This window comes from Aeromonas sp. MR7 (assembly GCF_963899385.1).
GTDB lineage: Bacteria > Pseudomonadota > Gammaproteobacteria > Enterobacterales > Aeromonadaceae > Aeromonas > Aeromonas bestiarum.
Map to the genome: position 1 here is coordinate 1 of NZ_CAWQXH010000050.1, position 55,530 is coordinate 55,530.

The window sequence follows — 55,530 nt, forward strand, 5'->3', positions numbered from 1 at the left end:
AGGGCTGGGCCGGCGGCCAATACGGCATGATGGCCATCCCGCGTATCGGCCATGAAGTTATCGTCTCTTTCCTCGAAGGGGACCCCGACCAACCCATCGTGACCGGTCGCACCTATCACGCCACCAATCGTCCACCTTACGAGTTACCGGCCAACAAGACCCGTACCGTGCTGCGTACCGAAACCCACCAGGGTGAGGGCTTCAACGAGCTGCGCTTCGAAGACCAGGCGGGGCAGGAAGAGATTTACATCCACGGTCAGAAAGATCTGAACGTACTCATCGAAAACGATGCGGCCTGGCACATCAAGCACGACGAGCATCGTGATATCGACAATGAGCGGGTGACTCGCATCAAGGCCAATGATCACCTGACGGTGGAAGGGGAGAAGCGCGACCAGATCAAGGCGGACTATTCGCTGACGGTGGATGCCAGCCTGCATCAGAAGCTAGGGCAGTCCCTGCTGGTAGAGGCGGGCCAAGAGGTGCATATCAAGGTGGGCGACAAGCTGGTGCTGGAAGCCGGGGCTGAAATCACCCTCAAGGGGGGCGGCAGCTTTGTAAAAGTTGACCCGAGTGGCATCAAGCTGGTCGGCCCCGCCATCAAGCTCAATGCCGGCGGCAGCGCAGGTTCAGGCTCCGGCTGGGCGGGTCAGGCCCCCGTTGTACCCAAGGGGGTAGAAGTGGTCAAGGCTCCCGAACTGGTCGAACTCATCATGGCCATCCCCACCGAGAAGGCGATGGAGGCACTCTTGAAAGAAGAGAAGCCTGGCGCGTTCTACCTCTTTTCTGAATAAGGAAACAGCATGAAGTTTGCATTTCCCATCCTCACCGCCAAAGGGGAAGAGTTCAAGGACGTCAAGGCGCTGACATCGCTGATCAATGGCGAGCAGTCGGGTCACTATCTTCTTGGCAACCACAACAAGTGGCATGGCGGTATTCATATCAGCGACAAGAGTGCCCCTTGGTGCATGGATAAGTATCCCGTCAGAGCCATTGCCGATGGCAAGGTGGTGGCATTCCGGATGATGAAGGATTACTTGACCTCGGAATTTCAGGGGGAGTCCCTGCGTTATTCCAACTGTTTCTGCCTGGTACAGCACGAATATTGTGAAATCAATGCAGAGACCAAGGCAAAAAACGAGTTCACCTTCTATTCCCTCTATATGCACCTGCTGCCCTGGGATAAGTACCAAAGTACCGAGAAGCTGGTGCTGAAAAAGGGTTGGAATGCACGCAACTCCGTTCCCCATGCCAGCCCCGGTGCCGAGCAGCAGAGTGCCGATGCCGCCTTGCCGCGCTTCACGCTACCTAAAGATACCGAACTGGAAATTGACAGCAACACGCCTCCTCAAAAGGGGACCGTCGGGGGCAAGGAGTATGATTTCATCAAGGTGATAATCAAGGGCAAGCTGTCCAATACCCAGATGAAAGAGGCCGAAAAGGCGGGCGTATTGGTCAGTGAAGGGAGTTCTGTCTGGATCGCCAATAGCCAGGATGCGGTAGCGTTTATCAAACCCAATCTGCCGACCTGGTTATTTGATCAGATCGAGGCGGAATTGCTGACCAATATGGTTGGTCGTGCAGATCCTGTTTCCAATGGGCCTACAGGCCGTCTGATGGCGGGAGACCGAAGTGTTTCTCTGCCAGCCGGCACCAAGTTGCAGTATGATGCCCACCAACTCGAACTCCATTGGGTAGGCGACAAGGCACGCAAGATGGCGAGATGCAACTATGTGACGCCGAATGTGGGAAATGCGCTAGGTAGCTGTGGTGTCGCCTGGGTGTGCGTCGAGGATGAATTTATCAAGGTGAATGTACGCGCGCCATCCCATCTCGGCGAGTTATATGTGTTGCCATCCCCTGTGGTCATCGCGGCGGGAGAGACCATTGGCTATCTGGGTCTGGTGGAAGCGCCGGGTTCCCTGATAGGGGGCAAGAAGAGCAAGCATCAAGTGCATCTCGAGGTGTTCACTCAGGATCCCAGACTGGACGATGTTTTGGCCAACAAGGCGGGAACAAAAGGTGGCGCTACCTACGCCAAAGTGCCGGCGGGACTTGTCTTGCACGAAAAGAAAAAGCAGGATGGTAAAGATCTCTGGGGGGCGACCGCTGACAAAAGCCTGGAGGCGCTGGTTGAATCACCCAGGCTTGAAAAAGATGCCACCAAGCAGGAGTGGGTCTGTGTCTTGTCAGGAAAGTATGTCAAGAAAGAGCAAGTCGAACTGTTGAGCCAACATGACTGGCTGAAGATCGGTTTTAAAAAGGTCGATGGTTCAGGCTCCGACGGTTATCTGGACCCCGATGCACCGCCTGCATTTTTTACCAATCTGGTAAAAAGTTTTGATACCGATGGCAATGGTGAACTCAGCAGTGAAGAGATACAGGCGGCCCTGCAAAACAGTAGCAATGCAGACCAACTTCACAAGCTTATCGTCAAGCATCCTAGCGAATGGTATGAAAAATCATCAGCCAGCAGTTATCTATGGCTAGATAAACTTATGGCTAAAATTGGCCTGCCCGATTTTGACCAACTGGTTGATCACGAAAAACAGCGTATCGATAAGCTGGAGTGGATGCAGAGTGCATGCGATCTTAATATCGGACCAGATATTTTTCACATATATCCAATGGCTATGTATGGAAAGAAAAAAGATAGATTTGTTGTGCATTATACAAAATATAACTATGCCCTGGGGAAGGCGTTAGATAAACAGATGGCAATACCTTCTAAGTATGCACCTAAGGTTGGTAATAATAAGTTGGCAAGTCGAGATGAAGTGTTGCTTCACCTAACACCAGACGATGATCTGACAAAAGACTCTATTTATCAATTTCTTGATCTATCAAAATATTCAGAAGTTTCAGATGATGAACTTAATAAATTTTTGTTAGGACAAGGAGTTTTAGAAGGTAAAGGATCTGTTTTTAGCTCCGCAGCTAAAAAGTATAACGTTAGTGAGGTGTATCTTGTTTCTCATGCATCACTAGAAACTGGCCGGGGAACATCAAGTTTTGCGCGTGGAAAAGACTTTAATGAAGTTAAAGTTTATAATATGTATGGTATTAATGTTAGGGATGATAAGCCTTCATTAGGTACTGAATATGCTTATAATAATGGTTGGGATTCAATTGATAAGGCAATAGATGGTGGGGCGAAATGGATATCAAATAATTTTGTCAATCACCCTAAATATAAACAAAATACGCTTTATAAAATGCGTTGGAACCCTGAGTCACCGGGCGAGCATCAGTATGCCAGTGATGTTCTTTGGGCTAAACACCAAATACCTAACATGAAGAAAAGATTTGATATTTTCCCTGATGCCATTCTACATGTCGATATTCCTGTCTATGAGGAGTGATTAATGAAAAGTATGTTTTATGTCTTCGTTTTATTGTTTTCGTTTAGTCTGCAGGCGGCATGTGAGAGTGTAAGATTTCATGAAGTGCAGAAGGGGGATGGGGTTGTTTACGATGTGTCAAATATTGTGGTGACATCGAAGGGTAGAACTTTTTTTTATGACATTCCTCTTGATAAATGTAAGTCAAAAAAATTCATTGTTAATGGTGATAAGGCAATATCATATGCATCATATAATGGATTTCAATATGTTAATTATCTAGATAGAAAAGGTGAAGTTCATACAGGGTGGGTTGAGTCAGCTCGTATCACCAAAAGAGAAACACTACCTGAATCTTTAAATATTAGAAGAAGTGACTTTGCTATACATTTCAATGGTTATGATATAAAAGCTGGTGGTGGTTACAGTGAAATTACAGGGGCTTTTAATGGTCTCACTGAAATAGATAGTGGAAATGATTTTGTAGATGTATTTAAAAACATTAATGGCATAGATTATAAGTTTTACCCTCATGATTTTGGTTTCATATATATAGAGTCATCAAACCTTAACTATAATAAGTTAGAAAGAGATTTTGATGATTATAGTATAACTAAAATTATCCTTAAAAGAGATGCGGGGTTTAGTAGTAGAGGGATCTATGTGGGAAGTAAGATGCTTGATGTCGTAAAAGTATATGGTGTGCCTGTTTCCAAGAAAGATGGTGCTTTTATTTATATAAGTGATAACTACATGATGAAATTTTTTGGTTCTGAAGTAGTCAATGAAATAGAGATATCTATCAATCCAATGTAAAAACCTATAATTAGTATGTGTGTACAGATCTAGTTATCACCTGACACCGGCCTCAAACCGGTGTCTTGTTTACGCTACTTTAGTGCGCACTTCTTTCGATATCAATTTCAGATCCTTCTTGAAGATGCTGTAAGGAGTCTGCCCTTCCATCATCCTGCTCTAATGTGGCCGCTGGGTGTTGTAGTGCTCAAGGTTGCTGTCCAGGTCTGTCTGCATCTGCCCCACTGACTCATACCAAGTTGTCCTCCCCTTGATACGGAAGTGTTCATCGAGCAAGGTTCGATGCAGCCGCTCGATAGGCCCGTTGCTCTGCGGTCTGCGCACCTTGGTTGTCCGGTGCTCAATCTCCTCCAGGTGCAGTAACAGCTCATAGGGATGATGGTCAGGGTGCCAGTAGAACCCACGACAGCTGTCTGACAGGATGGTATAGACCCGCGCCTCGTGAGCCTCAAAGAACTGCAGTACCGTTTCGTTGAGCACATGGACTGAGGTGACTGGCAGCTTGCTGGTGTAGAGCCGTCCCCAGGCGTGGCGGCTGTAGCAGTCCAGCACGGTGTGCAGATACACCTTGCCAACCCCTTGAGCTTGCTGATAAAGAACGTGTCGACCGTCACCAGTTCCTCGATGTAGTGGATTTCTAGCTGGCGTTCTCGAAACTACGGACTGAAGTGCTCAAGCAGGTGAATTTGCTCATCGTTAAGCCCAATCGCCTATTCTCGATGGTTTATGCGAGGTGTAACAAGCGGTTGAGTTTAGAGAGCAAATGCACGCCACAGAAACCGCCAGCACCAACGCTGATGCCTTTTAGGGTGAGTACCTGTGAGCCCCGTTGCGGACATTTTTACAGGCAACCGTCAGCACACAAGGAGGGAGTTTATTTCTACTGGATTTAAATAGATAGGATTGGGTGTTTTTGAAAGGAGGAAATGGGGTGGCTGATGGGGCTCGAACCCACGACAACCGGAATCACAATCCGGGACTCTACCAACTGAGCTACAGCCACCACTGAAAATTTCCATTAATACTAACCATCCCGGGGAGAGAAGATTCATTAATGGTGCGCCCTGCAGGATTCGAACCTGCGACCCACGGCTTAGAAGGCCGTTGCTCTATCCGACTGAGCTAAGGGCGCTCTGTATCGATCAGCCAAGCTGGCTCATCGATGAACTTGGTCGGTGATAAAGGATTCGAACCTTTGACCCTCTGGTCCCAAACCAGATGCGCTACCGGGCTGCGCTAATCACCGAAAATTTCTTGTCCAGCATACCGATAGCGGCGGTACTGGGCAACGGGCGGGCATCATACCCAAGCGGGAAAGGCAGCGTCAACGTATTTTTCCGCTAGTAAATTCAAGTGCCTACTTATTGCCCGCCCAGCGAGCGCTGCTAACACCCGCGCCAAAAAAATGCGACAATGCGCGGCAGTTGAACACATGGTGAGTGAAGAACGATGTCTGCCAAAATCATTGATGGAAAACAGGTTGCGCAAACGATTCGCAATCAGGTCGCAGCGCAAGTCCAACAGCGGTTGGCACAAGGGAAACGGGCGCCAGGTCTGGCGGTGATCCTGGTCGGAGTGGATCCGGCATCTCAGGTCTATGTCGGCAGCAAGCGCCGCGCCTGTGAAGAGGTGGGGTTTATCTCCCGCTCTTACGATCTGAGCGCGACGGCGAGCCAGGAAGAGCTGCTGGCTCTGATCGATCGGCTCAATGATGATGCGGACGTAGACGGTATTCTGGTGCAACTGCCGCTGCCTGCCCATTGTGATACGACTCAGGTGCTGGAGCGTATTCGCCCTGACAAGGACGTGGATGGCTTCCACCCGTACAACGTGGGCCGTCTGGCGCAACGTATTCCGGCGCTGCGCCCCTGTACGCCCAAGGGCATCATGACGCTGATTGAGGCTACGGGTGTCAAGACACACGGCCTGCATGCGGTAGTGGTCGGGGCATCCAATATTGTGGGGCGCCCGATGACGCTGGAGCTGCTGCTGGCCGGTTGTACCACGACCACTTGTCACCGCTTCACTCAGGATCTGGAAGATCAGGTGCGTCGCGCCGACTTGCTGGTCGTGGCCGTGGGCAAACCGAACTTCATTCCGGGGGAGTGGATCAAGCCGGGGGCCCTGGTGATCGACGTGGGCATCAATCGTCTGGCCGACGGTTCTCTGGTGGGGGATGTGGAGTTCGAGACGGCGCGTAATCACGCCTCCTTCATCACACCGGTTCCGGGGGGGGTTGGTCCCATGACGGTGGCTAGCCTGATGGAAAACACTCTGAGTGCCTGCCAGGACTACCACGACCAAGCCCTGTGATGGTCGATGAAGCCCACGTCTGACGGGCTTCACGCTCGCAATCGCGCAGCGCAATAAAAAACCCGGCGACCTTGCGGTTAGCCGGGTTTTTTATTTATCCAGTTCGACTCTTACATGTTCTGTGCTTCGTTTGGCACGATGACAGAGGCGTGATTTCCTTTCGGCCCCTGCTGCAGTTCGAAGTTGACTGCCTGACCTGCTTTCAAGGTCTTGTAACCTTCCATTTGTATCGTGGAGTAGTGGGCGAAGATATCTTCACCACCCCCTTCCGGACAGATAAACCCAAATCCTTTTGCGTTGTTAAACCACTTGACTGTTCCGGTTGCCATACATCTACATCCTTTTATTGATTACCCTGAAGTCGTTGAGTAACCTGCGCCAGCCCTTTATAACTAGTAGCATAAGCCCATAGCAGACGGGCGCCGATTAGCAAGTAACCAATCTAGTCTAACTTTTGAGCGAGTCAAGGAGTTGTTAACAACTGATGTGATCTGGTTAACAAGTCTATTGACAATCTTGTGTTAGACGGTAGTAATCTAGAGGTACCGAAGCGCGATTATGAGCAAGCAGAAAGAACTCTTTGCTAATGAAGAGATTGCACAAGCAGAGAAAACGAAGCTGCAACCGCCACCCATGTACAAGGTCGTCCTCAACAACGACGACTACACACCGATGGAGTTTGTGGTGGAGGTGCTGCAAAAGTTCTTTGGCATGGATTTGGACAAGGCCACCCAGGTGATGCTGAGTGTGCATTATAGTGGTAAGGGAGTCTGTGGCACGTTCACCGCCGAGATTGCCGAAACCAAAGTGGTCCAGGTCAACACCTATTCACGTAACAACGAACATCCACTGCTGTGTACCATGGAAAAGGCTTGAATCTGATGACTTGATGGCGATGACGACACCACATTGTTGCTGTACTGAGGGGAGGTGCCTATGTTGAATAAAGATCTAGAAAAGACGCTGAACGAGGCTTTCAAACTGGCCCGTGACGAGCGCCACGAATTCATGACCGTCGAGCACCTGTTGTTAGCCCTGTTGGATAACAGCTCAGCCCATGAGGCGCTGAGTTCATGTGGTGCTGATGTGGAACTGATGCGCAAAGAGATTAGCGCATTCATCAGTCAAACAACCCCGCTGATTCCCCGCGATGATGAAGACAGAGAAACCCAACCAACGCTTGGTTTCCAACGGGTGCTGCAGCGTGCCGTGTTCCATGTCCAGTCTTCTGGCAATACCGAAGTCAGCGGCGCCAACGTGTTGGTCGCCATCTTCAGCGAGCAGGAGTCCCAGGCTGCTTATTTCCTGAAGAAAGCCGAGATCAGCCGGCTGGATGTGGTCAATTTCCTCTCCCACGGGGTGCGTAAAGACAGCAAGCCGGATAACAGCGGTAACAACGCCGAGTCTGATGACGATGTCTCTGCCGCCCAGATTGAGAGCTTTGCGACCAACCTGAACCAGCTGGTGCTGGAGGGGCGTATCGACCCGCTCATCGGCCGCGATCAGGAGCTGAGCCGCACCATCCAGGTACTGTGCCGTCGCCGCAAGAACAACCCGCTGTTGGTGGGTGAGGCTGGCGTAGGCAAGACCGCCATCGCTGAGGGGCTGGCCTATCGCATCGTCAAGGGGGATGTACCCGAGGTGATTGCCGGCAGCACCATCTACTCACTCGACATGGGCTCCCTGCTGGCGGGCACCAAATACCGTGGTGACTTCGAGAAGCGCCTCAAGGTGCTGCTCAAACAGATTGAGCGTCAGGAAGGGGCCATTCTGTTCATCGACGAGATCCACACCATCATAGGGGCCGGGGCCGCCTCAGGTGGCCAGCTGGATGCGGCCAACCTCATCAAGCCGTTGCTCTCCAATGGTTTGCTGCGCTGTGTCGGGTCGACGACTTACCAGGAGTATTCCCAGATCTTCGAGAAAGACCGCGCGCTGGCCCGTCGCTTCCAGAAGATCGATATCGTCGAGCCGAGTGTGGATGACACCACTCGCATCCTGATGGGGCTCAAGAGTCGTTACGAATCGCACCACGGCGTGCGTTACACCGTCAAGGCGATCCGGGCTGCGGTCGAGCTGTCGGCCAAGTACATCAATGACCGTCATCTGCCTGACAAGGCCATCGATGTGATCGACGAGGCGGGGGCAGGGCAGCGTCTGCTGCCGGTGAGCAAGCGCAAGAAAGTGATCAATGTGCCGGAAATCGAAGCCATAGTTGCCAAGATAGCCCGCATCCCGGAGAAGTCAGTCTCTTCCTCCGACAAGGAAGTACTGAAGAACCTGGAGCGCAACCTCAAGATGGTGGTGTTTGGCCAGGACAAGGCAATCTCTGTGCTGACCGACTCCATCCGCCTGTCACGCTCGGGCCTTGGCAATGAACGTCGTCCTGTGGGTTGCTTCCTGTTTGCCGGCCCGACCGGGGTGGGCAAGACAGAGGTCACCCAGCAGCTTGGCAAGGCACTCGGGGTGGAAGTACTGCGTTTCGACATGTCCGAGTACATGGAGCGACACACGGTCTCACGTTTGATTGGTGCCCCTCCCGGTTATGTCGGCTTTGAACAGGGCGGCTTGCTGACCGACTCAGTGCTCAAGCATCCGCACTCAGTGGTGCTGCTGGACGAGATCGAGAAGGCGCACCCTGATGTGTTCAACCTGCTGCTGCAGGTGATGGACAACGGGACCCTGACGGATAACAACGGGCGCAAGGCGGATTTTCGCAACGTGATCCTGGTGATGACCACCAACGCCGGCGTGCAGGAGACCCAGCGCAAGTCCATCGGCTTCCAGCAACAGGACATGAGCCACGATGCCATGGCGGTGATCAACAAGACGTTCAGCCCGGAATTCCGCAACCGGCTCGATCACACCATCTGGTTCAACCATCTGGACATGACGGTGATCCATCAGGTGGTCGACAAGTTCATTGTCGAGTTGCAGGTACAACTGGATGCCAAGGGCGTGTCTCTTGAAGTGTCCGAGGGTGTCCGCCACTGGTTGGCCGAGAAGGGATATGACAGGGCCATGGGAGCCAGACCCATGGGACGGGTCATCCAGGAACACCTCAAGAAACCCTTGGCCAATGAGATCCTGTTCGGATCACTGGTTGATGGGGGGGTAGTGAAGGTTGAGTTGGTAAATGACAGCCTCAGCTTTGATTTTCAGGTCAATATTGAAGCTGTCTCCCACTAGGCGCCATAGTTAGAAAGCGACAAAAAACCCCAACCGAGAGGTTGGGGTTTTTTGCTGAATTCCTGGCTTAGCGAGAGCGGAAAACAATACGTCCCTTGGAGAGATCGTACGGAGTCAGAGCTACCGTTACTTTGTCCCCAGTCAGGATACGGATGTAGTTTTTGCGCATCTTGCCGGAAATATGAGCGATAACCACGTGACCATTTTCCAGTTCCACTCGGAACATGGTATTGGGCAGGGTTTCGAGAATGGTGCCCTGCATCTCAATACTGTCTTCTTTAGCCATTGAATCCTCTTGATAAGCCACAACAAAAATCCGCTGGATCATGCCGGATTTAAGGCTATGTGTAAAGTTTACTCGGGCTTGGTGTCGATATTTTTCCATTCCCCCTGGATCAGGCGCTCGTGGGGCAGGTATTGGCGCTTGTAATTCATCTTGCGACACTCCTCCACCAGATAGCCGAGATACAACCAGGTACGACCCGTACGTCTGGCCAGTTCCAACTGACTCAGGATGGCGAAGGTGCCGAGGGAGCGATCGGCATGGGTCGGATCGAAGAAGGTATACATGGCACTCATGCTGTGGGGCAGCAGATCCGTGGTGGCGACCCCGATCAAGCGGTTGTCCTTGCGCATCTCCAGATAGAGGGGCGGCATCCAGTCACAGTGCAAAAAGCCCTTGTACTGGGTTCGGCTGGGGGGATACATGCTGCCATCATGGTGGCGCTCGCGAATGTAGCGCTCGTAGAGCTGATAATATTCGGGTTTGTCGTCGTAGCTGAGCACCAGTTCCAGGTCCTGATTCAACTGGCGGATCCGCTTCTGGCTGCGGCTCGGCACGAAACGCTCGCTGTGGATGCGCAGGGACTGGCAGGCACTGCAGGCGGGGCAGTGAGGTCGATAGATGTCGTTGCCGCTGCGCCGAAATCCCGCCGTCAGCAGCCGCTCATAGCCGCTGGCATTGAGCAGGTTGTGGTCCATCAATACCAGCAGTTGCTCCTGCTCATGGCCCAGATAGCTGCATTGATGCTTGGGGGTCAGCCCTACCTTGAGGATCACTTCTTCTGTCATAGGCTGATGCTCCCCGGTTGCCAGCAGCTCTCCGCCAATGGCTGTCGGCTCAGTTGGGCCAGGGCCGTCAAGAAGGTGGCCCTCGGCCATTCCTGGATCCCCATGGTGGCCAGGAAGTCATTTTGCATCTGGCAGTCTATCAGCGCGCCGCCATGGCGGGCGAAGTGCTGACAGAGCGCCATCATGGCCAGTTTGGCGCCGTTGTCGATGCGACTGAACATGGACTCGCCACAGAAGAGGCGGCCGAGGGAGAGACCATAGAGACCGGCTTGCAGCTGGCCATCCTGCCAGATCTCGACTGAGTGGGCATGGCCAAGGCGGTGAAGTTGTCGATAGGCGTCGATCATGGGCGTGCTTATCCAGGTTCCACTGGCACTGCGACGGGGGGCGGCGCAGGCCGCTATTACCTCATTAAAGGCGCGATTGATGGAAATATCGAATGAGGTACGGCGGATAAATTTGTGCAGGCTGCGATTGACGTGCAACTGTTCCGGAATGATGACCCCTCTGGGATCCGGTGACCACCACAACAGCGGCTGGTGGGGCTCATTCCACGGGAAGATCCCCTTGTGGTAAGCTGCCAGCAATCGGTCAGGGGAGAGATCCCCCCCGATCGCCAGCAGGCCGTTGGGTTCTTCCAAGGCGTGCTCGGGGTCGGGAAACCAGCACAGCGCATCATCCAATTGGGTAAGATAGCGAGACATAAGGCGAAGAGGTTCACAGATGAAGGCCATTATCCTGATAGTATCCAGCTTGTTCTGCTTTGTCACTGCGCCCGCCTGGGCCCAGGTCTACGAGCGCAACACGGCGCGGCCCGTGGATCAGGTGGTGTTTGGCCAGGTCGAGACGGTGCGCAACATCACCCAGCGTCAGATCCTGGAGTCCGAGCACTCCGGCTGGAAAACCCTGGGGGGCGCCGTATTGGGCGGCTTGCTTGGCAACCAGTTTGGCGGCGGCCACGGCCGTGAAATAGCCACCGCCGTCGGCGCGCTGGCCGGGGCGGCTGCGGCGCAGCAGTATCAGTCTGGCGGCACTTTGGTGGAGAACAAGCTGGTGGAGCTGCTCATTCGCAACGAGCAGAACGGGCTCATCAATGTCATTCAGGATTATGATCCGGCCATGGTATTCATGAACGGCGACAAGGTGCGCATCCTCTATTTCAACGATGGGGTGCGGGTCGACAAGACCTATTGAGTGGAACCAGGAAAGAAGTAGGGGGAGAGGGGGAGCAACCCGACGACATCCACAGTGAGGATCCGTCGGGCGGTACTACACGGTGCTCATCTGCCGAGGTCTGCTCAGGCCGATGAGTCCTGAGACACTATCTTGTCGCGACCAGTGTTCTTCGCCTGATAGAGCAGGCGATCCGCCTCGCTCAGTGCCTCGTCCATGGAGACGCGCCCGACCTTGATCACCCCGAAACTGGCGCGAGCAAACAGCGGGATCTCCCGTGACAACGGCTGTTGACGCAGTTGCTGGCGCAGCCCCTCCAGCCGCTTGAGCAGCACAGGTACGGTGCAATGGGGCACCATCAGGGCAAACTCCTCGCCGCCAAAACGGGCGATCATGGCATCGGGGAAGAACTGGGTGAGCAACCGGGTCAGGTGACAAAGCAGCTGATCGCCGATGGCATGACCCCAGTGATCGTTGACCTGCTTGAAGTGATCCACATCGAGCACGCAGAGGGCGATCGGCGTCTCCTGGCGCTGATGATCCTCAAACCACTTCTGTCCCTCATTGAACCAGTAGCGCCGGTTATAGAGTCCGGTCAGGTAGTCGCGGTTGGCCGACTCCTGAATGCTGTTGAACTGCTCAAGGGCTTCCAGGTTGTGGCTGACCCGGCACTGCAACTCTTCCGGTTCAAACGGCTGGTTGAGAAAGTCGTTGGCGCCCTGTTTGAGGTAGCGGGCGGAGAGGCCGCGCTTGTCCGACACAGAGATCCCTATGATGGCGAGCTGCTGCTTGCTGTAGCGCTCCCGCAGCATGCGCACCAGGCTGATGCCGTCGATCTCCGGCATGTAGTAGTCGACCAGTACCAGCCGGATGGCCGGGTTCTGTTCAAGCTGGGCCAGGGCATCGCGGGCATGGCTCGCCTCATGTACCTGCAGCAACTGCTTGCGCAGCTGGGCCATGGTGCGATGACGGGAGGTGCGTGAATCATCGACCACCAAGACCTCAATTTTCTGATTGAGATAGAGGCGATGCACAAGACTGACCGCGTATTGCAGTGAGTGGCGCGAATCCTTCATCACGTAATCCAGCACCCCGGCCTCCAGCCAGGCTTCCCGCTTGTCTTCGCTGATGTCGGCGGTAAGGATCACCACCGGCAGGCCCAGTTCCAGCAGCACCTTGACGGCTTCCCCGCTGGGGGCATCCGGCAGGGTGAGATCGACCAGGGCCACCACATACTCTTCCCCCTGGCAATGACGGGCGCCCTCCAGGGTATCGAACGCATCGATTTCCAGACCGGTTTGCTGTGCTATGGCCTGGATCAACATGCGGCGGATCGTCAGACTGTCTTCGACAATCAATATTTTCTGTTTCATCCGGCTCCTTAAAATAAAAAGGCATGCCTCACGGCATGCCTTTTATATCCCTTGCGCTTATTGCGCGTCCAGATATCGCTCGGCGTCGAGGGCCGCCATGCAGCCGGTGCCGGCAGAGGTGATGGCCTGACGATAGGTGTGGTCGGCCACATCCCCGGCGGCAAAGACCCCTTCGATGCTGGTCTGGGTGGCAAAGCCGTCCAGTCCGCCGCGTACCTTCAGGTAGCCGTTTTGCATCGCCAGCTGACCATCGAAGATCTGGGTGTTGGGCTGGTGACCGATGGCGATGAAGACCCCCATCAGCGGCAGCTCTGAGGTGGTCTCATCCCGGGTGCTGCGCAGACGCACGCCGGTCACGCCCATCTGATCGCCCAGCACTTCGTCCAGGGTCTGGTGGGTGTGCAGCACTATGTTGCCGCTCGCTACCTTGTCGTGCAGACGCTTGATCAGGATCTTCTCGGCGCGGAACTCGTCGCGGCGGTGAATGAGGTGCACCTTCTTGGCGATGTTGGCCAGATAGAGCGCCTCTTCCACGGCCGTGTTGCCGCCGCCGATCACGGCCACTTCCTGGTTGCGATAGAAGAAGCCGTCACAGGTGGCGCAGGCGGAGACGCCGCGGCCCTTGAAGGCCTCTTCGGAAGGCAGCCCCAGATACTTGGCGGAGGCACCGGTGGCGATGATCAGCGCATCACAGGTGTACTCGGCGCTGTCGCCCTTGAGGCGGAACGGACGCTGGGTCAGTTCCACTTCATTGATGTGATCAAACAGGATGCGGGTGTCGAACTTCTCCGCATGCTCTTTCATGCGATCCATCAGGGCCGGACCTGTCAGCCCCTCGGGATCACCGGGCCAGTTTTCCACTTCGGTGGTGGTGGTTAGCTGACCGCCTTGCTGCATGCCGGTGATGAGCAGGGGATTGAGGTTGGCGCGGGCCGCATAGACGGCGGCGGTGTAACCGGCCGGGCCTGATCCCAGGATCAGCAGTTTGCTGTGAGTGACTTGGCTCATGATGTGATTTCCGAGACGTGATGAGTTTGCGCGATTGTAGGTAATTCGAGATCCGGGGTCAAAGGCCAGTGAGTCGATTGTGGCAATCGACCGTCGGTGCGGGTTGGCGTGCATTCGGGCATAAAAAAACCGCCCATCGCGGGCGGATTCTGACTCATCGACTCCCCGGGCGGGGCGGCGATCAGTGCAACAGGGTCAGCGGATCTGTGCAGGCCAGGCCATGGGCCTCGGCCACCTCTTTGCAGGTGACGTGACCCGCCATGATGTTGAGTCCGTGGCGCAGGTGGGCATCCTTGAGCAGTGCCTCCCGATAGCCTTGCTCCGCCAGCTTGATGATGAAGGGGAGGGTGGCGTTGTTGAGGGCCACGGTTGAGGTGCGGGCTACCGCCCCCGGCATGTTGGCGACACAGTAGTGCACCACTTCGTTGACCAGGTAGGTGGGATCTTCATGGGTGGTCGGGTGGGAGGTCTCCACGCAGCCGCCCTGATCGATGGCCACATCGACGATGGCAGAACCCGGTTTCATGCGGGCAATGTGGTCACGGCTGACAAGTTTTGGCGCAGTGGCGCCGGGCACCAGCACGCCACCGATGACCAGATCCGCCGCCAGCAGATGGCGCTCCAGGGTCTCGCGGTTGGAGTAGACCACCTTGGCGGCTCCCTGGAACTCGCTGTCGAGGCGGCGCAGGGTGTCGACATTGTTGTCGAGTATGGTCACATCGGCACGCAGGCCAATGGCCATGCGGGCTGCGTTCGAACCCACCATGCCACCCCCTATGATCACCACCTTGGCCGGCTCGACCCCGGGTACGCCGCCGAGCAGCATGCCGCTCCCGCCACGGGATTTTTCCAGCGCCTGGGCGCCCGCCTGAATAGACATGCGTCCGGCCACTTCCGACATGGGGGCCAGCAGGGGCAGGCCGCCACGGCCGTCGGTGACGGTTTCGTAGGCGATGCAGATGGCTCCGCTCTTGATCAGCTCCAGGGTCTGGGGCAGATCGGGCGCCAGATGCAGGTAGGTAAAGAGGGTCTGGCCCGGGCGCAGCATGGCGCGTTCGACGGCCTGGGGCTCCTTCACCTTGACGATCATCTCGGCTTTGGCGAAAACCTCTGCGGCGGAGGCCAAAATTTCGGCACCGGCAGCGCGATAATCTGCATCACCGAAGCCAATGCCGTTTCCGGCGCCGCTTTGGACGAAAACAGTATGGTTTCGTGCTGTTAGTTCACGTACACTGGCCGGAACCATGCCTACGCGATATTCATGGTTTTTTATTTCTTTAGGTACACCGATAATCATGCTATCCCTCGTCTATCGATTGGTGTTTTCTGTTGCAGAAATGTTAAGCAACATTTGCGCCTAGTATATTCAGGTATTGACAGGATTTGTGACCATAATTATAAAATGACTGGTGATTCTTACCAAAAAATAGCCAAAGGATGGAATAAAATGATGGAAGCTAAGAGTCGGCTAAAGGATTTGGACAGGATTGACCGCAACATTCTGAATGAGCTGCAAAAGGATGGCAGGATTTCGAACGTTGAGTTGTCCAAACGAGTTGGCCTGAGTCCTACACCGTGTCTGGAACGGGTTCGTCGCCTCGAGCGACAAGGTTATATCGAGGGATATGCCGCTATTCTGAACCCTCATTATCTGGACGCGTCTCTGCTGGTGTTCGTGGAAATTACCCTCAATCGCGGTGCACCGGATGTGTTTGAACAGTTCAACAAGGCTGTTCAGGTGCTCGAAGAGATCCAGGAGTGCCATCTGGTCTCCGGCGATTTCGACTATCTGCTCAAGACCCGCGTCAGCGACATGTCGGCCTATCGTCGCCTGCTGGGGGAAACCCTGCTGCGACTGCCCGGTGTCAATGACACCCGCACCTACGTGGTGATGGAAGAGGTCAAACAGAGCAGTCGTCTGGTGATCAGCACCCGTTGAGTTGGGTTATGCTGTGGCTTGCCAGGCTTATGACAAGTCACGACAGTCAGAAACGAGCGGCCGGTCCGCTCGTTTCTTCTTATCGCGTTGGTTGTGAATATGGCCCAGCCCATCAGGCACTGGCTGACAATCGGTGGGCTTTTCAGGGATACTAGGCCCCCTTATCCCCTGCATTACATGTTTTCAGAAAGGAGCCGGAGTTTGGCCGATAAAAAGCTGTTTACTCCTTTATCAGGTACACAACGGATCTTCGAAGCCGTCTTGATCGCCATCACCCTGATGGCTGCCTATCTCTTGCTTGCCCTGTTGTCCTATCACCCGGCCGATCCCGGTTGGTCCCAGACCTCCTGGCAAGGGGAGGTGAAGAACCTCGCCGGTAGCGCGGGGGCCTGGCTCGCCGACATCACCATGTTCACCTTCGGGGCCTTCTCCTATCTGGTTCCCCCCCTGGTCGTCCTGCTGGGCTGGAGCCTGTTCTGGCGTCCGAGCCGGCTGCTGGACGTGGACTACCTTACCCTGTCGGTACGGATAGTGGGTTTCGTGCTGACCGTGCTCGGCATGTCCGCCATCGCCAGCATGAACTTCAACGACATGCAGAATTTTTCCGCCGGCGGCCTGGTGGGGGATGTGATCTCCTCCGCCGTGGTGCCGCTGTTTGGCGGCGTCGGGGCCAACCTGATGCTGCTCTGCTTCGTGGCCACCGGTATCACACTGTTCACCGGCTGGTCCTGGCTCACCATAGTCGAGCGGATCGGTGCTACCTGCACTGGCTCGGTCAGCGCGGTTTACCACTTCCCCAGCACCCTGGGTCGCTGGTTGACCGGCGGCTGGCGCCAGCCCCGTTTTGAGGGACCGGATCCCCTGCTGGAAGGGGGCCTGGGTGCCATCGAGCTGGAAGAAGATGAAGAGGACGATCCTCACACCAGCTGGACCCGCAATCCCAAGGGCAAGGCGGGCAAGGGCCAGAAGGCCAAGTCCGATGAGTGGCTGCCCGAGCTCGATGACGACACCTTCCAGTTCGATCCACAATTTGATGATGAAGACGACGAGCCGGCGCCCGTGGCCAAGCCCAAGCGCGCCGCTGCTGCCACTGCCCGTCGCCAGCCGGCCCTGACTACGGCCGATGACGAGGATGAAGAGTTCGATCTGCCCTGGGCCGAGGGTGACGATGACGTGGCCGCACCGGTCGCTGTTGCGCCGAGCAAGCCCAAGCGTCGTCCACAGCTAGGCATGGCGCCCTTGCCGAGCCTGGAGCTGCTGGACAGGCCGCCTGCCAAGACCCAGATGATGAGCAAGGACGAGCTGGACCGCATGGGCCGTCTGGTGGAGGCAAAACTCGCCGACTACAACGTGCAGGCCAAGGTGGTCGGTGTCTATCCGGGCCCCGTCATCACTCGTTTCGAACTGGATCTGGCGCCGGGCATGAAGGCGAGCAAGATCACCAACCTGTCGCGCGATCTGGCTCGCTCTCTGTCGGCCAGCAGCGTGCGAGTGGTGGAAGTGATCCCGGGCAAGACCTTCGTCGGCATCGAGCTGCCCAACCGGGTGCGCCAGACCGTCTACCTGCGCGAGACCCTCGACTGCGAGGCCTTCCGTGACAGTCGCAACCCGCTCACCATGGGCCTGGGCCAGGACATAGCCGGCGAGCCGGTGGTGGTGAATCTGGCCAAGATGCCGCACCTGCTGGTGGCCGGTACCACAGGCTCGGGCAAGTCGGTGGGGGTGAACACCATGATCATCTCCATGCTCTACAAGTCATCGCCGGACGATCTGCGTTTCATCATGATCGACCCCAAGATGCTGGAACTCTCGGTCTACGAAGGGATCCCCCATCTGCTGACCGAGGTGGTCACCGACATGAAGGATGCCGCCAACGCGCTGCGCTGGTGCGTGGGCGAGATGGAGCGTCGCTACAAGCTGATGTCGGCGGTCGGGGTGCGTAACCTCAAGGGTTACAACGACAAGGTGCTGGCCGCGGCTGCCGAGGGCGAGCCCCTGCGGGATCCGCTGTGGCGTCCGGGTGACTCCATGGATCAGATGCCGCCGGAGCTGGAAAAACTGCCCCACATAGTGGTTGTGGTGGACGAATTTGCCGACATGATGATGATCGTCGGCAAGAAGGTGGAGGAGCTGATCGCCCGGATCGCCCAGAAGGCGCGGGCCGCCGGTATTCACCTCATTCTGGCGACACAGCGACCCTCGGTGGACGTGATCACCGGCCTCATCAAGGCCAATATTCCGACCCGCATCTCGTTCCAGGTGTCGAGCAAGATCGACTCGCGCACCATTCTGGATCAGGGCGGTGCCGAATCCCTGCTTGGCATGGGCGACATGCTCTATATGCCGGCCGGTACCTCCAACCCGACCCGGGTGCACGGCGCCTTCGTCGATGACCACGAGGTGCACAAGGTGGTGGCGGACTGGAAACTGCGCGGCGAGCCGAACTACATAGAGGAGATCCTCTCCGGCGAGTCGGGCGGCGAGGGTGGCAGCGGCGAATTTGGCGGGGGCGGCGATGAAGAGCTGGATCCCCTGTTCGACGAGGCGGTGGCCTTCGTGGTGGAGTCCCGCCGTGGTTCCACTTCCAGCGTGCAGCGCAAGTTCAAGATTGGTTACAACCGGGCCGCTCGTCTCATCGAGCAGATGGAAAACCAGGGCATCGTCAGTTCGCCAGGTGGCAATGGTCAGCGCGACGTGCTGGCACCGCCCCCGGTACGAGACTAAGCCTCATCCCACTATCCTGGCCATGCCCTCAGCGGCGTGGCCTTTTATCGAGATCGTCGTTATGAAAAGCATGATGAAAAAACAACTGTTGATGGGAACCGTACTGCTGGTCGCCAGCAGCCAGGTGTGGGCCGATGCGGCCAGCGACCTCAAGCAGAAGCTGGCGGGTGTCAGCCTCTTCTCCGCCAAGTTTGCCCAGACCGTCTATGACAGCAAGGGCAAGGAGCTGCAAAAGGCTGGCGGCGACCTGCTGGTGCAGCGCCCCAATCGCTTCAACTGGCACACCACCTCGCCGGACGAGAGCCTGATCGTGGCCGATGGCAAGGACGTCTGGGTCTACGATCCCTTCGTCGAGCAGGTGACCGCCCTCAAACTCAAGGATGCGGTGCTCAACACCCCCTTCATCCTGATCGCCGGCAACGACGACAAGTTCTGGAAAAACTATGACGTGACCCAGCAAGGTGACGTCTATACCGTCACCAGCCGCAACAAGGATGAGCTGATCGCCTCCTTCCGCGTCACCTTCGATCGCGACAACAACATCAGCCGCTTCGATGTGAAAGAGGCCCAGGGGCAGTGGAGCGAATTCACCCTGAGCAGCTTCAACCGCAAGCCGGTGCTCAAGGGCAATGAGTTTGTGTTCAAGATCCCGAAGGGGGTCGAGCTGGACGACCAGCGCTGATGAGCAATCTCTCTTTGGATGTCTCGTCGGGCCGTCTCCTGCTGGCGACCCCTATGACGCAGGATGGTCAATGCAGATGAGCAACTTGTCGCTGGATTTCTCGTCGGATTTTCGCCCGCTGGCGGCCCGGATGCGGCCGCAAAACCTCGACCAGTACATAGGTCAGCAGCATATCCTGGGGCCTGACAAGCCCCTGCGCAAAGCCATCCTGGCCGGCCACTGCCACTCGATGATTTTGTGGGGCCCGCCCGGTACCGGCAAAACTACCCTGGCCGAGCTGATGGCGCACTACTGCCAGGCCGAGGTGGAGCGCCTCTCTGCGGTCACCTCCGGCATCAAGGAGATCCGCGCCGCCATCGACAAGGCGAAGGAGAACAGCTGGCGCGGGGTGCGCACCATCCTCTTCGTGGATGAGGTACACCGCTTCAACAAGAGCCAGCAGGATGTGTTCCTGCCTCACATCGAAGACGGCACCATCACCTTCATCGGCGCCACCACCGAAAACCCCTCGTTCGAACTCAACAACGCACTGCTCTCCCGGGCCCGTGTCTATCTGCTCAAGCGGCTGGAAGAGGAGGACATACTCGCCATGATCGATCAGGCGATGCAGGATCCGCGCGGTCTCAATGATCCGACCCTGGCCTTCGCCCCGGGGGTGAAGGCGGCGCTGGCCAAAGCCGTGGATGGGGACGGGCGCAAATCCCTCAACTATCTGGAGCTGTTGGCCGACATGGCCGAAGCCGACGGGGCAGGGAAGCGCATCATCGACAGCGCCCTGCTCGCCGCCGTGGTGGGGGAGCATGTGGCGCGCTTCGACAAGGGGGGCGATCACTTCTACGACCTCATCTCGGCGGTGCACAAATCGATTCGCGGCTCAGCCCCCGATGCGGCCCTCTACTGGTACGCCCGCATGGTGAGCGCCGGTTGCGATCCCTTGTATATCGCCCGTCGCTTGCTGGCCATCGCCTCGGAAGACGTGGGCAATGCCGATCCGCGGGCCATGCAGGTGGCGCTGTCGGCCTGGGATTGCTTTCATCGCATCGGCCCGGCCGAAGGGGAGCGCGCCATCGCCCAGGCCATCGTCTACCTCGCCTGCGCCCCCAAGAGCAATGCGGTCTACACCGCCTGGAAGGCGGCGCTCAACGATGCCAAAAACCTGCCCGATTTCGAGGTGCCGCCGCACCTTCGCAACGCCCCCACCAAGCTGATGAGCGAGCTGGGCTATGGCGCCGAGTATCGCTATGCCCACGACGAGCCGGGCGCCTATGCCGCCGGCGAGGCGTATTTGCCGCCGGAATTGGCGGGCAAGCAGTACTACCAGCCCACGGATCGCGGTCTTGAGAAGCAGATAGCCCAGAAGCTTGACTACCTCCATGAGCTGGACCGGCAGAGCCCGCAACAAAGGGGCAAGTAGCAGGCCGTCGCCTGCGCCCTCGACCAGCCCTGTCAGTTGACCTGTGGCCCCTGAATGCACTTGTTCAAATGAGGCAGTTCAGGTACCGGTTTGCCGCTGTGGTCAGGAATGGGGAGTGAGGGAGTATCCCGAGCCTTGCCGACCGGCAAGGTCCGTGAAAACGACACAAATAGTCCCTGTTCGGGCGGGGGGGCGGTCTGATACACTGGCCCTCTGACCCCGCTTGTCTCGGCCTTGCGCCATCTTCTTGATTTCGAAGGCCTGTTTTTGAAGGCTCGATCCTGAAGACGATAGGGGTGCGCCAACCGATGTTAACTTCCGGATCTGTTCTCTTGCCCGGTCATGATGACCCAGGCCCAGATCCCATTTTAAAAAAGTAGGTAAACCATGCTGGATCCCAAATATCTGCGTAGCGAGATTGACGAAGCTGCCGCTCGTCTGGCGACACGTGGCTACGTTCTGGACGTAGCGGCTGTCAATGCTCTGGAAGAGAAACGCAAGGATCTGCAGTCCCGTACCCAGGAGCTGCAGGCCGAGCGCAACGCCCGCTCCAAGTCCATCGGTGAGGCTGCCCGTCGTGGTGAAGATGTGGCCCCGCTCAAGGCCGAGGTGACCAAGATCAACGACGAGCTTGAAACCAGCAAGGTTGAGCTCGAGGCGCTGCTGCGCGATCTCAAATCCATCTCCGACGCCATCCCCAACCTGCCGAGCGAGACCACGCCGGTGGGCCGCGACGAGAACGACAACGTGATCGTTCGCCGCTGGGGTACCCCGCGCGTGTTCGACTTCCCGGTGCGCGATCACATCGATCTGGGTGAAGCGGCCAAGGGCGTGGACTTCAAGAACGGCGTCAAGCTGTCCGGTGCCCGCTTCGTGGTGATGAAGGGCCAGATTGCCCGTCTGCACCGCGCCCTGGCGCAGTTCATGCTGGACCTGCACACACTGCAGCACGGCTACACCGAATGCTATGTGCCTTATCTGGTGAACCCGGACAGCCTGTACGGTACAGGTCAGCTGCCGAAATTCTCCGAAGACCTGTTCAACACCGGCATCGAGGGTGAAGGGGAAGAAGAGGGCAAGCTGCGCAAGTTCTCCCTGATCCCGACCTCCGAAGTGCCGCTCACCAACATGGCCCGCGACGAGATCTTCGACGAGCAGGAGCTGCCCATCAAGATGACGGCCCACAGCCCCTGCTTCCGTTCCGAAGCCGGTTCTTATGGTCGTGACACCCGCGGTCTCATCCGCATGCACCAGTTCGACAAGGTCGAGATGGTGCAGCTGGTTCACCCGGAAAAATCCTGGGATGCGCTGGAAGAGATGGCCGGTCACGCCGAGAAGGTGCTGCAACTGCTGGAGCTGCCATATCGCGTGATGGCGCTGGCCACCGGTGACATGGGCTTCTGCGCCGCCAAGACCTACGATCTGGAAGTCTGGCTGCCGGCCCAGAACACCTACCGCGAGATCTCCTCCGTCTCCAACTGCACCGATTTCCAGGCGCGCCGCATGCAGGCTCGCGTACGTATCGACGGCAAGCCCCAGCTGCTGCACACCCTGAACGGCTCCGGCCTGGCCGTGGGTCGCACCCTGGTAGCCGTGATGGAGAACTACCAGCAGGAGGATGGCCGCATCGCCATCCCGGCTGCGCTGCAATCCTACATGGGTGGCCTGACCCACATAGGTTAAGCACACTCGCATCAACACAACGCCATGGCCATGCCATGGCGTTGTGCGTTTGGGCGCCAAATCCTCGTGCTGGCGCCGAAATAAGTGCTTCATCCGGCCCCCGGCTGAACATTTAACACATTTTTATCAAGCATTGCGCAATCGTTTTTGTTAGACTGCGCCGCAATTTCGCAGGACACTTTTTCCTATGGTCTGGATTGATTACGCCATCATCGGCATCGTCGGTTTCTCCGCCCTCATCAGCCTGGTGCGCGGCTTCGTCAAGGAAGCCATGTCGCTCGTCACCTGGTTTATCGCCTTCTTCATCGCAAGCCATTTCTATCCCGATCTCGCCATCTACTTCACCTCGTTCAGCGACCCTCTGGTGCGCAACGGCCTGGCCATCGCAGCCCTGTTTGTGGCGACCCTGATCCTGGGCGGCGTGGTGAACTACGTGGTGGGTCTGCTGGTGGAAAAGACCGGCCTGTCAGGAACGGATCGGGTGCTCGGCATCTGCTTCGGCGCCATTCGCGGGGTACTGATCGTCAGTGCCCTGCTGTTTTTTATGGATACCTTCACCAGCCTCTCCCAGAGCGACTGGTGGGTGGCGTCCAAACTGGTTCCCGAGTTCAAACCGGTGATCCAGTGGTTTTTCGGGTTCATGTTGAACTCGTCCAGTTTTCTTAAACAGGTATAGTGACTTCGAGGTAGCAAAGACATGTGTGGTATTGTCGGTATAGTTGGCACCACCCCCGTCAATCAGGCCCTCTACGACGCCTTGACGGTGTTGCAGCACAGGGGACAGGATGCCGCCGGGATCGTGACCATAGAGAGTGGAAACTTCCGGCAACGCAAGGCCAACGGCCTGGTGAAGGACGTGTTTGAAGTGCGCCACATGCAGCGTCTGCAAGGGAACATCGGCATAGGTCATGTCAGATATCCCACCGCAGGCAGCTCAAGTGCCGCTGAAGCCCAACCTTTTTACGTGAACTCCCCCTACGGCATGGTGCTGGCCCACAACGGCAACCTCACCAACGCCAAGGAGCTCAAGGAGCAGCAGTTCAAGGTGGCCCGTCGCCACATCAACACCACCTCGGATTCCGAAGTGCTGCTGAACGTGCTGGCCCACGAACTGGATCTGTGCGACAAGATGGCGCTGCGGCCGGAAGACATCTTCTCGGCGGTGCGCAAGGTGCACCAGCAGATCCGCGGTGCCTATGCCGTGGTCTCGCTGGTGATAGGTCACGGTCTCATCGGCTTTCGCGATCCCAACGGCATTCGCCCGCTGATCCTGGGTCGTCGGGCCGATGAGCAGGGCCAGGTGGAGTACATGCTCGCCTCCGAGAGCGTGGCGCTGGACGCCATAGGTTTCGAGACGGTGCGTGACGTCGCCCCCGGTGAAGCCATCTACATCACAGAGCAGGGCCAGCTCTTCTCCGAGCAGTGTGCGGAAAACCCGCAGATGAGCTCCTGCATCTTCGAATACGTCTACTTCGCCCGTCCCGATTCGTGCATCGACAAGGTTTCCGTCTACGCCGCCCGCCTCAACATGGGTCGCAAGCTGGGCCGGAAGATTGCGCGTGAGTGGGAAGATCTCGACGTGGATGTGGTCATCCCCATCCCGGAGACCTCCTGTGACGTGGCGCTGGAGATAGCTCACACCCTCGACCTTCCTTACCGTCAGGGCTTCGTGAAGAACCGCTACATAGGCCGTACCTTCATCATGCCGGGCCAGACCCAGCGCAAGAAGTCGGTGCGTCGCAAGCTCAATGCCATCAGCTCCGAATTCAAGGGCAAGAAGGTGTTGCTGGTGGATGACTCCATAGTGCGCGGCACCACCTCGGAGCAGATCATCCAGATGGCCCGTGAGGCAGGGGCGGCCAAGGTCTACTTCGCCTCGGCGGCACCGGAAATTCGTTTCCCCAACGTCTACGGCATCGACATGCCCACCGCCAACGAGCTGATCGCCCACGGTCGGGAAGTGGAAGAGGTGTGCAAGCTGATCGGTGCCGATGGCCTGATTTTCCAGGATCTGGAAGATCTGGAAGAGGCGGTGCGGGAGATCAACCCCGAGCTGCGTCACTTCGAGACCTCGGTGTTCAACGGTCACTACGTCACCTCGGATGTGGATCAATCCTATCTGGACCACCTCAATGCCCTGCGCAGCGACGACAACAAGGCGGTGCGTGAGTGGCAGGAAGGTACCAGCAATCTGGAAATTTTTAACGAAGGCAGTTAAACGTTTTCGCTTGATATGACAGATATGAGATGGGGGCCCCGGCCCCCATTGTCGTGTCCGGGCGACGGGACAGGGCTGTTATCTGCTTTAAAAATAGTCACTTATACCGCCGGGTGTGGGCAGTGGCGGCGGGATCCGCTAGCATGGGCAGCCGCGCGCCAATCGCGCAGCCGTATCAACCAGAACAGACGAGAATTCAGATGGATGACCTGCTAGCCCCCGTGCGCCAGTTTTTGCAGTGTGAGACCCCGGATGCCTGGGTGGAGATGGCGCGGGATCCCGCCTGGTTGCCGACCCTGCTCATCGATCACGCCAACTGCGAGAACAAGGCCGCCCTTACCGCCCACAGCCTGGTGCGGCGCTACTGCCTGCCCAAGGGCAAGCGCCATCTGTTGCCCAAGCTGGAATTTTATCGGGAGCTGGATGCCATCCCGGAGAAGGCGGAGATCCTGGGCAAGCGCAGCATGGGGGAGTCCGGTCGCACCGTGTTCGAGGAGCTGGCCCGCAACCCGCTGCTGTTTCCCATGGTGCGGCTCATCCAGGAGGAACTGCACCACTTCGAGCAAGTACTGGAATTGATGGCTGCGCGCGGCATTCCCTATGGCCCCGTGACCGCCTCCCGCTATGCGCGCAATCTGATGCAGCATGTACGCACCCACGAGCCGGCCACCATCGTCGACAAGCTGATCATCGGTGCCTACATAGAGGCGCGCTCCTGCGAGCGCTTTGCCAAGCTGGCGCCTCATCTGGACGAGGAGCTGGGTCGCTTCTATGTCTCCCTGCTGCGCTCGGAGGCGCGCCACTACCAGGACTATCTGGCGCTGGCCGAGCAATACGCGGGGGAGGATATCAGCGAGCGGGTGGCTTATTTTGGCAAACTCGAAGCCGAGCTTATCCGCTCGCCGGATCCGCAGTTCAGGTTCCATAGCGGGCTGCCTGTCAGATCTGACAGTTGTTGACGCAAGAGGCTCTGCCTACCATGGCCATGTTCCTACTACGAGCGACGCATTCACTTTTGAGCGCAATTCCCGGCCCCTGAGCCGGGATTTTTTTACGCTTTTTCCAGCAGATGACGAAGAGGGTTGGCCGGTGCCGGCACCGGCCCGGGGATCAGCGGCGATATTCGTTGTTGTAGTTCTGGATCAGACGGCGAGTCACCTCATGCTGGGGATCGGCAAACACCTTGAGGGTCTTGCCACGTTCCACCACCCGTCCTTCGTGCATCACCAGCACCTCGTCACTGATGTGGCTCACCACCCCCAGATCGTTGGCCACCAGCACATAGCTCAGCCCCATGGTCTCCTGCATCTCCAGCAGCAGGTTGATGATCTGGGAGCGCACCGAGATGTCCAGGGTGGAGAGTGCCTCGTCGGCTACCACTATTTTGGGGTTGAGAATGAGCGCCCGTGCCAGCGCCACCCGTTGCTGCTGACCGGCGGAGAGCATCTGCGGATAGAAGAGGGCGTGATCCGGCAGCATGCCCACCATGCGCAGAGTCTGCACCACCTTGTCGTGACGCTCCTCGTCGCTCATCTCGGTGTTGAGCCGCAGCGGCGTCTCCAGGATCTGGCCGACCCGGATCTTGCGATTGAGTGAGGAGTTGGGGTCCTGGAAGATCATCCGCAGCAGCTTGCAGCGGGTCTGATAATCGCCGTGGATCAGGGTCTGACCCTCGATGGCGATATCGCCACCGCTCGGCTCTATCATGCCCGCCAGGATCCGCGCCAGCGTGCTCTTGCCGGAGCCGGCCTCGCCGACGATGGCCAGGGTCTGGCCGACCTCAAGGTCAAACGAGAGCGGCTTGATGGCTTCGACCGCCTGACGCCGAAACAGGCCGGTGCGGTTCTGGTAGGTCTTGCACAGGCCCCTGACCTGCAGCAGGGAGGGTTCGATCACTGTCCTGGCTCCTTGGTGGCAGAGCATGCGGCCACGGGCTGATAACGTCTTGGATTCATTTCTTCGGCTCTTCCATGTTCAGCGGGAAGTGGCAGCTGAACTGGTGACCCTTGACCTTGCTCATCAGCGGCGTCTGTACGCACTGCTTCTGGGCATAGGGACAGCGGGGGCCGAGCCGGCAACCAATGGGCAGGTGCTGCAGCGGCGGTATCACCCCGGGCAGGGTCTCGAGCCGCGACTTGTGGCGCACCAGCTTGTCAAAATCGGGAATGGACTTGAGCAGGGCATCTGTATAGGGGTGATGGGGCGAGGTCAGGATCTGCTCCCGGGTGCCCACCTCCACCATCTGGCCACAGTACATCACGTTGATGGTGTCGGTCAGGTTGGCGATGGCCGCTATGTCGTTGCTGATGATGAGGATGGTGGTGTTGCCCAGCTTGTTCATCTTGTCCAGCAGCCGCAGGATCTGGGAGTGGGTGGTGGACTCCATGGCGCTGGTGGGTTCATCGGCGACCAGCAGACGCGGCTTGTTGGCAATGGCCATGGCGATCATCACCTTCTGGCACATGCCGTCCGACAGCTCGTGGGGATAGGCGCGCATCACCTTGCGGTGATCCTTGACGCCGACTCTGTGCAGCAGGGCGATGGCCTTCTTCTTGCGCCACTGGAAACGCTGCCAGAACTGGCCCTCGAACGAATCGGTCGGGATCGCCTCTTCCAGCTGGGTACCTATCTCTTCGGAAGGGTCCAGACAGCTGATGGGGTCCTGGAAGATCATGGCGATCTCGCGACCCATGATCCGGCGTCGCTCCTTGGGGGCCATGGTCAGCAGATCCATGTCGTTGAAGCGCATCCGGTCGGCACGCACAGTCCAGTTGTCCTTCTGGATGCCGACGATCACCTTGGCAACCAGGCTCTTGCCGGAGCCCGACTCACCCACCAGGCCGCGGATCTCCCCCTCGGTCAGGGTCAGGCTCACCCTGTCCACCGCCTTGACCTTGCCCTGGGGCGTGTCGATCTCGATGGTGAGGTTGCGAATATCGAGCAAGGGCATCAGTTGCGCTCCTCATGAGGGTGTGGCACGGCGTGCTGCATCGGGGATATGCCGTCCTTGATGGTATAGAGCAACAAGATCATCAATCGTTCCCCTCTTTGAGTGCTTCGCGAATGCCTTCACCCACCAGCGATGGGTTGACCAGCACGCCGTACAGGAATGGACAGGGGCCAAGGGTGAACATGTCAATCTTCGGCAGAGAGCGCTGCATCAATCGTTCCCCTCTTTGAGTGCTTCGCGAATGCCTTCACCCACCAGCGATGGGTTGACCAGCACGCCGTACAGGAATGGACAGGGGCCAAGGGTGAACATGTCAATCTTGGGCAGAGAGCGCTGCATCAATCGTTCCCCTCTTTGAGTGCTTCGCGAATGCCTTCACCCACTAAATTGGTGACCAGCACGCTGAACAGTATGGCCATGCCTGGCAGGGTCACTGTCCAGGGGGCGAGATAGATGAGATCGCTCGAGTCGGCCAGCATGGCGCCCCATTCCGGCTGGGGAGACTGGGCGCCGAGGCCGAGAAAACCCACCGCCGAGATATCGAGAATGGCCGCCGACAGGGTGCGGGTGGTCTGGGCGACCAGGGTCTCCACTATGTTCGGCAAAATGGCCAGACGCATGATCCGCAAGGGGGGCGAGCCGTCGAGGCGGCTGGCGATGATGTACTCCTTCTGCATCTCGGTATGGACCGCGTTGTAGGTCGCCCGGATGAAGGGAGGGATCAGCGCCAGCGTGATGGCGATCAGGGTATTGAACAGGCCCGGCCCCAGGATGGCGACCATGATGATGGCCAGCAGCAGGGAGGGGATGGAGAGCAGGGTATCGAGCAGGTGGTGCAGTACGCTCGATTTCAGCCCCTTGCTCATGCCGCCCAGGATGCCGATGGCGGTGCCGGCCACCATGGCGATCATCACCACCAGCAGGGCGTTGCCGAAGGTGAGCCGTGCCCCCGCCACCAGACGGGAGAGGATGTCGCGGCCCAGATCGTCGGTGCCGAGGAAGTAGTCGATGTTGCCGCTGTTGGCCCAGGAGGGGGCCAGCAGCAGACGGCCGCTGTGCTGCTCGTCGATGCCGTAGGGCACCACCAGGGGGCCGAACAGGGTAATGAGCAGCAGGATCACGAAGCACCAGAGTCCGCCCATGGCCAGCGGATTGCGGCGATAGGAGGCCCAGGTCTGCTCCAGCGGGGAGAGGATCTTGAGCTCGGGGTAGAGATTATTCTTGTCTTGCATAGGATTCCTGGCTCCAGGTCATGCCATGAGCACGTTCAGTCTTGTTTTGCATAGAGTTCTTTGCGCCGCGCCGGATAGATGAGGGTGGTGAGCAGCTCGGTGCTGACGCTGATGAAGATGACGAAGCCGGCGACCACCAGGGTGGCCCCCCGGATGGCGGCGTAGTCCTGCAGGGCAATGCTGTTGATGAGCCAGCGGCCGATCCCGTGCCACTCGAACACTACCTCGGTGATCATGGCGGAGGTGAGCACGCTGCCCAGCTGCAGGCCGAGCAGCGGCAGTACCGGCGGCAGGGCGTTCTTGAGGCCATGGCGCCAGACGATCTGGCGGCGAGAGAGGCCACGGCTGGCCGCGGCCTTGATGTAGTTCTGCTTCATCACGTCGATCAGCGAACTGCGCACGTGGCGGATCACCTCTGTGGTGGGCACCACAGCCAGCACCAGGGAGGGCAGGATCAGGTGGCGCAGGGCATCGTGCAGCGCCGCCTGGCGCCATGGCTCGTGGCTCATCAGCACGTCGAACACGGCTATGCCGGTGATGGAGGGCACGTCATAGAGCAGGCTGATCTGGCCAGAGGCGGGCAGCCAGCCCAGATCCAGCGAGAAGAACATCACCACCAGCAGCGCCAGCCAGAAGACGGGCACCGCATAACCGATGAGGCCGGCGGTCATGATGGAGAGATCCAGCGGCTTGCCCTGATAGAGCGCCGCCAGGGTGCCGAGCGGAATGCCCACCAGCAGCGAGATGGCAAAGGCGGCCATGCAGAGGATCAGGGTGGCCGGGAAGTAGTGGCGGATCTCCTCCAGCACCGGCAGGCCCGAGACGCTGGAGAGCCCGAGATCCCCATCCAGAATGCGGCGCAGGAAATCGGGATAACCGCTCCAAAAGCTGGCCTGCTGACCGATGAGACGAAAGTCCAGCAGGTAGGCGACGAAGGTCAGCGCCAGCAGGGTAATGAGCAGCAGGTTGATGCGACGCAGTATATAGAGAAACATGCTTACTCCCTGTGGGCTTGGTTGAAGACGGTGCCGCCAAAGGGCATCAGGGAGAGCCCCTGAATGTCGCTGCGACTGACCTGGGTGCGCAGGGCATGGGCCAGCGGGATGAGCGGCACCTGCTCGTTGAGCAGGCTCTGGGCGTAATAGTAGTTGCGCAGCCGGAACGCCAGCTGGGGCGTGGTGACCGCATCATCCAGCAGCTGATCGAAGGCCGGGCTGCACCAGCGGCTGTAGTTGTTGCCCCGCTCGACGGCGGCGCAGCTCAGCAGTTGGCGAAAGAAGTTGTCAGGATCGGCGTTGTCGGCAATCCAGCCAGAGAGCAGGCTGTCATATTGGCCCTGAGCGAGGCGGGCCTCGATGACGGGCCACTCCTGCTGCACTATGTTCAGCTTGATGCCTATCCTGGCCAGATCGTTTCGCATCAGCTGGGCTGTCTTGAGGGCATCCGGGTTGTAGGGGCGTGAACCTGGCTGCACCAGCACCTGCATCTCGAATCCCTGCTCGAACCCCGCCTCCTTGAGCAGCTGGCGCGCCCGCTTCAGATCAGGCTGGCGCATCGGCAGGGAGGGATTGTAGCCCCAGGAGAGGGGCGGCAGCAGGCTGTTGGCGGCCTGGCCCGTCTCGAAATAGACCGCCTGCAGCAGGTTGTCTATGTTGATGGCGCTGGCGATGGCCTGACGCACCTGTACCTTGTTGAACGGCGGCTTGCGAGTGTTGAGGGCCAGGAAGGCGACGTTCATGCCGGACTGCACCGACAGGCTGAGATCCGGATCCGTGTCGATCACCGACAGCTGGCTGGCGGACGGGGTGCTCATCACGTCGCACTCGCCGGTCAGCAGCTTGGCGAGCCGCTTGGAGGACTTGGGGGTGATGTCGTAGATGAGCTGCTCTATCTTGGCCTCGCCGCCCCAGTAACCGGGATGGCGCAAGTAGCGCACGTACTCGTTGTGGCGATACTCCTTGAAGCTGAACGGGCCCGTGCCGATGGGACGGCTGTCGAGCAGGGCCGGGGTGCCGGCTTTTTGCAGCTGGCCGGCGTATTCGGCGGAGAGCACTATGGCGTAGTCGCTGGCCAGGGTGGCGAGGAAGGAGGCATCCGGTCGATTCAGCTCGAACACCACCTGCTCTGGCCCCTTCTTGTAGACCCGCTTGATCAGCTGATCCAGTCCCAGGCTGTAGAAATAGGGATACTCGCCGCCGGAGACGTCGTGATAGGGGTGCTGCTTGTCCAGCAGGCGCTGCCAGGTGAACAGCACGTCATCGGCGTTGAAGGTGCGCGAGGGGTTGAACCAGGAGGTGTGATGAAAGGTCACGCCCTTGCGCAGGGTCAGGGTGTAGAAGAGGCCATCCTCGCTCAGGGTCCAGCGGGTGGCGAGTCCCCCCTCCAGCGCCAGGGTGTTGGGGTTCACCTCCAGCAGGCGATCGTAGAGCGGGCGCGAGCTGGCATCCAGGGTCACCCCTGAGTTGGACACCTGGGGATTGAAGGTCTGGGGCGAGCCTTCCGCACAATAGATGAGACCCGTCCTGGAAGCGTCGTCCTGTTTCTGACAACCGGTAACCAGCACCAGCAATCCAAGCAGCAAGGGTTTGAACATTCTCATTGTAGAACCATGTTTTTATACGAATGTGCCAGCGCCAAGGCTGACGAGTTGCGGGAGTCGGCCTGAAACTGGCTGCCCCGGGTATTAATCTGCATCGTTGTCACTGTCCAGCAACCGGTATTGGCGCAGCCTGCCGCGAAACGGGCGATAGCTCAGGGCCGGCACCTGAGCCGGCATCGGCCTGCTCCGGGCATTAATCTGCATCGTTGTCACTGTCCAGCAACTGGTATTTGCGCAGCATGCCGCGAAACTGGTGATAGCTCAGGGCCAGCAATTGAGCGGCTTTGCGCTGATTATACTGGGATTGCTGCATGGCTTGCTTGAGTAAATTTATCTCGTACTCCGCCACCGCGTGTTTGAGATCCAGCGGCAGGGCGGGAGGGGCCGGGGTGGTCAGCTGGGTGGGCTCATCTAGGGTCGCGGCCAGACTTGCCCGGGGACGGGGGCGCCAGGGGGAGTCGAACGGATTGAGCACCAGCTCGGACAGCGGCAACTGGGGGTTGCCCTGGCGATAGATGCTGCGCTCCACCACGTTTTTCAGCTCCCGCACGTTGCCGGGCCAGGGGTAATCTTGCAGCAACTGGGTCGCCTTGCGCGAGAAACCGGCAAACAGCGGATAACCCAGCTCCCGGGTCATGCTGTGGGCAAAATGCTCTGCCAGCATCAAGATATCCTCCCGCCGCTCCCGCAAGGGGGGCAGGGTAATGACATCGAAGGCCAGCCTGTCCAGCAGGTCGTGGCGAAAGTCCCCTCTGTCGGCCAGCGCCGGCAGATCCTCGTTGGTGGCGCACACCAGCCGCACATCCACCTTGAGGGCCTTGGCCCCGCCCACCCGCTCAAACTCGCCGTATTCGATGACCCGCAGCAACTTCTCCTGTACCCGGGCGCTGGTGGTGGCCAGCTCGTCGAGGAAGAGGGTGCCGCCATCGGCGCGCTCGAAGCGGCCCTGATGGCGCTTGGCGGCGCCGGTGAAGGATCCCGCCTCGTGACCAAACAGCTCTGTCTCCAGCAGGCTCTCGCTCAGGGTGGCGCAGTTGATGGTGACAAAGCTTTGATCCCAGCGCGCCGAGAGATAATGTAGGCGATGGGCGATCAGCTCCTTGCCGGTCCCGCGCTCGCCGATGATCAGCACGGGTTTGCGCAGCGGGGCGAGCCGTGAGGCCTGCTCAATGATCTCGAGAAATGCGTTGGATTCCCCCAACAGGCTTTCCGTGGCCGTGGTCATAGTGATCCCTGTCCGTTGTAAAAGCTGGTCAATCTTACCAAAAGTTGGTGATTCTTATCATCATTTGTGTGGGACGTCTTGAAACTCGACGCATGAGCCCCATATAAATCAACAAGTTAAATTCTGTTCCAGATTGGCACACAAGTTGCCATTGTCAATGGAGAAACAACGCATGCCAACCACAGGAGTTCTATCATGAGTATTTTTTCCCGTCTGGCCGACATCATCAATTCCAACCTGACGGCCCTGCTCGACAAGGCAGAAGATCCCCAGAAGATGGTGCGCCTGATCATCCAGGAGATGGAAGACGAACTGGTGAAGGAGCGCTCCAATCTGGCCCGCTTCCTCGCCAGCCAGAAAGAGATTGGCCGTCAGGTCAACCGCCATCAGGAGCGGGTTGACGAGTGGCAGGGCAAGGCCGAACTGGCGCTGGCCAAGGGCCGTGAAGATCTGGCCCGTGCGGCTCTTATCGAGAAGAAGAAGCAGACCGAGCTGGCCGAGACGCTCTATCGCGAGCAGCAGGCGGTGGACAGCGGCATCGACAAGCTGGGTGACGAAATACGTCAGCTGGAAGCCAAGCTGGAAGATGCCCGTAGCCGTCAAAAGGCGATGGCCATTCGCACCGAAGCGGCCAGCAGCCGCCTCAACGTGCAGAGTCAGGTCGCCCGCGGCGACAGTCAGGCGGTAGTCAGCAAGTTCGAGCGCATGGAGCGCCGCATCGACGAGATGGAGGCCCGCGCCGATCTGGGGCAGTCCGACAAGGCACTGGCCCAGCAGTTTGCCGAGCTGGAAGTCGACGATCAGATAAGCAAAGAGCTCGAGGCCATGCGCCAGAAGCTGGGCCAGGGCGAAGGCAAACAGGGAGAGTAATAGATGGAAGATCTGCTGGGCGTATTGATGGTCCCCATGGTGGTTTTCATGGTGGTGGTGGCACCCATCTGGCTGGTGCTGCACTACAGAGCCAAGGGGCGGATAGGCGTCGGCCTGGCCGATAGCGAGCGGGAACAGTTGCAAGGACTGCTGGTGCGGGCCGAGAAGATGCAGGAGCGGGTTGGGGCGCTGGAGTCCATTCTGGACGCGGAAGTGCCGGGCTGGAGGAACAAGGTATGAGTCCATCGAATCGGGAGGGGCGCAATCTCTATCGCGACCCTCAGCGTGGAAAGATAGCGGGCGTCTGCGCCGGCCTTGCCGACTACTTCGGGGTGGAGACCTGGATAGTGCGGTTGCTGGCCATCAGCGGCCTCATCTTCGCCGGCTTCATTACCTTCACCGCTTATATTGCCGCCTGGTTTCTGCTCGACAAGCGGCCGGTCACTCTCTATGAAAACGAAGAGGGAGAGTTTGCCGATGTGCGGATGAAGGCGCGCAGTTGGCAGGCTGGCGTCACCCCTCATCAGGCGCTGGGCCGCATCGCACAGGAGCTAGATACCCTGGAGCCGAGATTGCAGCGCATCGAGAAGCTGGTGACCTCCAAGGAGTTCACCCTGCAGCGGGAGTTCAGCAAGCTGTGACCTCTGGCCCGGGCCTCGCCGATTGAGCGAGGCCCCTCTCTTGAACGGGATCCCAAGACCCGACATGGCGGGCACACCTGAAACCGACGATCGAATTGAGGGATTGAACAAGCCTTGATACGCAACACACTGGAACAAAAGTGGTCGCTCTTGCAGCACAGGGCCACAGACGTGGTGAACCGGGTACGGGATCGCCATCTGCGGCTGGCGGTGACCGGCCTCTCCCGCAGTGGCAAGACAGCCTTTATCACGGCGCTGGTGAACCAGCTTGAACACGCGGCCATCGATGGCCGTTTGCCCTTGTGGGATGCCCTGCGTCAGGGGCGCATTCTCGGCGCCCGCCGGGTGCCACAGCAAAACGCCCATATTCCCACCTTTGCCTACGAGCGTGGCCTCGACGCCCTGTTCGGCGACCCGCCCGCCTGGCCCGAGCCCACCCGCGGGGTGGCCGAGGTGCGCCTCGAAATTCGTTATCGCACCCGCCACCCCCTGCGCAAACACCTGGGGGAGATCTCCACCCTCTATGTGGATCTGGTGGATTACCCGGGGGAGTGGCTGCTGGACTTGCCGCTGCTGGAACTCAGTTACGAGCAGTGGAGCGAGCAGGTGCGCGACCAGTTGCGCCGCCCCGAGCTGCAGGCGCTTGCCGCTGGCTGGCTGGCGCCGGAGTGGCAGGCTATGCAGCCTTTTGAAGAGCGACCGGTCGCACAGCTTGCCGAGCGCTACACCGACTACCTGCACGCCTGCAAGCGGGAGTTGGGGCTGCACCTCATCCAGCCCGGTCGCTTCGTGCTGCCGGGGGAGTATGCCGGCGCCCCCCTGCTGCAGTTCGTGCCCTGGGTGTGGGATATGCCTGCCGGCGAGCCCGCCGATGGCACCCTCTACGCCACCCTCAAGCAGCGCTTCGAGCAGTACAAGCAACACCTGGTACAGGGCTTTTATGAGCAGCATTTTGCGGGGTTCGATCGCCAGATAGTACTGGTGGACTGCCTGCAGCCCCTCAACGCCGGCGCGGCCAGTTTTGGCGACATGCAGCAGGCCATCGCCCGCATCATGGAGAGCTTCGCCTATGGCAAGAGCAACTGGTGGCGCCGGCTCTTCTCGCCGCGTATCGACAAGCTGCTGTTTGTGGCGAGCAAGGCCGATCATGTCACCCCAGAGCAGCACGGCCCCCTGGTCTCTTTGCTCCAGCATCTGGTGCGCAGCGGTCGGGGTCAGGCGCGCTTTGAGGGGATCACCACTGAGTGTCTGGCGCTCGCCGCCATCAAGGCGACCGAGGTGGGCAAGGGGGTGGCCAATGGCCGTGAGTTTCCCGCCATCCGTGGTACCAGCCTCGCCGGCGAGCCGTTGCTGCTGTTTCCGGGAGAGGTGCCGCCCCATATCCCGCCCGCGCAATGGTGGAACAATCAGGGCTTCGATTTTCAGGCGTTTCGCCCCCTGCCCATGAGCGCCCATCAGGCGCTGCCCCATATCCGGCTCGACGCGGCGCTGGAGTTTCTGCTCGGGGATCACCTCGAATAACCCAGGCTGTGCGGCAATGCAGGCAAGGCATAGCTGCACGGCCGCGTGGAGGAGCAAGCAAAAAGATGAACGATCAGAGAAAACCGACGGTGGCCGAACCGGCCCCGCTGCAGGGCAAGGTGATCCTGGAGCCCGCCTTGACGGTGGCCAGCGACGAGCGACCGCCTGCACCTGCCCAGCGGCTGGAAGAGGCGAGTTTCGAGCGCCTCGACGAGCTGGAGGCATTCACCGAGGTGGAGCCCGCCCTCACCATCAAGCCGCGCCGGCGGCACCGGCTGCTTGGCTGGGGACTGGGGGCGGTTGGCCTGTTGTCGCTGGGCCAGTATGGCGCCTTTCTCTACGACCAGTTGCTCACCACCCCGCTCTGGGGCAGCGCCTGGTTGCTGGCCTCCGGTCTGGTGGCCGTGGGCACGGCAGGTGTGGTGGGGCGCGAGTGGCTGCGGCTGCGCACCCTCAAGCGGCGCCAGGATGTGCGCTCCCGGGCCGACGATCTGCTGGCCCGTCAGGGCGTCGGGCAGGGGCAGGCTTTTTGCGAGGCGCTCGCCGAGAAGAGTGGCGACAAGGGGCGGGAGGGGTATCGCAATTGGCTGTCCCAGCTCGACGAGAGTCACAGCGATCGGGAAGTGCTGACCCTCTACAGTCAGCTGGTGCTGACCGAGCGGGACAAGCTGGCCCAGGCGCGGGTGGCCAAATGGTCGGGGGAGGCCGCCGTGCTGGTGGCCCTGAGCCCGCTCGCCACCGTCGACATGATGCTGATGCTGTGGCGCAACCTGCGGATGATCGAGGACATCGCCGACGTCTACGCCATCGAGCTCGGCTACTGGAGCCGCATCCGCCTCATTCGGCAGGTGTTTCGCAACATGCTCTATGCCGGGGCCACCGAGCTGGTGACCGAGGTGGGGATGGATCTGCTGGGGGCAGAGTTCGCCGCCAAGCTCTCCGCCCGCGCCGCGCAAGGGGTGGGGGCGGGTCTGCTCACCGCCAGACTCGGGTTGCGCACCATGGAGGCGTGCCGCCCGCTGCCCTGGTGCGCGGACGAGAAGCCCAGGCTCGGCGAGCTGCGCAAGCGGCTGATCGGCCAGCTGGCTGGCTATCTCAACAAGGGGTGACGGGCCGGGCCTCGATTGTGGTTGTCACAAATTATTTACAATTGTCAACCGCAGCCGACCCAGGGGTCGGCTGCTTTTTTAGGGGACAAACCGTTACAGTGATCCCATCAGTCAAACGTGAGTCGCCGCTGCTTGGGTTACCGGGCGGGCAGACAGGATGGAACCCTTAATGGCAAGTCTCTACACAGCACACCAGCCGGACCCTCAGGGCCTCATCCAGTACACGGATGAGGAGCACGGCACCTGGCAGATCCTGATCGAGCGTCAGCTCGCGGCGCTGGAAGGCAAGGCGTGTGACGACTATCTGGCTGGCTTGACCCGCCTCAATCTGCCCCTGGATCGCATCCCCCAGCTGGCCCAGATCAACGCCGTGTTGCAACCCGCCACCGGCTGGTCGGTGGCCGCCGTGCCTGCGCTTATCTCGTTCGATCGCTTCTTTGCCCTGCTGGCCAACCGCCAGTTTCCAGTGGCCACCTTCATTCGCCGCCGGGACGAGCTCGACTATCTGCAAGAGCCCGACATTTTTCACGAGATCTTCGGCCACTGCGCCATGCTGACCAACCCGGCTTTTGCTCACTTCACCCATGTCTATGGCCAGCTCGGCCTGCAGGCGGGCAAGGAGGATCGCGTCTTTCTGGCGCGGCTCTACTGGTTCACCGTGGAGTTTGGCCTGCTCAATACCCCTGCCGGGCTGCGCATCTACGGCGGCGGCATTCTCTCCTCCATCGGCGAGACCGCCTATGCCCTCGGCGGTCAGCCGGTGCTGCAACCCTTCGACCCCATAGAAGTGCTGCGCACCCCGTATCGCATCGACATCATGCAGCCCACCTATTTCGTGCTGCCCGAGCTGGCCGATCTCTACCGTCTGGCGGAGCAGGACATCATGGCCATGGTGTCCGATGCCCGCCGGCTGGGGTTGCGTCCGCCCCGCTTTGCCCCCGCCGGCGGCAAACAGGCGAGCTGAATTGAACAGACCTATTTCGTTATCCGATCCCCATTGATGAACAAGGAGAAACCCATGTCCGAACTGGCCAGCCAGCAGTGTGAAGCGTGCCGCGCCGATGCCCCCAAGGTGAGCGAACAGGAACTCGCCGAGCTGATGCAGCTTATCCCCGACTGGCAGCCGCTGGTGGTGAAAGGGGAGCTGCAGCTGAGGCGCGAATTCACCTTTCGCAACTTCAAGGAGGCGCTGGCCTTCACCAACCGCCTGGGCGAGCTGGCGGAGGCGGAATTCCATCACCCCGCCATTCTGACCGAGTGGGGCAAGGTGACCGTCAGCTGGTGGACCCACAAGATAGGCGGCTTGCATCGCAACGACTTTATCATGGCGGCGCGTACGGATGAGCTGCTGAAGTGAAGACGCCATCACTCACCGAGTGGGCGATATGGTGACCGTCAGCTGGTGGACCCACAAGATAGGCGGCTTGCATCGCAACGACTTTATCATGGCGGCGCGTACCGATCAGTTGATCAAATAAACGCCAGAAGATGACTCGGGCCTGTCCGGCGAAAGTGGGGCGGGCCCGCATTTTTATGGGCTGGCGCTCGCACTGGCGGGATCGAGTCTGTATTATCCGGTCATTCATAGAGTTAGCTAGGAAGTGTGTCCCGAATGCGTCTTGAAGTCAGCTGTGAAGACCGCCTGGGCCTGACCCGGGAACTGCTCGACCGTCTGGTGGAGCACAACATCGATCTGCGCGGCATCGAAATCGATACCTCAGGCATCATCTATCTCAACTTTCCCGAGCTGGAGTTTCGTGATTTTCAGCACCTGATGCCGGAGATCCGCCGCATTCCCGGCGTCTATGACGTCAAGACCATCCCCTACATGCCCTCCGAGCGCGAGCACCACGAGATTGAGGCCCTGCTCAAGGCGCTGCCGGATCTGGTCTTCTCCCTCGATGCCAAGGGCAAGGTGACCCAGGCCAACCAGTCCGCCCTCACCACCCTGGCCCTGCCGGTGGAAGAGATACGCGGCGTGGCGCTCGGTTCGCTGGTCAAGGGTTTCTCTTTCAGCCGCTGGCTGGAGGCGAGCGAGATCAAGCCGCAGACCTGCAAGCTCAGCTTCAATGGCGAAGAGTATCTGGCGGACCTGATGCCGCTGTTCGTGGCCGAAGAGAAGGGCCGTCAGGCCCTGGCCGGCGCCGTGGTGGTTCTCAAATCCGCCCGTCGGGTCGGCATGCACTTCAGCGCGCTGCACGCGGTGGAAGTGGGGGGCTTCGAGCACCTGCAGGCCGAGAGCCAGAAGATGAAGCAGGTACTGACGGAGGCGAGCAAGCTGGCGATGCAGGACGCGCCGCTGCTCATCGTTGGCGAGACCGGCACAGGCAAGGAGCTGCTGGCCCGCGCCTGCCACGGCGCCAGCCTGCGCTCCAGCCACCCCTTCATGGCCCTCAACTGCGCCGCCATGCCGGACAACGTGGCCGAGAGCGAGCTGTTTGGCTACGCCCCCGGTGCCTTTGGCAACAACACCGAAGGCAAGCGCGGCGTGCTGGAGCTGGCCAGCGGTGGCACCCTGATGCTGGACGAGATCGGCGACATGTCCCCCCATCTGCAGACCAAGTTCCTGCGGGTGTTGCAGGATGGCGTGTTCCGCCGGGTGGGTGACGAGCAGGAGGTCAAGGTCAATGTGCGCTTCATCTGCACCACCCAGAAGCAGTTGCTGGATCTGGTGCACGACGGCAAGTTCCGCGAAGATCTCTACTATCGCCTCAACGTGCTGAGTCTGGCGTTGCCGCCCCTGCGCGAGCGCAAGGCGGACATCATGGCGCTGGCCCAGCAGTTCGTCTCCCGCTTCGCCAGCGAATTGCAGCGGCCGCGCCCGCGCTTTACCCGCAACATGGCCGAGTACCTGACCGCCTACCGCTGGCCCGGCAACGTGCGCCAGCTGCGCAACTGCCTCTACCGCGCCATGACCTTGCTGGAAGGGGACGAGATTGGGCCGGAGCACGTCGACTTGCCGGTGGCGGCCGATGCCATGCCGCTGATCGACGAGTGGTTCGAAGGGGGCCTGGACGAGGCGGTGAAGCGCTTCGAGAGCCGGCTGCTGGAGCGGCTCTATCCGGCCTTCCCCTCCACCCGTCAGCTGGCCAAACGGCTGGGGGTGTCGCACACCGCCATCGCCAACAAGTTGCGCGAATACGGGATCAGTAAGAAGTAAGTAGATGAATGCAGGTAGGATCTTGGGGCTCACACCAGGGTGGGCCCCTGCCATTGTTGCGACATTTAGTGACGTATGTGCTTGTTCTGTTGGCGGTGCCTTGTCATGCTGCTGATAAGCTCAATACTACTCCTATCCGGCTCACCCTTCCTGGGCGTCAGGCCTTCGCGGGCGCTGGCGTGGGCATAAGCGCAGGCACGATGCACTCTCTTTCACTGGTTCGAATCCTGGCGTGGTTGACGCCGCTGATCTGTTCGCTGGCCCTCGCCACCGAGCCTGTTCTCCCCACCTCTGCCGAGGTGCGTGCCGAGCAGGTACGCCAGACGGTCCTCGACATTCTGAGCTATACCCGCTGGCCGACCGAGCCCGCTGAGCTGCGCCTGTGCATCACGGCGCCGACCGAATATGCCACCGCCCTCTTTTCCATCAAGCAGCAAGCCAATGGCCGGCCGGTCAGCGTCCATCGCTACGACGTGGATGATGAGGCGCTGGGGCGGCGCTGTGACGTGCTCTACCTGGGGATATTGGCGCCGGAGCGGCGGCTGTCCCTGTTCCAGCGGCTGCGGGAACACCCCATTCTCAGCATCAGCGAGCAGAGCGCCGAGTGTGTCGCCGACGCCGTGTTCTGCCTGCGGGTCGGGCTGGATCGCGTGCGGTTCCGGGTCAATCTGGATGCCCTGGCCAGGAGCGGGGTGCGGGTGCATCCTGCCGTGCTCAAGCTGGCCAAGGCGGATGAGGAGACACCATGATAGGGCTCTTTCGTCCACCGACCCTGCGGCTCACCTTGCGACAGAGTCTGGGACGCACCCACCTGGTGACGTCCCTGACCGCTGTCTGTATGGCCGGTGTGCTGCTGACCGGTATCGCTCTGCTGGCCTTGCGCCTCTACGCGGATCACAACCTGGAGCTGGTGGCCCGCGCCATTAGTTACACCAGTGAAGCGGCCGTGGTGTTCCATGACGAAGAGGCCGCCAAGGAGGCGCTGCAAGCCATAGTCACCCATGAGGATGTGGCGCAGGCCAGCATCTATCTGCCCACGGGTCAGCCGCTGGCCAGCTGGCGCCGGGCCATGAGCACCCCCTGGTCTGGGCTGGAGCAGTATCTGGCCAGGCTCATACTGCCGGGCCCGGTCGATCAGCCCATGATGCGGGGCGGGGTGGAGATAGCCCGCATCCATCTGGTCGGCCACGGCCAATATCTGCTGCTGTTCCTGCTGCAAACCCTGCTGGCCATGCTGGTCTGTCTCATCCTCAGTGCGCTGGGGGCGCTCTACGTGGCGCGCTGGATGCAAAACTCCCTCACTGTGCCACTCAAGGAGCTGGCGCAGGTGGCTCACAGTGTCAGCCGTCGACGCATCCTGGCCATGCGGGTCCCCGAGGCGCATATCGCCGAGCTGCATGAGCTCGGTCAGGACTTCAACTCCCTGCTCGACGAGCTGGAAGCCTGGCAGGCTCATCAGCGGCGGGAGAACGCCAGCCTGCTGCACCGGGCCACCCACGATGCCTTGACCGGCCTGCCCAATCGTGCTCTTTTTGAGGCTCGTCTGGATCAAGCCGTGACCACGGGTCGCTTGCATGAAGAGCGTTTCGCACTGCTCTACCTCGATTGTGATCGCTTCAAGCAGATCAACGATACCCTGGGCCATGCCGCCGGGGATGACGTGCTTATCGCCTTGGCCAGACGGGTACAACATCAGCTTCGGCCGATGGATCTGGTATGTCGGCTGGGGGGAGACGAGTTCGCCATCCTGTTGACTCCTGTGTTGCAAGAGAGTGAGGCGCAGGATGTGGTATCCCGCATCCAGCAGGCCATGGCCGACCCCGTGGTGCTGGGGGATGGTCGCCAGCTGGTGGCGGCCATCAGCATAGGCACGGCCCTCTATCCGGAGCAGGGGCTGACCGCTGGCGAGCTGTTGCAGCAGGCCGACAACGCCATGTACCAATCCAAGCGGCTGCGTCGGGAGCTTGCACTCCATGACCAGCTGGAATTTGATGTTTCTGCAGAGGAAAAATAACAATGAAGATCCATGTCCTGATGAAAACCGGCCTGATCGGCCTGTTGTTGAGCGTGCTGGTGGGCTGTCAAAGCGCCCCCCACGGCTTGACGGCAGAGCAGATCGCCGTACTCAAGGAGCAGGGCTTTCGCCTGACCGATGAGGGTTGGACTCTGGACTTCTCCAACCGGGTGCTGTTTGCCAACAACGTGGAGGCCCTCAACCCCAAGACCCGTGTTCTGGTGGAAAAGCTGGGCAAGACCTTGCTGGGTGTCGGCCTGAACAAGGCGCGCATCGACGGTCACACCGACTCCAACGGGCCTGAGCTCTACAACGATCAGCTCTCCCTGAAACGGGCGAAATCGGTGGCCGAGGTGCTGGTGTCGGTCGGCATGCAGCCGGCCAACCTGGACATCCGTGGTCGCGGTGAGCGGGATCCGGTGGCAGACAACAAGACCGCTGCCGGGCGGGCCGAGAACCGCCGTGTTGCCATCGTCATAAGCAACGAATAAGCCGGTTGTGTGGATAAAAAAAGAGCGCCTGATGGCGCTCTTTTTTGTGGCTCTGGCATTTACTGCTCGAGCTTCTCGCGGTCGTGGTGACTGCGCAGGCGGATGTTGATCATCTCCACCGTCAGCGAGAAGGCCATGGCGAAGTAGATGTAACCCTTCGGAATGTGCAGATCCATGCCCTCGGCCATCAGCGCGAAGCCGACCAGGGTGAGGAAGGAGAGGGCCAGCATCTTGATGGTGGGGTGATGATCGACGAAGTCACCTATGGCCTTGGCGGCGAACATCATGATGAAGACGGCGATCATGATGGCCAGCACCATGACGGGCACGTGATCCGCCATGCCCACGGCTGTGATGACAGAATCCAGGCTGAAGACGATGTCGAGGATGGCGATCTGGATCAGGGTGCTGACGAAGCCGGACGCAACCGCGATTGAGCCTTCTGGCTCCGCCGCCCCTTCCAGAGTGGCGTGGATCTCGTGGGCACTCTTGCCGATGAGGAACAGGCCCCCCAGCAACAGGATGAGATCGCGACCCGAGATGGCCTCACCCAGCACGGTGAACAGCGGCTCGGTCAGGCGCATCACCCAGGCGAGCGACAGCAGCAGCAGGATGCGGGTGCCCATGGCGAGGCCCAGACCCAGGATCCGCGCCTTCTGGCGTTGCGCTTCCGGCAGGCGGGCGACCAGGATGGAGATAAAGATAATGTTGTCTATGCCCAGCACGATTTCGAGCAGGGTCAGGGTCGCGAGCGCAACCCAGGCAGAGGGATCAAGAACCCATTCCAGCATGATTGAACCTTGGTTAAAAAATTGAAGCAGCGCATTCTAGCAGGCGCAACATGGCTTGTCCCAGCGCCTTGAAAAGATAAAATGGCGGGCGATTTGAGGGAGAAATCTATGTTTCGTTTAGGACTCATCATTAACCCGGTTGCCGGCATTGGCGGCGCGGTCGGTCTCAAGGGCAGCGATGGCGTGGTCGCCGAGGCGCTGGCGCTGGGCGCCGTGCCCAGAGCGCAGGAGCGGGCACGGCAAGCCCTGCTGCCCCTGTGCGATCTCGCCGACTCATTCGAGTTGCTGACGGTCGCAGGCGAAATGGGTGCCGATCTCGCGAAATCGCTCCAGCTGCCTTGCCGTATCGTCTATCGGCCCACCGCCGGCACCACCACGGCGGCCGATACCCGCGCCGCCGCCGAGCGGATGCGCGAGGCGGGCGTCGACCTGTTGCTGTTCGCCGGTGGCGATGGCACGGCGCGTGACATCTGCGCGGCAGTGGGGGAGTCGTGCCATGTGCTCGGCATCCCGGCGGGCTGCAAGATCCACTCCGGCGTGTATGGCGTCACCCCGGCCGCCAGCGGTCGGGTGGTGGCGCGGATGATCGCCGGCGAATTGCTGAGCCTGGTGGATGCCGAGGTGATGGACATAGACGAGGAGGCGTTTCGGGCTGGCAAGGTGCGGGCTCGCCATTACGGCCAGATGCTGGTGCCCGGCGATCTGCGCTATGTGCAGGCGGTCAAGCAGGGAGGGCGGGAGTCCGAGGAGCTGGTGCTGGCGGATCTCGCCGCCGGTGTGGTCGAGCAGATGGAGCCCGACACCCTCTACCTGATGGGGTCGGGCAGCACGGTCGCCGCCTGCATGGCAGAGCTAGGCCTGGAAAATACCTTGCTCGGTGTGGATCTGGTGGAAAACGGCCGGCTTATCGGGCAGGATCTGTCCGCCGCCGAGATCCTGACTCGGATCCGCGGTCGTCACTGCCGGCTGATCATTACCCTGATCGGCGGACAGGGACATCTGTTCGGGCGCGGAAATCAGCAATTGAGTCCAGAGGTGATCCGGGCTGTCGGGCGGGACCAGATCCAGGTCCTGGCCACCAAGGCCAAGTTGGCGGCCCTCGCGGGCAGGCCACTGCTGGTGGACACCGATGACCCGGCACTGAACCGGTCGTTAAGTGGTTATCTGCGTATAACCACGGGATACAAGGATCAGGTCATCTACCCGGTGGCCAACCCGGAATAGGGCATCAAGGATGCGGCTGGCCTGGCGCCAGAGAGCCGTGATCAACCGGATCGCGGTTCCACTCCCCCGAATTATTTTGCCGGCAATTTTTTGCCAGCCACTCTGAAAATGAGGCTGCGTTACATGACGATTCATGATTTTGAGCACAAGTTGTTGGGACTGATAGACAGCATGGTGGCCACGGCGACCGAAGATGAGCTGTTTGCGGGAGGGTATCTGCGCGGTCACATCTCGCTGGCGGTGGCGCGCGCCGAGCTGGAGGGCAAGAACCTGGTGCGGGATGTGAAGAGCTATGTGCTGCGCAGCCTGAACGAGGCCATTCTGGAGGGTGAGCTCTCCGAAGAAGATGAGAAGCTGGTACAGGCAATGTGGATTCGTTTGCAGCAACAAGCAGAAGCTTGATCGGATACACATTTCAAACAGAAGTTTGAGTTTATTCTTCCCTGAAGTTAGTGAAAGGTTAATAATAAGTTTCGCCTTTTGTTTCAGGGATTAAACTATGGCCTCCTCATCACGTATTGCCAACAAACTGCCGCTCGAGATGCTCTATCACTGGGAGCGGCAGTGTCCTGACCGAGTCTACCTTCGTCAAACCATCAACCGCGAATACGTCGACTTCACCTGGGGTGAAGTCGCCGACGAGGCGCGCCGCATGGTGACGGCACTGCGTCATCTGGGGCTGGTGCCCGGTGACAAGGTGGCTCTGCTCTCCAAGAACTGCGCCCAGTGGTTCATCGCCGATCTGGCCATGCAGATGGGGCAGTATGTGAGCGTGCCCATCTACCCGACCGCCAACGTCGACACCATCGAATATGTGCTGCGCCACAGCGAGGCCAAGGCGATCTTCGTCGGCAAGCTGGATGACTGGAAGAGCCAGGAGGCCGGTGTGCCCGCCGATCTGCTGCGCATCGCCTTGCCTTATGAGACCATGCCCGCCAGCCATCAGTGGGACGATCTGCTGGAGGTGCACGAGCCCATTGCTGACAGCCTGGCGCAGGTGCCGGACGCCCTGCTGAGCCTGGTCTACACCTCCGGCAGCACAGGCAAGCCCAAGGGCGCCATGTTGAGCGTCGAGCGTTATGCCTGGTCGTGCGAGAAACTGGTGGAGGCGGTGGGGCTGACCGCCGCCGATCGCGGCTTCTCCTATCTGCCGCTCGCCCACATCACTGAGCGGGTATACATCTATGGTGGCAGCCTGTTCAGCGGCGCCACCATCGCCTTCCCCGAATCCCTCGACACCTTCATCGATGACGTCAAGCGTTGCCGTCCCACCGTCTTTATCTCTGTGCCCCGGCTGTGGGCCATGTTTCGCATCAAGATCCACGAGAAGTTGCCCCAGAAAAAGCTCGAGCTGCTGCTCAAGATCCCGTTTGTCTCGGGTCTCATCAAACGCAAGTTGCAAAAGGGGCTGGGGCTGGATCAGGCGCGGGTGCTGGGCTGCGGCTCGGCGCCAGTGTCACCGGCCCTGCTGCAGTGGTACTACAGCATAGGTGTCAATATCACCGAAGCCTGGGGCATGACCGAGAACCACGCCTTCTCCACCCTCAACTGTCCGTTTCGGGCCGACAAGATAGGCACGGTTGGCAAGGCGGGGCCCGGGGTCGAGATCCGCATCTCGGATGAGGGGGAGATCCTCTGCCGTTGCGACGGCATGATGCTGGGTTACTACAAGGATCCCGAGCACAGTGCTGAGGCCATCGACAGTGATGGTTGGCTCCACACCGGCGACATGGGCAAGCTGGACAGGGAGGGTTACCTCACCATCACGGGCCGGATGAAGGACGTGTTCAAGACCGCCAAGGGCAAGTACGTGGCACCTGTGCCCATCGAGGGGCTGCTGGGGCAGGAGCCCATCATAGAGCAGCTGTGCGTGATAGGTTACGGCATGCCCCAGCCGGTAGCCCTGGTGCAACTGGCCGAGAGTGCCATGAAGGGCAACCGGGATGCCATCAACGCCCAGCTGGAGGCGGCGCGCAACCGGGTCAACGAACAGCTGGAATCCCACGCCAGAATTCGCGGTATCCTGGTGGTGAAGAGCCCCTGGAACATAGAGAACGGCGTGCTCACCCCCACCATGAAGATCCGCCGCCACCTGCTGGAGCAGAAATACGCGGACCTCGGCGAGGCTTGGTCCTCCTCCCAGAGCATCATCTGGGAATCCTGATCCTAAGCAATCAGCAGAAACAACAAGGGGAGCCGGTGGCTCCCCTTGTTGTTGGGCGTTTTTGACCTCAGACGGCCTGGTATTCCAGCTCGACCGACCCCAGCGCCTTGAGGGTGGACTGGGCGGAGTCCCGCTGGCTGATCTGGCCGTTTTTGCTCTCCAGCAGCACGGCGCGGCGGATGGTGGCGAGATCTTCACCGTTCAGCACCGCATGGGCACAGGCCATCTGCATCGGCGGCAGGCTGGGGTTGAAGGCGGCGTTCTCGGCGTAGCGGCCACAGAAGAGGCGGCCATCGGCAAACTGCAGCGCCACGGCGGCATAGCCCTGACTGTAGGGGGCATAGCTTTGGCGGGCGGCGGCCAGCGCGGCCTGCCAGAGCGGATCCTCGTTCTCGAGCGTCAGCTCGTCATGGGCTTGCGGGCTCATCAGCGCATCCGTGATGTCGAGATCCGCCGGGCCAAAGGAGTGGGGCAGGAAGGATTGCAGGGCGCTCAGGTCGTCCGGCAGAGAGACTTTCAGGATCTTGGCGGTGCTCAGCTCGTTCATGAACTGGCGGCAGTGGCCGCAGGGGGTGTAGTTGACGGTGATCTCGCTGATCCCTGTCTCACCGCCCAGCCAGGCGTTGGAGATGGCGGACTGCTCGGCATGGACCGAGTGGAACAGCCCTTGTCCCGCGAACTCCATGTTGGCGCCGAAATACCAGGTGCCGCTCAGGCCGCAGGCGATGGCACCGACGAAGAACTTGGAGATGGGGGCCACCGAGCAGGCCGCGGCCAGTGGCAGCAGGGCCAGGCGCAGGGCGCGATCATCGAGACCTGTGGCGGCTTTCAGGGTTGCCACTTGCGCAGGGGTAAAACGGGCATTGAATTCGCCGCCCTGTTCGGGATCCAGCATGGGCAGCAGCGCCGCTTTGAGCGGGGCGGGCAGGGTATCGAGTGGCTTGGCAAAACGGGGATGCATAGTGTGTCCTCAAAGGCCAATTGGGGGGCCATTGTAGGGAGCAAGCTCGGCAAAATGTGTGAGCGCGCTCACGCCCTGACGGGCAAAAGGAGGGGGATGGTAAAGGAAACGTTTGTCTTGCGCAAACTGTGCGTCAGCTCGCACTGTGGCGGGCCACCCGGCCCGCACAACCGAAAATCGGTACGACTCAGCTCAACCAGTGGTAAATGGCAAACAGCAGGGGGGCCACGGCGGCGGTGAGGATGCCGCACACCACCATGGCGAGCGATGAGAAGGCCCCCTGGGTAATGCCCTTCTCGGCGGAGGTGGCGGTGCCGATGGCGTGGGCGCAGGCCCCCATGGCCAGCCCCTGGGCTTCGGGGTCGGTCACCCGCATCAGTTTGAGCAGCGGGTAGCCGATGAGGGCGCCTACAATCCCGACCACCACCACCACGGCCGCCGCGATGGCCGGAATGCCGCCGAGGGACTGGCTGACGCTCATGGCGAGCGGGGTTGTGATGGACTTGGTGGCGAGCGAGGCCAGCAATGCCGGATCGGCGCCCATAAAATGACCGATCAGCAGGGTTGTGCAGACCGAGATCAAGACGGAGGCCAGAGTACAGATTAGGATGGGCTTGAGCCTGGCCTGGATCTGGCGGGCCTGCTGGTAGAGCGGCAGGGCCAGCGCCACCACGGCGGGTTCCAGCAGCGCCGTGATGGGGCGGGTGCCGCTCTCGTACTGATCCAGCGGCAGATCCAGCCAGAGCAGCAGGCCTATGATGACGGCGGTGGGCACCAGCACGGGATTGATGATGGGCCAGGGCAGGCGGCGATAGAGGGCCCGGGTGGCGAAGTAGAGGGCCAGGGTCAGGGGGATGGCAAGCCAGAAGATCATCGGTTCATCCTCTGGTAGAGCCGGCCGACCGTGCCGAGGATCAAGACTATCCCGAGCACTATGCAGAGCATGATGAGGCCGAACGATTGGCGCAGGGGCTCCAGCCAGGCCACCAGCCCGACCGCCACCGGCACGAACAGCACGCCCATGTGGCGCAGCAGCAGGCCGGCGCCGAGCTCGACCCAGTGCAATTTCACCAGTTGCAAGGAGAGCAGCACAAACAGCAGCAGCATGCCGATGATGCTGCCGGGGAAGGCGAACGGCAGTATGGCTGCCAGGGTTTTGCCCGCCAGCAGGCAGGCGACTATGACCATGAAGTCACGAAGGTACAGCAAGGCACGTTGCGCGATCACGTGAGCCCCAACTTGGTAACTGTGAATGAACGGGCAGTTTACCAGAGAGGCAGGGGCGCGGCATTAAAACAATAACAGCTGAAATCAGTTTGTTTGAAGCTGATTTGATTGAAGATTTTCTGACTCGATGCACTTTTCGAACGACCAGGTTCTGAACTGTTTGTTTTGTTTATGAATTACAAGGAGTAGCCATGACATCCCTCTTGTCCCGCGTGCGTCACCTGGCGGCCGATAGCAGCCTGCCCCCGGATTTGTTGCAAACCCGTCAGTGGGACGGGGCAGTGTGCCGGGTCAGGCTCGACAACACAGGCCCTGATGCCACGCCGGTCGGCCGCTGGGTGCTGTTTGACGGCAAGCTCGACCTCTCGCCTGCGTGCGCTATCTATGGCGAAGGATTCCAGATGCTGGCCCAGACCATGGGCAGTTGGCAGGCCCCGCAGCCGGTGGGCCGTTGTCCCGATGCCGGCGTCTATCGCATCAGCGGCGACGACGGCTATCACACGGTCCACAACCTGTTGCTGGTGGAACACGGCAAGGGCTGGCTGCTGCTCGCCTTTGCCAGTTGCCACCGTTTTGGCGGGGAGTTTCGACTCTACCCCGATGGCTGGCTGCAAATCCTGATGAACTGCGAAGAGCGTCTGTTGCCTGCCGGCCAGCACTGGCAGAGCGAGGCGCTGATCTGTCTGGAGGGAGCGGATCGCGAGGCGCTGCTGGCCGAGCTGGCGAGCATGATCGAGGCCGAACACGGCAGCCTGATCGCCGAGGTGGCGACCCGCCCCAGCGGCTGGTGCTCCTGGTATCACTACTATGCACAGGTGAGCGCCGCCGACATTCGCGAGAATCTGGCGGTGCGGGCAGAGCGTTTCCCGGCCCTGCGCTACGTGCAGATCGACGATGGCTATCAGGCGAAGATGGGGGATTGGCTCACCCCTTCGCCCAAGTTCGAACAGGGAGTGGCAGCCCTTGCGGCGGAGATCCGCAGTGCCGGCTGCGAGCCCGCGCTCTGGGTCGCCCCCTTTATTACCGAGCCGACCTCACAGGTGTTTCAGGAGCACCCCGACTGGTTCGTGAAGGGGGATGACGGGCTGCCGCTGCCCTCCGAGCGGGTTACCTACGGCGGCTGGCGCTGCACCCCCTGGTATGTGTTGGACGGCACCCACCCCGAGGTGCAGGCTCACCTTGAGCAGGTATTTCGCACCCTGCGCGAGCAGTGGGGCATCCACTACTTCAAGCTCGACGCCAACTTCTGGGGGGCCATCCACGGCGGCCGCTTCCACGACCCGGCCGCCACCCGGGTCGAGGCCTACCGACGCGGCATGGCCGCCATCCTGCGCGGGGCGGGCGAGGGGGCCTTCCTGCTTGGCTGCAACGCGCCCATCTGGCCAAGCCTCGGCCTGGTGCACGGCATGCGGGTAAGCGATGACGTGGAGCGCAATGGCCACCGTTTTCGCCAGATTGCTCGCGAGGCCTTCTGCCGCGCCTGGCAAAACGACCGGCTGTGGGCGCTGGATCCCGACTGCATCTGCCTGCGGGATCTGCCGAGTCAGCAGGCCAGCCCGGCAGAGTACCGCTTTCATCTGGCTGCGCTGGTGGCGAGCGGCGGCATGATGCTGGCCGGTGACCGGCTGCAGGATCTCGACGAGGGGCAGGCGGCGCAGCTGCACAAATTGCTGGCCCTGTGCGCGGTCCGTACTCCGTCCGCCCGCTTCGAGTCGATGGAGTTTGCCTGTGGGGAAGTGAGCCTGCCCGAGGGCGGTACCCTGCTCTGCCTCTTCAACTGGGAAGGGCAGCCCCAGGAGTTCCTGTTGCCATCGGGCGGCCAGGATTTCTGGGATGAGGGTGCGGTCGGCACCGCGCTCACCCTGCAAGGGGGCGAGGGGCGGGTGATCCGCTACCGCTGAGCAGGCTGGCAATACATTCAGGCTCCCACGGGAGCCTGAATGTATTGCGAAAGGCGCAGCTATGCCGGGGTCAGTAACGCCACTCGAAGCCGATGGCGTAGTTGGCGGCGCCATAGCCCGGGATCTCGTTGCTGGAGAGCAGCGCCTTGAAGGTGAGCTGCGGGCTGAGGGGAATGCCGAGCCCCATGCCGAGGGCCACTTCATCGTTGGTGTTGCCCATCATGTCGGCCCGGATCATCCGATAGAGCGACATGTCCTGGCTCATGTGCACATAGCTCTGGGAGGCGCGATTGTAGAGCTGACCGAACACTTCCAGCTGAAAACCCGCCTGGGGGGTGATGGCCAGCGGCACGCCGACGAAGTTGTAGAGATCGGAGCGGTTGAAATAGCTGTTGGTGATCTGGGGAGTGAAGTCGGTCTGCTGATAGAGACGGCTGAAGTTGCTCTCGATCAGCTGATAAGTCTGCTGCGGCAATTGCAGCAAATAGTCGGGGACATCAAAACGCACGCCCGCCATGCCGGCCGAAGGCAGCAGGGAGCAGACGAGCAAACCGAAACCGGATAATCCTGAACGCATCAGATGAGGCATCCCCAAGGGTCGATAGCCAAAGGCCGTTAATGCAATGTTAGCGCACAAATAATTGAAACTTCAGGAGTCTTTGCTCCCCTTCCCATTATGTCTTGGGCGAGGGGAGCATACCGACATTTAACTGTGAAACCGATCACATCTCACAGATCTTCGAGGTAGTGATAGAGGCTCTTGAGAATCGCAAAGTTCCGTTCGTTACCCTGATTCTGCTCGGCCAGCGCCTCGAGGCGGGGGGCGTAGTCCGGCAATCGGCGGCTGAAGTAGTCGCTGCAGTGCAGGCGCCAGCGCTTCTGCTCCGCCTCGCTCAGGGTGTGCGGCCAGTTGCGGGCGCGGTAGCGGAACAGCATCTGGGGCAAACGCGCGTCTGTGAAGGCAAATTCCCGCTCCCCCAGCAGTTCGGCCGGGGTGGCACGCACCAGATCCATGGTGGCCTTGTCGCCGTGACCGAAGAAGCCGGCGTAGAGCTGGGTATCCGGATCCGAGTCGTTGTTGCCCGCAAACTCCTGATTGAACACCTCCACCAGTTTTTCCCGTACCTCGGGGTGAGCCCGCAGCAGGTTCAGGCTCTTGCGGCACTGTTCTCTGTCTATGCCAAGCTCGTCGGCGCGCTCGGAGGTCAGGGTGGCCGCCGGCGCCAGCACGGGGCACTTGTTGATGTGTACCAGCTTGACCGGAATGGCCGCCAGATCCCCCAGCTCGTCCTTGCGGGTATAGAGTCGCTCGCGGATCTCGTCGCTGGTGAGCTCGATGAGCGGGGTGGGGTCGCGGGTCAAATCCACCATGATCACCGCGTTCTGGTTGCTGGGATGCCAGGCGAGCGGCGACACCCAGCTCACGCACCCCTGCCAGGGGGAGAACATGCCGGAGACATGGGTCAGCGGCTTCATGGTCACCACGTCGATCAGTGCCTTGACCTTGTTCTTGTTGCGAAGCTCAAACAGATAGCCAAACAGCTTGGGCTGGGCCTGTTTCACCAGCTTGGCCATCTCTATGGTGGCCAGCACGTCCGAGAGGGCATCGTGGGCGTTGGCGTGGGCCACGCCGTTGGCCACCGTCAGTTTTTCGAGCCTAAAACTCGGCTTGTCCTCTTCATCGAAGGCCCACTCTATCCCCTCCGGGCGCAGGGCGTAGCAGGCCCGCAGCATGTCGAGTATGTCCCAGCGGGAGTTGCCGTTCTGCCAGCTGTAGGCGTAGGGGTCGTAGAAGTTGCGATAGAGGGTGTAGCGGGTCACCTCGTCATCGAAGCGGATGCTGTTGTAGCCCAGCACGCAGGTATTCGGGGTGGCAAACTGCTCGTGGATCTGGGCAATGAAATCTGCCTCGCACAGCCCGTCCTTCATCGCCTTTTGCGGCGTGATGCCGGTGATGAGGCAGGCCTCCGGCTCCGGCAGATAGTCCGCCGGCGGCTTGCAATAGATGACCAGCGGCTCGCCGATGAGATTGAAATCCCCGTCGGTACGAATGCCGGCGAACTGCGCCGGTCTGTCCTTGGCCGGGCTGATGCCGAAGGTCTCGTAATCGTGGAAGTAGAAGGTTTGCTGTGTGGCTTGGTTCTTTGATGTGCTCATTTGTTCTTTATATATCGCCTAGGCTTTTGATTTTATGGTTCTTTATGGTGTGTTCAGTCATATCTGAGCACTCAGTAATTCTTTCGTTGTTCACCGCTGTCTAGCCTCGTTCACTGGCTATTTAGTACAACTAGAAGTACAAAATATGGTATTTTGTTAGTACAAAATTTTATTGGGTGAGCGATGGCAATTTCAGACAGCTGGCTGCGAGGCATCAATGGTAAACCATACACGGGTCAGAGCGAAGTCACTGACGGTGATGGGCTTGGTGTCAGGGTATCACCCAAGGGGCTGATCACCTTCCAGGTGCGCCATATGCGGGACAGGAAACAAGTCAGGACGACAATCGGCCGTTACCCTGGAGTGACGCTTCGGGATGCTAGGATAAAGGCCGCAGAGCTCAAGGCCGGTCCTGAGCAAACTGTCGAGACAGGGGATGAACCAACACCCGCGTTGCTACTCGATGAGTGGTTTGACAAGTATGTGATGCGTGAGTGTCGCGAGAGTACCCAGAAAAACTATCGCTATACCTTCTCGTCGGTGAAGAACCGCCTGCCAGACAGACCACTCAACCAGATCACCATGGATATGTGGCTGACCTACTTCGATGCCATCAGCGAACGGGCACCAGGTGTTACCCGCTCGGTGATCACCGCGCTCAAGGCCTGCTTCAACTGGCATATCCGCCGCGGCTCAATCCAACCACCTTGCATGATGAGCCTACGGGCCCGTGATGTGGGGGCCATGCCAAAAACCGGTAGCAGGGTGCTGACGGTGCTTGAGGTGGTCAAGATATGGCGAGCCATTGAAGCGTGCCGTGCCGGTACCGCCAACAAGGTGATCCATCTGCTCTGCCTGGTCTATGGTTGTCGCCTCTCGGAGGCGAGAACCATCAAGCGCAGCGATCTGGATTTTGACTCCATGGTATGGACTGTGCCGGCCGAGGTCAGCAAGACGGGGCGTGAAATTCGTAGACCGATCACCACCATTGGCCGCCAGTTGTTCGAGCGGGCTGGCATGGCATCGGTTGATCCTGAGTATCTGTTCCCAGGGCAATCTGGTGGGGTTGTCGAGATCCACTCATGTAACCGACTGGTTAGCCGGTTGCGCAGCAACTTGGGGATCCCGCATTGGCGTATTCATGATGCCCGACGCACCCTATCAACAAGGCTATCCGAACTCGGCGTATCACCGCATATCACTGAGACGATGCTGGGTCATGCGCTGCTCGGCGTGATGGCGGTGTACAACAAGCATGATTGGCTGGAGGACCAACGAGCAGCATATGAGCTTTGGTGGTCGGTCCTCCAGCGTGAGTTAGGATTGGGCTTGGGTTCTGTTGTGGCTGTCAATCCAGGCCATAATGTGTGACTTTATCCAGCGCAGGGGCTGATGGTCGATGGGCTTGGGGAAAGTGGCGTCTTTATTGCGAAGGTGGTAAAGCGCAGTCCTACCTTTTCCCAGCATCACCAGCAGCTCTTTTTGCTCTATTTTTTCAATTGGTTCAAGCATATATCCTCCAGTGAGTCCTAGAACGGCAGGTCATCGTCGTAATCGATGGGTGGTTTGTTATGTGCCGGTGTTTGTACCGGCTGTTGCGCTGGTCTTGACTGGCTGTATCCCCCCTGCTGTTTTCCCCCTCCGCTTTGCCCATTCCCTCCCAGCATCTGCATCACGCCATTGAAGCTATCGACCAGCACCTCCGTGGTGTAGCGTTCTTGGCCGCCATGGTCCTGCCACTTGCGAGTCTGCAACTTCCCTTCGACATAGACTTGGGAGCCCTTCTTCAGCCACTCTCCGGCTACTTCAGCGAGCTTCCCCATGAAAACTACACGGTGCCACTCGGTACGCTCTTTCTGATCATTGGTCTGCTTGTCGCGCCAGGTCTCGGAAGTAGCCAGGGTGATGCTGGTGACAGCACCACCGCTCGGCATGTAACGTACCTCCGGATCCTGCCCAAGGTTGCCAATCAGGATGACTTTGTTGATTCCGCGGCTGGCCATCAGTGAGTCTCCAGCGCTTGATAAAGTTGCTGGAACTTGGCGTTGACCGCCTTCCACTGGGGGTCTTTGGCCATCTTCAAGCAGTGAATGCGGCGGGCCATGGCGAACTTGGCATTGGCCTGCATATCTGCGCTGGCGGCGTGGTGCTGGGCCTTCTTGTAGGAGAGGGCGGCTTGAGGATACATCGTGGCCTGTTCCTGCTGGATAGCCTGTTGGATGTCATCCCGGTAATTTCGCTTGTGAAGTCGTTGATCCATCGTGTCCTCCCGGACAGTCGTTGTGTTCGTTACATCATGGCCAGTACGGCCAATATCAGTGTGGTGCTGACCAGAATGGTCAGTCCTTC

At 59.6% G+C, this 55,530-nt stretch carries 56 protein-coding genes, 3 tRNA genes and 1 pseudogene (1 of these 60 only partly in view); 32 read left to right on the forward strand and 28 right to left on the reverse strand.

Annotated features, from left to right (window positions below; genetic code table 11):
• From AACW87_RS18765 to AACW87_RS18775, 3 genes are all read left to right on the forward strand, one after another.
• On the forward strand, positions 1-794 hold a 794-nt coding region (locus AACW87_RS18765), incomplete at its 5' end, for a type VI secretion system Vgr family protein (protein WP_241325803.1).
• 9 nt (positions 795-803) lie between these two features.
• On the forward strand, positions 804-3,362 hold the full coding sequence (locus AACW87_RS18770) for an N-acetylglucosaminidase (RefSeq protein WP_241325804.1): 2,559 nt from the start codon (positions 804-806) through the stop codon (positions 3,360-3,362).
• Between the two features lie 3 nt (positions 3,363-3,365).
• The gene (locus AACW87_RS18775) at positions 3,366-4,157 is read left to right on the forward strand and encodes a hypothetical protein (protein WP_241325805.1); all 792 of its coding nucleotides are present in this window, start codon (positions 3,366-3,368) and stop codon (positions 4,155-4,157) included.
• Between the two features lie 69 nt (positions 4,158-4,226).
• On the opposite strand, the pseudogene AACW87_RS18780 reads toward AACW87_RS18775, so the two are convergent.
• The 4 genes and pseudogenes from AACW87_RS18780 to AACW87_RS18795 form a co-directional block, all read right to left on the reverse strand.
• Positions 4,227-4,992: pseudogene (locus tag AACW87_RS18780) on the reverse strand (integrase core domain-containing protein); the annotation flags it as partial.
• A 92-nt stretch (positions 4,993-5,084) separates the two neighbouring features.
• Positions 5,085-5,160: transfer RNA gene (locus tag AACW87_RS18785), tRNA-His, on the reverse strand.
• A gap of 52 nt (positions 5,161-5,212) precedes the next feature.
• Positions 5,213-5,289 (reverse strand) — tRNA-Arg (locus AACW87_RS18790).
• 37 nt (positions 5,290-5,326) lie between these two features.
• Positions 5,327-5,403: transfer RNA gene (locus AACW87_RS18795), tRNA-Pro, on the reverse strand.
• Positions 5,404-5,606: 203 nt separating this feature from the next.
• Here AACW87_RS18795 and folD point away from each other — a divergent pair.
• Entirely contained in the window at positions 5,607-6,470 is an 864-nt protein-coding gene (gene folD / locus AACW87_RS18800) for a bifunctional methylenetetrahydrofolate dehydrogenase/methenyltetrahydrofolate cyclohydrolase FolD (RefSeq protein ID WP_043556841.1), read from the forward strand.
• A gap of 110 nt (positions 6,471-6,580) precedes the next feature.
• Here folD and cspD read toward each other — a convergent pair whose 3' ends face one another.
• On the reverse strand, positions 6,581-6,799 hold the full coding sequence (gene cspD, locus AACW87_RS18805) for a cold shock-like protein CspD (protein ID WP_005300025.1): 219 nt from the start codon (positions 6,797-6,799) through the stop codon (positions 6,581-6,583).
• Positions 6,800-7,028: 229 nt separating this feature from the next.
• On the opposite strand from cspD, the gene clpS reads away from it, so the two are divergent.
• Positions 7,029-7,346: an ATP-dependent Clp protease adapter ClpS gene (gene clpS, locus AACW87_RS18810; RefSeq protein WP_005310725.1), complete on the forward strand. Its 318-nt coding sequence runs from the start codon at positions 7,029-7,031 to the stop codon at positions 7,344-7,346.
• 60 nt (positions 7,347-7,406) lie between these two features.
• Complete coding sequence (gene clpA / locus AACW87_RS18815) at positions 7,407-9,659, forward strand: ATP-dependent Clp protease ATP-binding subunit ClpA (RefSeq protein ID WP_043556842.1); 2,253 nt, start codon at positions 7,407-7,409, stop codon at positions 9,657-9,659.
• Between the two features lie 67 nt (positions 9,660-9,726).
• On the opposite strand, the gene infA is transcribed toward clpA, so the two are convergent.
• The 3 genes from infA to aat all read right to left on the reverse strand — a co-directional run bounded on the left by infA (position 9,727) and on the right by aat (position 11,434).
• Entirely contained in the window at positions 9,727-9,945 is a 219-nt protein-coding gene (gene infA / locus AACW87_RS18820) for a translation initiation factor IF-1 (protein WP_005300033.1), read from the reverse strand.
• Between the two features lie 68 nt (positions 9,946-10,013).
• The gene (locus AACW87_RS18825; protein WP_241325806.1) at positions 10,014-10,730 is read right to left on the reverse strand and encodes an arginyltransferase; all 717 of its coding nucleotides are present in this window, start codon (positions 10,728-10,730) and stop codon (positions 10,014-10,016) included.
• A complete protein-coding gene (aat, locus tag AACW87_RS18830; protein ID WP_241325807.1) occupies positions 10,727-11,434 on the reverse strand; it encodes a leucyl/phenylalanyl-tRNA--protein transferase in 708 nt (235 codons plus the stop codon). The genes AACW87_RS18825 and aat overlap by 4 nt, the downstream gene beginning before the upstream one ends.
• A gap of 19 nt (positions 11,435-11,453) precedes the next feature.
• Between aat and AACW87_RS18835 the strand changes: the two genes are divergently transcribed.
• Entirely contained in the window at positions 11,454-11,924 is a 471-nt protein-coding gene (locus AACW87_RS18835) for an outer membrane lipoprotein (RefSeq protein WP_241325808.1), read from the forward strand.
• A gap of 104 nt (positions 11,925-12,028) precedes the next feature.
• Here the strand turns inward: AACW87_RS18835 and AACW87_RS18840 are convergent, their stop codons facing one another.
• From AACW87_RS18840 to ald, 3 genes are all read right to left on the reverse strand, one after another.
• Positions 12,029-13,276 (reverse strand): diguanylate cyclase, encoded by a 1,248-nt coding sequence (locus AACW87_RS18840; protein WP_241325809.1) that lies wholly within the window; start codon positions 13,274-13,276, stop codon positions 12,029-12,031.
• A gap of 57 nt (positions 13,277-13,333) precedes the next feature.
• Positions 13,334-14,284 (reverse strand): thioredoxin-disulfide reductase, encoded by a 951-nt coding sequence (trxB, locus tag AACW87_RS18845; protein ID WP_043135959.1) that lies wholly within the window; start codon positions 14,282-14,284, stop codon positions 13,334-13,336.
• A 181-nt stretch (positions 14,285-14,465) separates the two neighbouring features.
• Entirely contained in the window at positions 14,466-15,581 is a 1,116-nt protein-coding gene (gene ald, locus AACW87_RS18850) for an alanine dehydrogenase (protein WP_241325810.1), read from the reverse strand.
• 150 nt (positions 15,582-15,731) lie between these two features.
• On the opposite strand from ald, the gene lrp reads away from it, so the two are divergent.
• The 8 genes from lrp to miaE all read left to right on the forward strand — a co-directional run bounded on the left by lrp (position 15,732) and on the right by miaE (position 25,903).
• Complete coding sequence (gene lrp, locus AACW87_RS18855; protein WP_005300047.1) at positions 15,732-16,223, forward strand: leucine-responsive transcriptional regulator Lrp; 492 nt, start codon at positions 15,732-15,734, stop codon at positions 16,221-16,223.
• A gap of 201 nt (positions 16,224-16,424) precedes the next feature.
• Complete coding sequence (locus AACW87_RS18860; protein ID WP_241325811.1) at positions 16,425-18,947, forward strand: DNA translocase FtsK; 2,523 nt, start codon at positions 16,425-16,427, stop codon at positions 18,945-18,947.
• 73 nt (positions 18,948-19,020) lie between these two features.
• Positions 19,021-19,629: an outer membrane lipoprotein chaperone LolA gene (gene lolA / locus AACW87_RS18865; protein WP_043556901.1), complete on the forward strand. Its 609-nt coding sequence runs from the start codon at positions 19,021-19,023 to the stop codon at positions 19,627-19,629.
• 70 nt (positions 19,630-19,699) lie between these two features.
• On the forward strand, positions 19,700-21,043 hold the full coding sequence (locus tag AACW87_RS18870) for a replication-associated recombination protein A (RefSeq protein ID WP_277606825.1): 1,344 nt from the start codon (positions 19,700-19,702) through the stop codon (positions 21,041-21,043).
• A 387-nt stretch (positions 21,044-21,430) separates the two neighbouring features.
• Complete coding sequence (gene serS, locus AACW87_RS18875; protein WP_241325812.1) at positions 21,431-22,726, forward strand: serine--tRNA ligase; 1,296 nt, start codon at positions 21,431-21,433, stop codon at positions 22,724-22,726.
• Between the two features lie 187 nt (positions 22,727-22,913).
• Positions 22,914-23,402, forward strand: coding sequence for a CvpA family protein (locus tag AACW87_RS18880; RefSeq protein WP_042869859.1), 489 nt, complete (start codon positions 22,914-22,916; stop codon positions 23,400-23,402).
• Positions 23,403-23,423: 21 nt separating this feature from the next.
• A complete protein-coding gene (gene purF, locus AACW87_RS18885; protein ID WP_042869861.1) occupies positions 23,424-24,944 on the forward strand; it encodes an amidophosphoribosyltransferase in 1,521 nt (506 codons plus the stop codon).
• Between the two features lie 200 nt (positions 24,945-25,144).
• Complete coding sequence (gene miaE, locus AACW87_RS18890) at positions 25,145-25,903, forward strand: tRNA isopentenyl-2-thiomethyl-A-37 hydroxylase MiaE (protein ID WP_241325813.1); 759 nt, start codon at positions 25,145-25,147, stop codon at positions 25,901-25,903.
• Between the two features lie 151 nt (positions 25,904-26,054).
• Here the strand turns inward: miaE and AACW87_RS18895 are convergent, their stop codons facing one another.
• From AACW87_RS18895 to pspF, 8 genes are all read right to left on the reverse strand, one after another.
• On the reverse strand, positions 26,055-26,840 hold the full coding sequence (locus tag AACW87_RS18895; RefSeq protein ID WP_043556852.1) for a peptide ABC transporter ATP-binding protein: 786 nt from the start codon (positions 26,838-26,840) through the stop codon (positions 26,055-26,057).
• 55 nt (positions 26,841-26,895) lie between these two features.
• A complete protein-coding gene (locus AACW87_RS18900) occupies positions 26,896-27,894 on the reverse strand; it encodes a peptide ABC transporter ATP-binding protein (RefSeq protein ID WP_043136052.1) in 999 nt (332 codons plus the stop codon).
• Positions 27,895-27,976: 82 nt separating this feature from the next.
• Positions 27,977-28,105: a hypothetical protein gene (locus AACW87_RS18905; RefSeq protein ID WP_274454113.1), complete on the reverse strand. Its 129-nt coding sequence runs from the start codon at positions 28,103-28,105 to the stop codon at positions 27,977-27,979.
• Positions 28,105-28,233, reverse strand: a complete 129-nt coding sequence (locus AACW87_RS18910; RefSeq protein ID WP_274454113.1) for a hypothetical protein — start codon at positions 28,231-28,233, stop codon at positions 28,105-28,107. Before AACW87_RS18910 ends, AACW87_RS18905 begins: the two co-directional genes overlap by 1 nt.
• Positions 28,233-29,126 (reverse strand): ABC transporter permease subunit, encoded by an 894-nt coding sequence (locus AACW87_RS18915; RefSeq protein ID WP_043556853.1) that lies wholly within the window; start codon positions 29,124-29,126, stop codon positions 28,233-28,235. Before AACW87_RS18915 ends, AACW87_RS18910 begins: the two co-directional genes overlap by 1 nt.
• A 35-nt stretch (positions 29,127-29,161) precedes the next feature.
• Positions 29,162-30,121, reverse strand: coding sequence for an ABC transporter permease (locus tag AACW87_RS18920; RefSeq protein ID WP_043556854.1), 960 nt, complete (start codon positions 30,119-30,121; stop codon positions 29,162-29,164).
• Between the two features lie 2 nt (positions 30,122-30,123).
• Positions 30,124-31,719, reverse strand: coding sequence for an ABC transporter substrate-binding protein SapA (gene sapA, locus AACW87_RS18925; RefSeq protein WP_172955437.1), 1,596 nt, complete (start codon positions 31,717-31,719; stop codon positions 30,124-30,126).
• Positions 31,720-31,918: 199 nt separating this feature from the next.
• Positions 31,919-32,950, reverse strand: coding sequence for a phage shock protein operon transcriptional activator (pspF, locus tag AACW87_RS18930; RefSeq protein WP_241325814.1), 1,032 nt, complete (start codon positions 32,948-32,950; stop codon positions 31,919-31,921).
• Positions 32,951-33,145: 195 nt separating this feature from the next.
• Between pspF and pspA the strand changes: the two genes are divergently transcribed.
• The 12 genes from pspA (at position 33,146) to AACW87_RS18990 (ending at position 42,756) form a co-directional block, all read left to right on the forward strand.
• Positions 33,146-33,820, forward strand: coding sequence for a phage shock protein PspA (gene pspA / locus AACW87_RS18935; RefSeq protein ID WP_042872202.1), 675 nt, complete (start codon positions 33,146-33,148; stop codon positions 33,818-33,820).
• Between the two features lie 3 nt (positions 33,821-33,823).
• Positions 33,824-34,060 carry an envelope stress response membrane protein PspB gene (gene pspB / locus AACW87_RS18940; protein WP_042872204.1) on the forward strand — a complete coding sequence of 79 codons (237 nt, stop codon included), beginning with the start codon at positions 33,824-33,826 and terminating at the stop codon, positions 34,058-34,060.
• Positions 34,057-34,461 (forward strand): envelope stress response membrane protein PspC, encoded by a 405-nt coding sequence (gene pspC / locus AACW87_RS18945; protein WP_241325815.1) that lies wholly within the window; start codon positions 34,057-34,059, stop codon positions 34,459-34,461. The genes pspB and pspC overlap by 4 nt, the downstream gene beginning before the upstream one ends.
• Positions 34,462-34,575: 114 nt before the next feature.
• Positions 34,576-35,982: a YcjX family protein gene (locus tag AACW87_RS18950; RefSeq protein ID WP_241325816.1), complete on the forward strand. Its 1,407-nt coding sequence runs from the start codon at positions 34,576-34,578 to the stop codon at positions 35,980-35,982.
• Between the two features lie 65 nt (positions 35,983-36,047).
• Positions 36,048-37,091, forward strand: coding sequence for a YcjF family protein (locus AACW87_RS18955; RefSeq protein ID WP_241325817.1), 1,044 nt, complete (start codon positions 36,048-36,050; stop codon positions 37,089-37,091).
• A 169-nt stretch (positions 37,092-37,260) separates the two neighbouring features.
• Positions 37,261-38,055 (forward strand): phenylalanine 4-monooxygenase, encoded by a 795-nt coding sequence (gene phhA / locus AACW87_RS18960; RefSeq protein WP_241325818.1) that lies wholly within the window; start codon positions 37,261-37,263, stop codon positions 38,053-38,055.
• Between the two features lie 54 nt (positions 38,056-38,109).
• Positions 38,110-38,448 (forward strand): 4a-hydroxytetrahydrobiopterin dehydratase, encoded by a 339-nt coding sequence (locus AACW87_RS18965; protein ID WP_277606826.1) that lies wholly within the window; start codon positions 38,110-38,112, stop codon positions 38,446-38,448.
• A 28-nt stretch (positions 38,449-38,476) separates the two neighbouring features.
• Positions 38,477-38,569: a 4a-hydroxytetrahydrobiopterin dehydratase gene (locus AACW87_RS18970; RefSeq protein ID WP_420866512.1), complete on the forward strand. Its 93-nt coding sequence runs from the start codon at positions 38,477-38,479 to the stop codon at positions 38,567-38,569.
• Between the two features lie 134 nt (positions 38,570-38,703).
• Positions 38,704-40,251, forward strand: coding sequence for a transcriptional regulator TyrR (gene tyrR, locus AACW87_RS18975; RefSeq protein WP_043136086.1), 1,548 nt, complete (start codon positions 38,704-38,706; stop codon positions 40,249-40,251).
• A 200-nt stretch (positions 40,252-40,451) separates the two neighbouring features.
• Positions 40,452-41,000 carry a YfiR family protein gene (locus AACW87_RS18980; protein WP_241279066.1) on the forward strand — a complete coding sequence of 183 codons (549 nt, stop codon included), beginning with the start codon at positions 40,452-40,454 and terminating at the stop codon, positions 40,998-41,000.
• Positions 40,997-42,265 carry a diguanylate cyclase domain-containing protein gene (locus AACW87_RS18985; RefSeq protein WP_241325819.1) on the forward strand — a complete coding sequence of 423 codons (1,269 nt, stop codon included), beginning with the start codon at positions 40,997-40,999 and terminating at the stop codon, positions 42,263-42,265. Before AACW87_RS18980 ends, AACW87_RS18985 begins: the two co-directional genes overlap by 4 nt.
• Before the next feature lie 2 nt (positions 42,266-42,267).
• The gene (locus tag AACW87_RS18990; protein WP_098983874.1) at positions 42,268-42,756 is read left to right on the forward strand and encodes an OmpA family protein; all 489 of its coding nucleotides are present in this window, start codon (positions 42,268-42,270) and stop codon (positions 42,754-42,756) included.
• Between the two features lie 59 nt (positions 42,757-42,815).
• Here AACW87_RS18990 and AACW87_RS18995 read toward each other — a convergent pair whose 3' ends face one another.
• Positions 42,816-43,547, reverse strand: a complete 732-nt coding sequence (locus AACW87_RS18995) for a TerC family protein (protein WP_043136098.1) — start codon at positions 43,545-43,547, stop codon at positions 42,816-42,818.
• A 108-nt stretch (positions 43,548-43,655) separates the two neighbouring features.
• Between AACW87_RS18995 and AACW87_RS19000 the strand changes: the two genes are divergently transcribed.
• The 3 genes from AACW87_RS19000 (at position 43,656) to AACW87_RS19010 (ending at position 46,935) form a co-directional block, all read left to right on the forward strand.
• Positions 43,656-44,771, forward strand: coding sequence for an ATP-NAD kinase family protein (locus AACW87_RS19000; RefSeq protein ID WP_241325820.1), 1,116 nt, complete (start codon positions 43,656-43,658; stop codon positions 44,769-44,771).
• Positions 44,772-44,894: 123 nt separating this feature from the next.
• Positions 44,895-45,173, forward strand: coding sequence for a YfcL family protein (locus AACW87_RS19005; protein WP_042872229.1), 279 nt, complete (start codon positions 44,895-44,897; stop codon positions 45,171-45,173).
• 97 nt (positions 45,174-45,270) lie between these two features.
• On the forward strand, positions 45,271-46,935 hold the full coding sequence (locus AACW87_RS19010; protein WP_241325821.1) for an AMP-binding protein: 1,665 nt from the start codon (positions 45,271-45,273) through the stop codon (positions 46,933-46,935).
• Between the two features lie 67 nt (positions 46,936-47,002).
• On the opposite strand, the gene cdd is transcribed toward AACW87_RS19010, so the two are convergent.
• From cdd to AACW87_RS19025, 3 genes are all read right to left on the reverse strand, one after another.
• Complete coding sequence (gene cdd, locus AACW87_RS19015) at positions 47,003-47,896, reverse strand: cytidine deaminase (RefSeq protein WP_241325822.1); 894 nt, start codon at positions 47,894-47,896, stop codon at positions 47,003-47,005.
• A 187-nt stretch (positions 47,897-48,083) separates the two neighbouring features.
• Positions 48,084-48,770 (reverse strand): LrgB family protein, encoded by a 687-nt coding sequence (locus AACW87_RS19020; RefSeq protein WP_043556867.1) that lies wholly within the window; start codon positions 48,768-48,770, stop codon positions 48,084-48,086.
• Positions 48,767-49,123, reverse strand: coding sequence for a CidA/LrgA family protein (locus AACW87_RS19025; RefSeq protein WP_042035460.1), 357 nt, complete (start codon positions 49,121-49,123; stop codon positions 48,767-48,769). Before AACW87_RS19025 ends, AACW87_RS19020 begins: the two co-directional genes overlap by 4 nt.
• Before the next feature lie 191 nt (positions 49,124-49,314).
• Between AACW87_RS19025 and AACW87_RS19030 the strand changes: the two genes are divergently transcribed.
• Positions 49,315-51,024: a glycoside hydrolase family 36 protein gene (locus AACW87_RS19030; protein ID WP_241325823.1), complete on the forward strand. Its 1,710-nt coding sequence runs from the start codon at positions 49,315-49,317 to the stop codon at positions 51,022-51,024.
• Between the two features lie 70 nt (positions 51,025-51,094).
• Here AACW87_RS19030 and AACW87_RS19035 read toward each other — a convergent pair whose 3' ends face one another.
• A complete protein-coding gene (locus AACW87_RS19035; RefSeq protein WP_043556869.1) occupies positions 51,095-51,601 on the reverse strand; it encodes a hypothetical protein in 507 nt (168 codons plus the stop codon).
• 152 nt (positions 51,602-51,753) lie between these two features.
• Positions 51,754-53,181, reverse strand: coding sequence for an exodeoxyribonuclease I (gene sbcB / locus AACW87_RS19040; protein WP_241325824.1), 1,428 nt, complete (start codon positions 53,179-53,181; stop codon positions 51,754-51,756).
• Between the two features lie 183 nt (positions 53,182-53,364).
• Here sbcB and AACW87_RS19045 point away from each other — a divergent pair, with 183 nt between their 5' ends.
• The gene (locus tag AACW87_RS19045; RefSeq protein ID WP_241325825.1) at positions 53,365-54,552 is read left to right on the forward strand and encodes a tyrosine-type recombinase/integrase; all 1,188 of its coding nucleotides are present in this window, start codon (positions 53,365-53,367) and stop codon (positions 54,550-54,552) included.
• Between the two features lie 158 nt (positions 54,553-54,710).
• Here AACW87_RS19045 and ssb read toward each other — a convergent pair whose 3' ends face one another.
• The 3 genes from ssb to AACW87_RS19060 form a co-directional block, all read right to left on the reverse strand.
• A complete protein-coding gene (gene ssb / locus AACW87_RS19050) occupies positions 54,711-55,184 on the reverse strand; it encodes a single-stranded DNA-binding protein (protein ID WP_241325826.1) in 474 nt (157 codons plus the stop codon).
• Positions 55,184-55,441, reverse strand: coding sequence for a hypothetical protein (locus tag AACW87_RS19055; protein WP_241325827.1), 258 nt, complete (start codon positions 55,439-55,441; stop codon positions 55,184-55,186). Before AACW87_RS19055 ends, ssb begins: the two co-directional genes overlap by 1 nt.
• Before the next feature lie 87 nt (positions 55,442-55,528).
• Positions 55,529-55,530: a 2-nt sliver of a hypothetical protein gene (locus AACW87_RS19060; RefSeq protein ID WP_241325828.1), read on the reverse strand. It continues 193 nt past the right edge of the window; just 2 of its 195 coding nucleotides fall inside the window; its start codon lies off the right edge, out of view — the gene reads right to left on this strand; its stop codon straddles the right edge of the window (only 2 of its three bases are visible, at positions 55,529-55,530).

Excerpts from the sequence above, each read along its gene's own strand:
- AACW87_RS18775 (WP_241325805.1), top strand. The coding sequence starts at position 3,366 with ATGAAAAGTATGTTTTATGTCTTCGTTTTATTGTTTTCGTTTAGTCTG.
- AACW87_RS19045 (WP_241325825.1), top strand. The coding sequence starts at position 53,365 with ATGGCAATTTCAGACAGCTGGCTGCGAGGCATCAATGGTAAACCATAC.
- AACW87_RS18985 (WP_241325819.1), top strand. The coding sequence starts at position 40,997 with ATGATAGGGCTCTTTCGTCCACCGACCCTGCGGCTCACCTTGCGACAG.
- AACW87_RS18880 (WP_042869859.1), top strand. The coding sequence starts at position 22,914 with ATGGTCTGGATTGATTACGCCATCATCGGCATCGTCGGTTTCTCCGCC.
- purF (WP_042869861.1), top strand. The coding sequence starts at position 23,424 with ATGTGTGGTATTGTCGGTATAGTTGGCACCACCCCCGTCAATCAGGCC.
- AACW87_RS18910 (WP_274454113.1), bottom strand. The coding sequence starts at position 28,233 with ATGCAGCGCTCTCTGCCCAAGATTGACATGTTCACCCTTGGCCCCTGT.
- miaE (WP_241325813.1), top strand. The coding sequence starts at position 25,145 with ATGGATGACCTGCTAGCCCCCGTGCGCCAGTTTTTGCAGTGTGAGACC.
- AACW87_RS19010 (WP_241325821.1), top strand. The coding sequence starts at position 45,271 with ATGGCCTCCTCATCACGTATTGCCAACAAACTGCCGCTCGAGATGCTC.
- AACW87_RS18980 (WP_241279066.1), top strand. The coding sequence starts at position 40,452 with ATGCACTCTCTTTCACTGGTTCGAATCCTGGCGTGGTTGACGCCGCTG.
- AACW87_RS18900 (WP_043136052.1), bottom strand. The coding sequence starts at position 27,894 with ATGCCCTTGCTCGATATTCGCAACCTCACCATCGAGATCGACACGCCC.
- AACW87_RS19030 (WP_241325823.1), top strand. The coding sequence starts at position 49,315 with ATGACATCCCTCTTGTCCCGCGTGCGTCACCTGGCGGCCGATAGCAGC.
- cdd (WP_241325822.1), bottom strand. The coding sequence starts at position 47,896 with ATGCATCCCCGTTTTGCCAAGCCACTCGATACCCTGCCCGCCCCGCTC.
- AACW87_RS19055 (WP_241325827.1), bottom strand. The coding sequence starts at position 55,441 with ATGGATCAACGACTTCACAAGCGAAATTACCGGGATGACATCCAACAG.
- pspA (WP_042872202.1), top strand. The coding sequence starts at position 33,146 with ATGAGTATTTTTTCCCGTCTGGCCGACATCATCAATTCCAACCTGACG.
- AACW87_RS18990 (WP_098983874.1), top strand. The coding sequence starts at position 42,268 with ATGAAGATCCATGTCCTGATGAAAACCGGCCTGATCGGCCTGTTGTTG.
- sbcB (WP_241325824.1), bottom strand. The coding sequence starts at position 53,181 with ATGAGCACATCAAAGAACCAAGCCACACAGCAAACCTTCTACTTCCAC.
- pspB (WP_042872204.1), top strand. The coding sequence starts at position 33,824 with ATGGAAGATCTGCTGGGCGTATTGATGGTCCCCATGGTGGTTTTCATG.
- AACW87_RS18995 (WP_043136098.1), bottom strand. The coding sequence starts at position 43,547 with ATGCTGGAATGGGTTCTTGATCCCTCTGCCTGGGTTGCGCTCGCGACC.
- AACW87_RS18905 (WP_274454113.1), bottom strand. The coding sequence starts at position 28,105 with ATGCAGCGCTCTCTGCCGAAGATTGACATGTTCACCCTTGGCCCCTGT.
- tyrR (WP_043136086.1), top strand. The coding sequence starts at position 38,704 with ATGCGTCTTGAAGTCAGCTGTGAAGACCGCCTGGGCCTGACCCGGGAA.
- AACW87_RS18835 (WP_241325808.1), top strand. The coding sequence starts at position 11,454 with ATGAAGGCCATTATCCTGATAGTATCCAGCTTGTTCTGCTTTGTCACT.
- ald (WP_241325810.1), bottom strand. The coding sequence starts at position 15,581 with ATGATTATCGGTGTACCTAAAGAAATAAAAAACCATGAATATCGCGTA.
- AACW87_RS19000 (WP_241325820.1), top strand. The coding sequence starts at position 43,656 with ATGTTTCGTTTAGGACTCATCATTAACCCGGTTGCCGGCATTGGCGGC.
- AACW87_RS18870 (WP_277606825.1), top strand. The coding sequence starts at position 19,700 with ATGCAGATGAGCAACTTGTCGCTGGATTTCTCGTCGGATTTTCGCCCG.
- AACW87_RS18970 (WP_420866512.1), top strand. The coding sequence starts at position 38,477 with ATGGTGACCGTCAGCTGGTGGACCCACAAGATAGGCGGCTTGCATCGC.
- AACW87_RS18920 (WP_043556854.1), bottom strand. The coding sequence starts at position 30,121 with ATGTTTCTCTATATACTGCGTCGCATCAACCTGCTGCTCATTACCCTG.
- aat (WP_241325807.1), bottom strand. The coding sequence starts at position 11,434 with ATGTCTCGCTATCTTACCCAATTGGATGATGCGCTGTGCTGGTTTCCC.
- AACW87_RS19035 (WP_043556869.1), bottom strand. The coding sequence starts at position 51,601 with ATGCGTTCAGGATTATCCGGTTTCGGTTTGCTCGTCTGCTCCCTGCTG.
- clpA (WP_043556842.1), top strand. The coding sequence starts at position 7,407 with ATGTTGAATAAAGATCTAGAAAAGACGCTGAACGAGGCTTTCAAACTG.
- serS (WP_241325812.1), top strand. The coding sequence starts at position 21,431 with ATGCTGGATCCCAAATATCTGCGTAGCGAGATTGACGAAGCTGCCGCT.
- pspC (WP_241325815.1), top strand. The coding sequence starts at position 34,057 with ATGAGTCCATCGAATCGGGAGGGGCGCAATCTCTATCGCGACCCTCAG.
- lrp (WP_005300047.1), top strand. The coding sequence starts at position 15,732 with ATGATGGAAGCTAAGAGTCGGCTAAAGGATTTGGACAGGATTGACCGC.
- infA (WP_005300033.1), bottom strand. The coding sequence starts at position 9,945 with ATGGCTAAAGAAGACAGTATTGAGATGCAGGGCACCATTCTCGAAACC.
- ssb (WP_241325826.1), bottom strand. The coding sequence starts at position 55,184 with ATGGCCAGCCGCGGAATCAACAAAGTCATCCTGATTGGCAACCTTGGG.
- AACW87_RS18955 (WP_241325817.1), top strand. The coding sequence starts at position 36,048 with ATGAACGATCAGAGAAAACCGACGGTGGCCGAACCGGCCCCGCTGCAG.
- sapA (WP_172955437.1), bottom strand. The coding sequence starts at position 31,719 with ATGTTCAAACCCTTGCTGCTTGGATTGCTGGTGCTGGTTACCGGTTGT.
- trxB (WP_043135959.1), bottom strand. The coding sequence starts at position 14,284 with ATGAGCCAAGTCACTCACAGCAAACTGCTGATCCTGGGATCAGGCCCG.
- AACW87_RS18825 (WP_241325806.1), bottom strand. The coding sequence starts at position 10,730 with ATGACAGAAGAAGTGATCCTCAAGGTAGGGCTGACCCCCAAGCATCAA.
- clpS (WP_005310725.1), top strand. The coding sequence starts at position 7,029 with ATGAGCAAGCAGAAAGAACTCTTTGCTAATGAAGAGATTGCACAAGCA.
- cspD (WP_005300025.1), bottom strand. The coding sequence starts at position 6,799 with ATGGCAACCGGAACAGTCAAGTGGTTTAACAACGCAAAAGGATTTGGG.
- pspF (WP_241325814.1), bottom strand. The coding sequence starts at position 32,950 with ATGACCACGGCCACGGAAAGCCTGTTGGGGGAATCCAACGCATTTCTC.
- lolA (WP_043556901.1), top strand. The coding sequence starts at position 19,021 with ATGAAAAAACAACTGTTGATGGGAACCGTACTGCTGGTCGCCAGCAGC.
- AACW87_RS18770 (WP_241325804.1), top strand. The coding sequence starts at position 804 with ATGAAGTTTGCATTTCCCATCCTCACCGCCAAAGGGGAAGAGTTCAAG.
- folD (WP_043556841.1), top strand. The coding sequence starts at position 5,607 with ATGTCTGCCAAAATCATTGATGGAAAACAGGTTGCGCAAACGATTCGC.
- AACW87_RS18915 (WP_043556853.1), bottom strand. The coding sequence starts at position 29,126 with ATGCAAGACAAGAATAATCTCTACCCCGAGCTCAAGATCCTCTCCCCG.
- AACW87_RS19020 (WP_043556867.1), bottom strand. The coding sequence starts at position 48,770 with ATGATCTTCTGGCTTGCCATCCCCCTGACCCTGGCCCTCTACTTCGCC.
- AACW87_RS18840 (WP_241325809.1), bottom strand. The coding sequence starts at position 13,276 with ATGAAACAGAAAATATTGATTGTCGAAGACAGTCTGACGATCCGCCGC.
- AACW87_RS19005 (WP_042872229.1), top strand. The coding sequence starts at position 44,895 with ATGACGATTCATGATTTTGAGCACAAGTTGTTGGGACTGATAGACAGC.
- AACW87_RS18965 (WP_277606826.1), top strand. The coding sequence starts at position 38,110 with ATGTCCGAACTGGCCAGCCAGCAGTGTGAAGCGTGCCGCGCCGATGCC.
- phhA (WP_241325818.1), top strand. The coding sequence starts at position 37,261 with ATGGCAAGTCTCTACACAGCACACCAGCCGGACCCTCAGGGCCTCATC.